The sequence below is a fragment of the Enterococcus sp. DIV1375a genome (genome assembly GCF_051712205.1).
GTDB classification, from domain to species: Bacteria; Bacillota; Bacilli; order Lactobacillales; family Enterococcaceae; genus Enterococcus; species Enterococcus faecalis.
The window spans coordinates 1-57671 of the sequence record NZ_JBIOOM010000003.1 but is presented as its reverse complement, the minus strand read 5'-3'; the positions used below and the strand labels follow the sequence as shown (position 1 = coordinate 57671).

At 33.7% G+C, this 57671-nt stretch carries 68 protein-coding genes and 2 pseudogenes; 8 read left to right on the top strand and 62 right to left on the bottom strand.

Translation table 11 applies throughout. The features are described from left to right. Positions 1-761: 761 nt before the first annotated feature. The 8 genes from IGJ63_RS13925 to IGJ63_RS13890 form a co-directional block, all read right to left on the bottom strand. The gene (locus tag IGJ63_RS13925) at positions 762-1631 is read right to left on the bottom strand and encodes a hypothetical protein (protein WP_263307142.1); all 870 of its coding nucleotides are present in this window, start codon (positions 1629-1631) and stop codon (positions 762-764) included. Positions 1632-1661: 30 nt separating this feature from the next. Continuing rightward, positions 1662-2210 (bottom strand): hypothetical protein, encoded by a 549-nt coding sequence (locus tag IGJ63_RS13920; RefSeq protein ID WP_438746757.1) that lies wholly within the window; start codon positions 2208-2210, stop codon positions 1662-1664. A gap of 65 nt (positions 2211-2275) precedes the next feature. After that, the gene (locus tag IGJ63_RS13915) at positions 2276-3754 is read right to left on the bottom strand and encodes a glucosaminidase domain-containing protein (RefSeq protein WP_438746754.1); all 1479 of its coding nucleotides are present in this window, start codon (positions 3752-3754) and stop codon (positions 2276-2278) included. Between the two features lie 93 nt (positions 3755-3847). Beyond that, complete coding sequence (locus tag IGJ63_RS13910; RefSeq protein WP_016633158.1) at positions 3848-4174, bottom strand: hypothetical protein; 327 nt, start codon at positions 4172-4174, stop codon at positions 3848-3850. A gap of 153 nt (positions 4175-4327) precedes the next feature. Further along, entirely contained in the window at positions 4328-4825 is a 498-nt protein-coding gene (locus tag IGJ63_RS13905) for a hypothetical protein (protein WP_263307208.1), read from the bottom strand. Positions 4826-4904: 79 nt separating this feature from the next. Beyond that, a complete protein-coding gene (locus tag IGJ63_RS13900; protein WP_263307209.1) occupies positions 4905-5213 on the bottom strand; it encodes a hypothetical protein in 309 nt (102 codons plus the stop codon). Between the two features lie 159 nt (positions 5214-5372). After that, entirely contained in the window at positions 5373-9452 is a 4080-nt protein-coding gene (locus IGJ63_RS13895) for a SpaA isopeptide-forming pilin-related protein (protein ID WP_263307210.1), read from the bottom strand. Positions 9453-9569: 117 nt separating this feature from the next. Then, positions 9570-10391, bottom strand: a complete 822-nt coding sequence (locus IGJ63_RS13890; protein WP_263307211.1) for a LysM peptidoglycan-binding domain-containing protein — start codon at positions 10389-10391, stop codon at positions 9570-9572. A 394-nt stretch (positions 10392-10785) separates the two neighbouring features. On the opposite strand from IGJ63_RS13890, the gene IGJ63_RS13885 reads away from it, so the two are divergent. The 3 genes from IGJ63_RS13885 (at position 10786) to IGJ63_RS13875 (ending at position 13030) form a co-directional block, all read left to right on the top strand. After that, entirely contained in the window at positions 10786-12036 is a 1251-nt protein-coding gene (locus tag IGJ63_RS13885) for an IS110 family transposase (RefSeq protein ID WP_226062448.1), read from the top strand. A gap of 273 nt (positions 12037-12309) precedes the next feature. Continuing rightward, complete coding sequence (locus IGJ63_RS13880) at positions 12310-12549, top strand: hypothetical protein (protein ID WP_016633163.1); 240 nt, start codon at positions 12310-12312, stop codon at positions 12547-12549. Between the two features lie 61 nt (positions 12550-12610). Continuing rightward, a complete protein-coding gene (locus IGJ63_RS13875; RefSeq protein WP_263307212.1) occupies positions 12611-13030 on the top strand; it encodes a hypothetical protein in 420 nt (139 codons plus the stop codon). 151 nt (positions 13031-13181) lie between these two features. Here the strand turns inward: IGJ63_RS13875 and IGJ63_RS13870 are convergent, their stop codons facing one another. Next, a complete protein-coding gene (locus IGJ63_RS13870; protein WP_137274112.1) occupies positions 13182-13529 on the bottom strand; it encodes a lipocalin family protein in 348 nt (115 codons plus the stop codon). Beyond that, positions 13516-13830, bottom strand: a complete 315-nt coding sequence (locus tag IGJ63_RS13865) for a hypothetical protein (protein ID WP_263307213.1) — start codon at positions 13828-13830, stop codon at positions 13516-13518. The genes IGJ63_RS13870 and IGJ63_RS13865 overlap by 14 nt, the downstream gene beginning before the upstream one ends. Positions 13831-13913: 83 nt before the next feature. On the opposite strand from IGJ63_RS13865, the pseudogene IGJ63_RS13860 reads away from it, so the two are divergent. Next, positions 13914-15060: pseudogene (locus IGJ63_RS13860) on the top strand (IS3 family transposase). A gap of 143 nt (positions 15061-15203) precedes the next feature. Here IGJ63_RS13860 and IGJ63_RS13855 read toward each other — a convergent pair. The 14 genes and pseudogenes from IGJ63_RS13855 to IGJ63_RS13790 all read right to left on the bottom strand — a co-directional run bounded on the left by IGJ63_RS13855 (position 15204) and on the right by IGJ63_RS13790 (position 26023). Further along, positions 15204-15479 carry a hypothetical protein gene (locus tag IGJ63_RS13855; RefSeq protein WP_263307206.1) on the bottom strand — a complete coding sequence of 92 codons (276 nt, stop codon included), beginning with the start codon at positions 15477-15479 and terminating at the stop codon, positions 15204-15206. Positions 15480-15539: 60 nt separating this feature from the next. Next, on the bottom strand, positions 15540-15821 hold the full coding sequence (locus IGJ63_RS13850) for a hypothetical protein (RefSeq protein WP_438746751.1): 282 nt from the start codon (positions 15819-15821) through the stop codon (positions 15540-15542). A gap of 18 nt (positions 15822-15839) precedes the next feature. Continuing rightward, positions 15840-16226 carry a hypothetical protein gene (locus IGJ63_RS13845; protein WP_438746749.1) on the bottom strand — a complete coding sequence of 129 codons (387 nt, stop codon included), beginning with the start codon at positions 16224-16226 and terminating at the stop codon, positions 15840-15842. A 19-nt stretch (positions 16227-16245) separates the two neighbouring features. Then, a pseudogene (locus IGJ63_RS13840) lies at positions 16246-16590 on the bottom strand (DUF1642 domain-containing protein); the annotation flags it as partial. Beyond that, a complete protein-coding gene (locus tag IGJ63_RS13835; RefSeq protein WP_226062433.1) occupies positions 16590-17063 on the bottom strand; it encodes a hypothetical protein in 474 nt (157 codons plus the stop codon). The gene IGJ63_RS13835 and the pseudogene IGJ63_RS13840, both read right to left, overlap by 1 nt. 12 nt (positions 17064-17075) lie before the next feature. Next, the gene (locus IGJ63_RS13830) at positions 17076-17534 is read right to left on the bottom strand and encodes a hypothetical protein (RefSeq protein ID WP_226062432.1); all 459 of its coding nucleotides are present in this window, start codon (positions 17532-17534) and stop codon (positions 17076-17078) included. After that, a complete protein-coding gene (locus tag IGJ63_RS13825; protein WP_016633167.1) occupies positions 17531-17872 on the bottom strand; it encodes a DUF5406 family protein in 342 nt (113 codons plus the stop codon). Before IGJ63_RS13825 ends, IGJ63_RS13830 begins: the two co-directional genes overlap by 4 nt. Beyond that, complete coding sequence (locus IGJ63_RS13820) at positions 17859-18533, bottom strand: hypothetical protein (protein WP_226062431.1); 675 nt, start codon at positions 18531-18533, stop codon at positions 17859-17861. Before IGJ63_RS13820 ends, IGJ63_RS13825 begins: the two co-directional genes overlap by 14 nt. 397 nt (positions 18534-18930) lie before the next feature. Continuing rightward, positions 18931-19125: a hypothetical protein gene (locus IGJ63_RS13815; RefSeq protein ID WP_438746746.1), complete on the bottom strand. Its 195-nt coding sequence runs from the start codon at positions 19123-19125 to the stop codon at positions 18931-18933. Next, positions 19109-19576 carry a Lar family restriction alleviation protein gene (locus IGJ63_RS13810; protein ID WP_438746744.1) on the bottom strand — a complete coding sequence of 156 codons (468 nt, stop codon included), beginning with the start codon at positions 19574-19576 and terminating at the stop codon, positions 19109-19111. The genes IGJ63_RS13815 and IGJ63_RS13810 overlap by 17 nt, the downstream gene beginning before the upstream one ends. A gap of 1177 nt (positions 19577-20753) precedes the next feature. Next, positions 20754-21098: a type IV conjugative transfer system protein TraE gene (traE, locus tag IGJ63_RS13805; RefSeq protein WP_438746742.1), complete on the bottom strand. Its 345-nt coding sequence runs from the start codon at positions 21096-21098 to the stop codon at positions 20754-20756. A gap of 732 nt (positions 21099-21830) precedes the next feature. Further along, positions 21831-22763, bottom strand: a complete 933-nt coding sequence (locus IGJ63_RS13800) for a helix-turn-helix domain-containing protein (RefSeq protein WP_263307221.1) — start codon at positions 22761-22763, stop codon at positions 21831-21833. Further along, positions 22756-24396 (bottom strand): peptide ABC transporter substrate-binding protein, encoded by a 1641-nt coding sequence (locus IGJ63_RS13795; RefSeq protein WP_263307220.1) that lies wholly within the window; start codon positions 24394-24396, stop codon positions 22756-22758. Before IGJ63_RS13795 ends, IGJ63_RS13800 begins: the two co-directional genes overlap by 8 nt. A 121-nt stretch (positions 24397-24517) precedes the next feature. Further along, positions 24518-26023: a primase C-terminal domain-containing protein gene (locus IGJ63_RS13790; protein WP_016633177.1), complete on the bottom strand. Its 1506-nt coding sequence runs from the start codon at positions 26021-26023 to the stop codon at positions 24518-24520. 666 nt (positions 26024-26689) lie between these two features. On the opposite strand from IGJ63_RS13790, the gene IGJ63_RS13785 reads away from it, so the two are divergent. The 3 genes from IGJ63_RS13785 (at position 26690) to IGJ63_RS13775 (ending at position 28694) form a co-directional block, all read left to right on the top strand. Next, entirely contained in the window at positions 26690-27403 is a 714-nt protein-coding gene (locus IGJ63_RS13785; RefSeq protein WP_257877995.1) for a replication initiation protein, read from the top strand. A 152-nt stretch (positions 27404-27555) separates the two neighbouring features. Beyond that, entirely contained in the window at positions 27556-28386 is an 831-nt protein-coding gene (locus IGJ63_RS13780) for a ParA family protein (RefSeq protein WP_101731856.1), read from the top strand. A 17-nt stretch (positions 28387-28403) separates the two neighbouring features. Continuing rightward, entirely contained in the window at positions 28404-28694 is a 291-nt protein-coding gene (locus IGJ63_RS13775; protein ID WP_101731857.1) for a hypothetical protein, read from the top strand. Positions 28695-29024: 330 nt separating this feature from the next. Here the strand turns inward: IGJ63_RS13775 and IGJ63_RS13770 are convergent, their stop codons facing one another. From IGJ63_RS13770 to ssb, 22 genes are all read right to left on the bottom strand, one after another. Further along, complete coding sequence (locus tag IGJ63_RS13770; protein WP_142665832.1) at positions 29025-29120, bottom strand: type I toxin-antitoxin system Fst family toxin; 96 nt, start codon at positions 29118-29120, stop codon at positions 29025-29027. 169 nt (positions 29121-29289) lie between these two features. Next, a complete protein-coding gene (locus tag IGJ63_RS13765; RefSeq protein WP_263307219.1) occupies positions 29290-30606 on the bottom strand; it encodes a Y-family DNA polymerase in 1317 nt (438 codons plus the stop codon). 217 nt (positions 30607-30823) lie between these two features. Further along, entirely contained in the window at positions 30824-31075 is a 252-nt protein-coding gene (locus IGJ63_RS13760) for a bacteriocin immunity protein (protein ID WP_263307218.1), read from the bottom strand. Positions 31076-31087: 12 nt separating this feature from the next. Beyond that, the gene (locus IGJ63_RS13755; protein WP_263307217.1) at positions 31088-31267 is read right to left on the bottom strand and encodes a class II bacteriocin; all 180 of its coding nucleotides are present in this window, start codon (positions 31265-31267) and stop codon (positions 31088-31090) included. Positions 31268-31402: 135 nt separating this feature from the next. Continuing rightward, positions 31403-31714, bottom strand: coding sequence for a hypothetical protein (locus IGJ63_RS13750; protein WP_130760241.1), 312 nt, complete (start codon positions 31712-31714; stop codon positions 31403-31405). Next, complete coding sequence (locus IGJ63_RS13745) at positions 31704-31934, bottom strand: leucocin A/sakacin P family class II bacteriocin (RefSeq protein ID WP_010818068.1); 231 nt, start codon at positions 31932-31934, stop codon at positions 31704-31706. Before IGJ63_RS13745 ends, IGJ63_RS13750 begins: the two co-directional genes overlap by 11 nt. Positions 31935-32103: 169 nt before the next feature. Next, positions 32104-32295: a hypothetical protein gene (locus IGJ63_RS13740; RefSeq protein WP_192190576.1), complete on the bottom strand. Its 192-nt coding sequence runs from the start codon at positions 32293-32295 to the stop codon at positions 32104-32106. 11 nt (positions 32296-32306) lie between these two features. Further along, a complete protein-coding gene (locus tag IGJ63_RS13735) occupies positions 32307-32501 on the bottom strand; it encodes a hypothetical protein (RefSeq protein WP_002367787.1) in 195 nt (64 codons plus the stop codon). 114 nt (positions 32502-32615) lie between these two features. Then, the gene (locus tag IGJ63_RS13730) at positions 32616-32822 is read right to left on the bottom strand and encodes a hypothetical protein (protein ID WP_263307216.1); all 207 of its coding nucleotides are present in this window, start codon (positions 32820-32822) and stop codon (positions 32616-32618) included. Position 32823: 1 nt separating this feature from the next. Then, the gene (locus IGJ63_RS13725) at positions 32824-33108 is read right to left on the bottom strand and encodes a hypothetical protein (protein ID WP_075575629.1); all 285 of its coding nucleotides are present in this window, start codon (positions 33106-33108) and stop codon (positions 32824-32826) included. Between the two features lie 13 nt (positions 33109-33121). Beyond that, positions 33122-33721, bottom strand: coding sequence for a recombinase family protein (locus IGJ63_RS13720; protein ID WP_438746764.1), 600 nt, complete (start codon positions 33719-33721; stop codon positions 33122-33124). 115 nt (positions 33722-33836) lie between these two features. Then, a complete protein-coding gene (locus IGJ63_RS13715) occupies positions 33837-34106 on the bottom strand; it encodes a type II toxin-antitoxin system RelE family toxin (protein ID WP_002367773.1) in 270 nt (89 codons plus the stop codon). Next, positions 34096-34329: a type II toxin-antitoxin system RelB family antitoxin gene (gene relB / locus IGJ63_RS13710; protein ID WP_002334254.1), complete on the bottom strand. Its 234-nt coding sequence runs from the start codon at positions 34327-34329 to the stop codon at positions 34096-34098. Before relB ends, IGJ63_RS13715 begins: the two co-directional genes overlap by 11 nt. A 137-nt stretch (positions 34330-34466) precedes the next feature. After that, positions 34467-35219, bottom strand: a complete 753-nt coding sequence (locus IGJ63_RS13705; protein WP_263307190.1) for a DNA-methyltransferase — start codon at positions 35217-35219, stop codon at positions 34467-34469. Between the two features lie 124 nt (positions 35220-35343). Then, complete coding sequence (locus IGJ63_RS13700) at positions 35344-36615, bottom strand: DNA cytosine methyltransferase (protein ID WP_438746734.1); 1272 nt, start codon at positions 36613-36615, stop codon at positions 35344-35346. A 110-nt stretch (positions 36616-36725) separates the two neighbouring features. Next, positions 36726-37187 (bottom strand): transcriptional regulator, ArpU family protein, encoded by a 462-nt coding sequence (locus tag IGJ63_RS13695; protein WP_438746732.1) that lies wholly within the window; start codon positions 37185-37187, stop codon positions 36726-36728. Positions 37188-37298: 111 nt separating this feature from the next. Next, the gene (locus IGJ63_RS13690; RefSeq protein WP_014862514.1) at positions 37299-37553 is read right to left on the bottom strand and encodes a hypothetical protein; all 255 of its coding nucleotides are present in this window, start codon (positions 37551-37553) and stop codon (positions 37299-37301) included. Between the two features lie 109 nt (positions 37554-37662). Next, a complete protein-coding gene (locus IGJ63_RS13685) occupies positions 37663-37902 on the bottom strand; it encodes a hypothetical protein (RefSeq protein ID WP_016618875.1) in 240 nt (79 codons plus the stop codon). Beyond that, positions 37889-38065 carry a hypothetical protein gene (locus tag IGJ63_RS13680; RefSeq protein ID WP_016632483.1) on the bottom strand — a complete coding sequence of 59 codons (177 nt, stop codon included), beginning with the start codon at positions 38063-38065 and terminating at the stop codon, positions 37889-37891. The genes IGJ63_RS13685 and IGJ63_RS13680 overlap by 14 nt, the downstream gene beginning before the upstream one ends. 96 nt (positions 38066-38161) lie before the next feature. Next, entirely contained in the window at positions 38162-38347 is a 186-nt protein-coding gene (locus tag IGJ63_RS13675; RefSeq protein WP_070363823.1) for a hypothetical protein, read from the bottom strand. A gap of 5 nt (positions 38348-38352) precedes the next feature. Then, positions 38353-38922 carry a thermonuclease family protein gene (locus IGJ63_RS13670; RefSeq protein WP_289867711.1) on the bottom strand — a complete coding sequence of 190 codons (570 nt, stop codon included), beginning with the start codon at positions 38920-38922 and terminating at the stop codon, positions 38353-38355. Between the two features lie 93 nt (positions 38923-39015). Continuing rightward, entirely contained in the window at positions 39016-39465 is a 450-nt protein-coding gene (ssb, locus tag IGJ63_RS13665; protein WP_174126714.1) for a single-stranded DNA-binding protein, read from the bottom strand. 124 nt (positions 39466-39589) lie between these two features. Here ssb and IGJ63_RS13660 point away from each other — a divergent pair, with 124 nt between their 5' ends. Further along, positions 39590-39787, top strand: a complete 198-nt coding sequence (locus tag IGJ63_RS13660; protein WP_014862324.1) for a hypothetical protein — start codon at positions 39590-39592, stop codon at positions 39785-39787. Positions 39788-39860: 73 nt separating this feature from the next. On the opposite strand, the gene IGJ63_RS13655 is transcribed toward IGJ63_RS13660, so the two are convergent. The 16 genes from IGJ63_RS13655 to IGJ63_RS13580 form a co-directional block, all read right to left on the bottom strand. Then, positions 39861-40916, bottom strand: a complete 1056-nt coding sequence (locus IGJ63_RS13655; protein WP_174126715.1) for a hypothetical protein — start codon at positions 40914-40916, stop codon at positions 39861-39863. 77 nt (positions 40917-40993) lie between these two features. Next, positions 40994-43171: a MobP2 family relaxase gene (mobP2, locus tag IGJ63_RS13650; RefSeq protein ID WP_263307130.1), complete on the bottom strand. Its 2178-nt coding sequence runs from the start codon at positions 43169-43171 to the stop codon at positions 40994-40996. Then, positions 43164-43568, bottom strand: a complete 405-nt coding sequence (locus tag IGJ63_RS13645; protein WP_174126717.1) for a hypothetical protein — start codon at positions 43566-43568, stop codon at positions 43164-43166. The genes mobP2 and IGJ63_RS13645 overlap by 8 nt, the downstream gene beginning before the upstream one ends. Continuing rightward, positions 43561-43851 carry a hypothetical protein gene (locus IGJ63_RS13640; RefSeq protein WP_242384649.1) on the bottom strand — a complete coding sequence of 97 codons (291 nt, stop codon included), beginning with the start codon at positions 43849-43851 and terminating at the stop codon, positions 43561-43563. The genes IGJ63_RS13645 and IGJ63_RS13640 overlap by 8 nt, the downstream gene beginning before the upstream one ends. Before the next feature lie 363 nt (positions 43852-44214). Further along, the gene (locus IGJ63_RS13635; protein WP_263307131.1) at positions 44215-45156 is read right to left on the bottom strand and encodes a hypothetical protein; all 942 of its coding nucleotides are present in this window, start codon (positions 45154-45156) and stop codon (positions 44215-44217) included. Between the two features lie 5 nt (positions 45157-45161). Next, positions 45162-45800: a hypothetical protein gene (locus tag IGJ63_RS13630; protein WP_263307132.1), complete on the bottom strand. Its 639-nt coding sequence runs from the start codon at positions 45798-45800 to the stop codon at positions 45162-45164. A 97-nt stretch (positions 45801-45897) separates the two neighbouring features. After that, a complete protein-coding gene (locus tag IGJ63_RS13625) occupies positions 45898-46224 on the bottom strand; it encodes a type II toxin-antitoxin system PemK/MazF family toxin (RefSeq protein ID WP_174126720.1) in 327 nt (108 codons plus the stop codon). Beyond that, positions 46224-46457 (bottom strand): AbrB/MazE/SpoVT family DNA-binding domain-containing protein, encoded by a 234-nt coding sequence (locus IGJ63_RS13620; protein WP_014862336.1) that lies wholly within the window; start codon positions 46455-46457, stop codon positions 46224-46226. Before IGJ63_RS13620 ends, IGJ63_RS13625 begins: the two co-directional genes overlap by 1 nt. 102 nt (positions 46458-46559) lie before the next feature. Beyond that, positions 46560-47645, bottom strand: a complete 1086-nt coding sequence (locus IGJ63_RS13615) for a lysozyme family protein (RefSeq protein ID WP_263307133.1) — start codon at positions 47643-47645, stop codon at positions 46560-46562. Next, positions 47642-48796 carry a DUF3991 domain-containing protein gene (locus IGJ63_RS13610; protein WP_263307134.1) on the bottom strand — a complete coding sequence of 385 codons (1155 nt, stop codon included), beginning with the start codon at positions 48794-48796 and terminating at the stop codon, positions 47642-47644. Before IGJ63_RS13610 ends, IGJ63_RS13615 begins: the two co-directional genes overlap by 4 nt. Before the next feature lie 19 nt (positions 48797-48815). Beyond that, on the bottom strand, positions 48816-48992 hold the full coding sequence (locus tag IGJ63_RS13605; RefSeq protein ID WP_165442590.1) for a hypothetical protein: 177 nt from the start codon (positions 48990-48992) through the stop codon (positions 48816-48818). A gap of 1 nt (position 48993) precedes the next feature. Beyond that, entirely contained in the window at positions 48994-51543 is a 2550-nt protein-coding gene (locus IGJ63_RS13600) for a trse protein (protein WP_438746761.1), read from the bottom strand. A gap of 79 nt (positions 51544-51622) precedes the next feature. Next, positions 51623-52003, bottom strand: a complete 381-nt coding sequence (locus tag IGJ63_RS13595) for a DUF5592 family protein (protein WP_016622180.1) — start codon at positions 52001-52003, stop codon at positions 51623-51625. 14 nt (positions 52004-52017) lie between these two features. Then, entirely contained in the window at positions 52018-53979 is a 1962-nt protein-coding gene (locus IGJ63_RS13590; RefSeq protein WP_263307135.1) for a pLS20_p028 family conjugation system transmembrane protein, read from the bottom strand. Further along, the gene (locus IGJ63_RS13585) at positions 53969-56515 is read right to left on the bottom strand and encodes a type IV secretory system conjugative DNA transfer family protein (RefSeq protein WP_263307136.1); all 2547 of its coding nucleotides are present in this window, start codon (positions 56513-56515) and stop codon (positions 53969-53971) included. Before IGJ63_RS13585 ends, IGJ63_RS13590 begins: the two co-directional genes overlap by 11 nt. Before the next feature lie 102 nt (positions 56516-56617). Further along, positions 56618-57517 (bottom strand): hypothetical protein, encoded by a 900-nt coding sequence (locus IGJ63_RS13580; RefSeq protein WP_263307137.1) that lies wholly within the window; start codon positions 57515-57517, stop codon positions 56618-56620. Between the last annotated feature and the right edge of the window lie 154 nt (positions 57518-57671).

Here is a 57671-nt window from a genome sequence, read left to right as displayed (position 1 = left end):
TCAAAGCAACAAAAAAGCAAGTAAAAACTACTTGCTTCAAAAATTGCTTTATGTTATATAATAAATAGAAGGACAATACTCCTTTAATAATCCCTGTGACTAAGTCACAAAACAAAAAATACTCCTTTGGTGTCCAGTAGTTGCGGTACTGGACATTCTTTTTTTCTTGAAAAAAAAAGACAGCATTTGTGGTATAAAAAAACAAAAAACAGTGTTATTTTCTGTTCTTTGTCACACTCAAGCGTCCGTTAGCGGATACTAACGGGCGTTTCTTTCTGGATCAATAGTCTACCAATAACATTGTCCAAAAACAGTCAATCAGTGGTCGATTGACTGTTTTTATCATAAAATTGACATCCTTTTCATTTGTTTTATAATGAAAGGTGTATTAAACACTCCATCACAATCTATCTTGAAAGGCTTCGCATATTTTATCGAGCCTTTTTATTTTTTATTGAAAAAGTTCTTTGGCTGTGATATAAAATAAAGAAGCGAGTAACTCAAACATAGTGCAAATCCTGAGTAAATTCGACGCATTGAATTTACGACTGCCAGTCTAAAAGACTGGTATTTTTTTATTGAATTTTTTTGAAGAATATGCTATATAAATAACATATACCTCAAAAAAATTAGATAATGTTTTCTAAACCGCTGTTGAAGCAATCAGTCATGATTGCTTCTCTTTTTTTTATTTCCTTTACTCAGAAGCTTCTTGTTCTAGAAACTATTAGCTTTCCACTTTTTAACTGTCTCTTTACTTTTCATCCTCGTTCACCAGATTCTTCTAAAGTGACTGATGAATCAGTCTCAAGCACACATTCTTGCACAGATAAACTTTTCGGTTCGATAATTGACCACTTCAATTTCACAATAACAAATGTTTCTTTTAGATATTTTCCTATATGAATATGAGAAGATTGTCCTTCTATATAGGCAGGCTGGGTTTCAAGCTCATGTTCAACTTTTTTTAAACCAACTGGAACAAAAAGCTGCTTAGCATAATCCGATAAAATAACTTGATCTTGAATACGTTTAGGAATAGAACTAGCCTCTCTTTTTTCTCTATAATCTGTAATAACAGCTAAATGGTTCCTTGCTCTTTTCCAAAAAAGATAAATTGCAAGGCTACTTAAAAGAAACGTTACTAAATTGGAAAGGAAGGTAACATCAAATTCCCTTGGAATATCATCCAACGTTTGGATATTTGAAATTTGTCCTTGCCAAGCGGAATAAACTCTCAATACACAACTATAGACAATGAAGTATTTTACGAAACGACATAGTGGTTCCCTTCTATATCTATATCTTGATTTAGACATTATATCCATTCCCCATGCTACAAATTGAACAAGAATCAACAAAAGTAAAACTTTACTTAGCGTTTCTGCTACGCTTGTAAACAGCTGTTGTTTAGATAATCCAAGACTTTTGTCTAATTCAAAAAAAAGTAGACTAAAATTCAAAGCATACAATAGATAAACTATCATCGCACGATATCTAATAAAATAAATAAGATTCATCAATTGCACGCGATAAAACGCAGAACTTGTTAGGGTTGCTTTACATTTATTTTTTGTTTCTTTCATTTCCCTTTTTAACTCGTTGAACATTTTTTTAACATCATTTTTCATTTGTTAGCCTTCTTCCTTTATACTTTCTACCTACGTTAATTCTACACACTTAATAAGCTCTAACATATCCTTCGGTGCATAAATCACATAAATTGTTCTTGATATACCAAACTTTTTACGTTTTTCTTCTAATACCTTATCTTTAAATTTCGCTTCCTTCACTTCAATAAATGGCTGCTTTTCTTCCGTTGCTTTATAAAAAACATTGTTTTTCTTTTTATCAACCTTTATCGTATCTGACAAATGATGTTTTACTAATCCAAAATCAGATTTCGTAAAATAATATAAATCACTACTTGTTTGAGTTTCTCCATTTTTTGTTACTCCTGAACTAAATATGAAAAAATTTCCTAATAATAAAGGAGAATTCCCTTTCGACCCAAAGATATTTAGTTCTTTATCAACTGATGACAATTCCTCAAATTCTTCTTTTTTCACAAGTTCATAGTTCACTGCTGTATCAGCATAAATCTTTTCCTCCAACTTATTTGATTCTATCTTTATGTAACCAAACACTACATATAAAAAAATAACTGAAGTTAGAATAACAAATAAAACTACGGCTTTTGTATTCACCATTTTTCAAAATCCTTTCTCGTATAAACAAAAGAAAAGCAGACACATTGTCTGCTTTTCTTGTTTTTTTATTTGGGCATGATATAACTCAACATACTTGTTTGAGTTGCTGCAATTGTACGAGTAGATACGACGTTTAAGCCTTGTACATTCATTTCTGAAATGTAAATTGAACCGTCTTGATTCACTTTTTCGACGAATGCCACATGCCCATACACTGGATCTGCACCTAACACGCCCGCAGGGAAGGAAACGGCTGTTCCTGCTTGTGGTGTGCGGCTTACTTCATATCCTCGGGCTTGTCCTGTCACGCCCCAGTCTTTTCCATTTCCCATAGTTAAATCAATGTGTTTGCCTAATTGCGTGATTCGATTATAGACATATTGCGTACAATTTCCCCACGCATAGCTGTTTGCCGTATCATAGTTTTCCCCGTTATACGCTGGAAAATCAGATTCTGTCATTTCTACTGTCGCTTTCGGATGATCATACATGGTTAAGTCGTAGGTTTCAATTAAGCCGTTTAATTTCTGATTGTATTGACTATCTGTCGCATAACGTCCTGTCAAATACCGAGTGGCTTCTTGATAGGTTTTCGCTTTACTTTTCCAGACGCCTTCATAAAAAGAAGCATTCCCTGCCAACCCTTCTTTTAAGAGTTTCGCATAGTCTTTCAGGCTCTCTTCATAGCTCTGATATTGTCTAAAGGTTGCTTGGGTAGTATAAAGTGTTCCATTGCCTAAATCCTCTTGTGTCGCAAAAGAGACCCCTTTTCCGTTATGTGTGCCTTTAATGCCAAACAAATTATAATTTGGTGCTTTTGATAGTAAACTTTGACCACTAGCAGATTCTAAAATCGCTTGGGCAATCATAACAGATGCATACAAATCATTTTCTTGCCCCACTTTTCTAGCTGCTTCTCCAATTTTTTGAATAAATTGTTCCACACTTTCATTTCGTTCAAAATGAACCATCCCATCAGAAGAAACCGTACTTTCTGGCACTAACTCTTGAATCGGTGCTGACGGTGCTTGATGATAATCTTTGACTTCGTCTACAACAGGTGCTGCTATTCCTTGATTTGTTGTGCTTGTTTCTGTATTAGTAGAAACACCAGATTGAGTGGACACATTTGGCTGATTCGTCGGCGTTTCTGTCGGCTTTTGTGGTGTTTGTGTCGTTGTAGAATCCGTTGGCTTAGACTCTTCCACAGGCTGATTTTCTTCTGGTTTTTGTTCGGGTTCTACGGGTGTGGTTTCTGGTTTGCTTGAATCTGGCACCGTAGGTGTTTCTGGTTCCACTGGTTGCTCAGGTGTAGTTGGTTGTTCTTCCGTGGAAGAATCTGTTGGTGGTGCTTCTGGCGTTGTTTCTGGTGTAGAATCAACGGTTTCTTCTGTTTGTCCTCCATTACTTCCTTCTTGAACCGTCGCAGATTCTGAAGAAAGTGTCGGCGACGTAGGTTCTTCATTTGCAAAAACTGCTGGTGTATAGCCAAATACTTGACTAACAACTAATAATGCAGACAATAGTTTACTTGTTTTCTTCATGCTTTTTCCTCCATTTATTTCAATTTTTTCTTACCAAATAGAAGTATATACAACTGTTTGTGAAAGCTTTTTTAATGCATTGTAAAAAATTTTTTAATTTTTTGCTTTTAGGTGCCACTTGTTTAGTTTTCGTTTCTTTATTTTAGAAGATTTTGGCACGTCAAATCCAAACAAATCTTTCCAAACACCATGACTTCCTTGTACAATCGGTATCGGCAAACACTTGCCTGAATGTATCAAAAGTATCTGGGTGTATGCCCTTAACTGATCTGGCTTCAACAAGCCGTTCTTCTGAAATTCCAACACTTTATTCGGTAAAAGTGAAATCCGAATAAGATAATTATTTTCATCATAATAAAGTTTTACATCTGTTTCTCTCACTGCTAAAGCTTTTCCTTCAGCTTTAAAAATACTTCCCATAAAAGTCCTCCTAAAATTTTCTCAATTATTATAAGTAAAAACAGTGAACTTCACTGTCAAAAAAACTATGTTATTCAACGTGTAAAGCTAGATAACTTAAGCATACGCCTAAGAAAAGACCAACAAGTAAGCCACAAGCAAAAAGAATGCTACTCATTGTAAAAGTTTCTCCTTTACATTTTTGTTATTAACGATTTGAATATTTGTTACTTTATTTCCTCGAATCTCTCCTGTTAAATAAAATTTGGGAAATATTGCCCTTTTCGTCCTGTTTTCTATATTAAAAGTAACAGTAAAAGAAGGTCCTTCTTTTTTTAGCCTATCTTGAATCTTTATAATTGGTTCAAACTTTCCATTTACCTTTTCTGGTAACAAATAATGGTTTTCTTCTAAACTCTGGTGGATGGTATCTTTCCACTCGTTCTCTTTCTCAATATAAAAATAACTTGTTGTACATGTAGTAATAAGAAAAAGGCCTAATATTATTAGAAAATTTCTTTTTTTCATTTGTAAATACCAGACAAAAAAAACATAGCCTAAACCATATAAAACCAATAGTAGTAACAGCCAAAAACTCAAATGACTTACTATCTTTAACAAAGCATCCATTATCAATAACATGCTTTCTTTAATAGCTAGAAGAATTAACATTCAGATCCCTCCTACTTTGACTTCAAATATCATAACAAAACTAGAAATAGTCTCTTTTGACTATCTCTAGTTTTATTAGTTAAGAGAACCAATTGATTATAAAAGGACACACTTTATAAAACAATTTGTCTGATAAAAACCTATATTCAGGTTTTACTATTTGTTTGAACTCTTCATGAAGTGCTAAAATATCTCTTTCAATTGAAAAATTGAATTTCATTAATACATCTTCAGTTAAAAAAGGATTAATTATAATCCCTCTGTACGTATATAATTCAGAATCTTTTTTTTCTTTTATATATTCTTCCATCAATTTTTTATCATAAAAAATGATACTATCTTCAACATAAATAGCTCCCTTATATTTTTGAACAATATATAACAACATTTTCTTATTTGCTTACCTCCTACATACTTTAACTAACAAAAAAAGCAAAGAGCTTTTAATCTTCACTTTTCCTGTTAATTTTTATTGTCTACAATTCCACTCTTTACAAAATCGAATAAGCGGTTAGAAGAAATCTAATCGCTTATTCGTCATGCTCAATTATTCTTTGACTTTACGACGAACCAAAACAACACTTGCGCATACAAAAAGAAACAGCCCTAATGCCACATATGCAACATTTGCTGTTTCTCCTGTTTTTGGTAATGCTTTTGGTGTTTTGAAGGTAACTGTTTGGTCTTTATTGGCCAAGTTATCTTCTTTACCAACAAGTTTTGTTTTTTCTTTGTCGTAATAGATATAGTGAGTAGCTACCCCTTTTTGACCGTCTTTCATTGTATTTTTCGCAATTGGAATATCTACATGGATCGTTTCATTTTCGGCTTTTGCTGTATACGTTGATTCAACAGTCGTAATGACTTTTTTCGTTTCTGGGTCTACATATGGAGTAACGATAGTGTACGTATGTCCTGCCTCAGAGCCTTTGATTCTCACTTCATCACGTAACGTATTGTCAACCGTTGGATCAGCAGTTTTCTTACCGTCTACGGTTGCTAAAAGTGTAGTAATTTCCATTGGTTTACGTTTATTGACTGCTTTAAGTGAAATGAATTGGCCATTTATTTCTGGCGTTACTTCAAAGCTCAAATCGTCGGTATTTGGATAGTACCAGCTCAATGGTTTTGTTTCTTTGAATTTGTAGTTCCCTGTTGGTAATTTCTTCACAGTGATTTTTCCGTCTTTATCTGTTTTGTACGTATTTACCACAGTTTCTTTTTTACCGTCTACACGGATCAATTGGAACTCAACCCCTTCAAGTGGTTTGTTTCCTAAGTTGTCCGTTTTGATTAGCTCTACGTCTGTATACGCCAATTTGTTTTCAATTTCTTTTCGAGCCATTTTCGTCAAGATTTCTTTGTTTTCAGCGTATCCGTCCGCAAAGACATGAATCGTATGCTCTTTTTCATTCGTAGAAGGTACATACTTAAATTCATATTTGGTTTCGTCTAGCACATGATCATTGCCTGCATCAATTTCTTTTAGGTAGAAGTTACTTTCTACGTTTGGTAATGTTAAGCCTTCAAAAGCTAATTTACCGTCTTTTACTTTCGCAAAAGCTAATGCTGTGTCGTGAGGTAAAATATCAAAACCAATTTGAATACCACCTTCACCAACAAACAAGCCAAAGACTTGGCCATTCTTCGCATTTTCTAGCTCAATTACTGGTTTACCGTCTTCCCAACCAGTTACAACTTCTTGTTTCTTGTAGCCGTATACGTTGATTTCTTGCAATTGATTTTCCACTTTAACGGTTGTAGAAGCCAATTCAACCAGTTGACCTTCGTATTTGATTTCAAAAGGAATTGGGTCTTTTAACATCACAAAACCATTTGGTGCTTCGATTTCCACTGCTTCGTATTTACCTAGATACAAGTTTGGCTCAGATTCAGTCATTCCTAAATCATTTGTTACTAACTCAAAATCTTTGCCGTCTTTTTGAACATATTCACCTTTGGCCAAACGAACTGTTCCGTCTGGTGTTGTAATATCTTCTCTTGCACGGATTTTGAATTTCACACCTGCTAAATCCACTTGGTCATATTGAATTTCCGCATATTTTCCGTACTCACATTCTTTTTCGACAGTAGAAATGCCTTTTTCACCTGTTTTATGGATTTTTACTTGGCCTTTTTGTGGCATATTCTCGAATTTAATCGTAATTACACCACCTGCATCGGCTTCAGTAACAGAGAAAACAACTGGTTCAGTCGCAAGCAAGTAGCCTTCTGGCGCACGTAACTCACGAATTTCATAACGATTTTTTCCGTAAGGTAAGCTATCGCTTGTCACCAATTCCCCTTTTTCATTGGTTTTGAATTCGTCACTAATTTCTAATGAGTTTGGTACACGCATAGAAACATAGTCGCCTTTACCGTCATTTGCCCAGCGGTCCCAAATTTTGAACGTTGTATCGCGTAGCGGAATATTTTTTCCTGTTTCTGCGTCAACTTTCACTAAATGTAGACGAGCTTCAATGATTTTATCTTCCAATACCCAGAAGAATTTTTGGTCTTCTTCTGAAATGGTAAATTCGATTGGCTCAATTGGCAAGTAACCTTCTGGCGTTTTAGTTTCTGTCATTACATAAGAATCGTAAGGCAATGTTTTACCTGTACTTGCTTTACCATTTTTATCCGTTGTCATCACTTTTACAACTTTTCCAGTTGTTTTTGACGTGATAGTGAATTCTGCCCCTTCTAATTGAGGCTTGATATTGTCTGCTTTCCCTGTGATTGTATCAAGGACTTTTTTGACAAGTGGTTTGTCACCAATTTTAACAATTTCCACGCCACCTTTGATGACTTGGTCTTTTAGCGTCATTGTTTTTACTGCGACAGTTTTATCTTGGCCTGCATATGCAATGTTTACTGGATATTTTGTTTTATCTAACGTATATCCTTCTGGTGCTTTGATTTCTTGAACATAATAGTCATGCATAATTTGAATGTTTTCAAAAGAACCTGTGACTTTGTCTCCAGATTTTTTCAACGTCACTTCTTTTACTTTTTGACCGTTTGTTTCAAATAAACCATACACAGCACCTTCTAACTTAGCAGAACCTTGCGCTTGATTGCCTGTTTCCTTATCTTCTTTGATAAGATCTAAGCGGCCCACTTGTTTTTTATTTTTGAAAGTAACTGTAATTGTTTTATTGGCTTCAATTGTGACTGTTTGTGGTGTTTTGTTAAGCACATAACCGTTCGCTGCTTGAATTTCTTTAATGGTTACTTTTGTCCCATGAGGAATGTCTTTCAGGTCAGCTTCACCATTAGCGTTAGTTACCACTTCCACATTTCGGCCACCATAAGAGAGTTTGAATTTCGCACCAGAAATAGCTTTTCCTGTGTCAGCGTCCACTTTTTTGATTTTTACATTACCGTTTTTTAGGACTTTGATTGGAATACTGAAACTAGCCATATCAGGATCATGCATAACAGCAACTGTTTGACTACCAGGTTTAATATAAGCAATATTCAACGGTTCCAAATTATATCTTTGGAATGAAATTTTACCTGTTTCATTACTTGCAGCTGTTGCAGTTAAGATTAATTTATTTCCATTATGCTCAACTTTTACACCTGCTGTATTTATGGTCATTTTTTGATAATCTTTAAATACACCATTTGTATCTGTTAATGTTACAGATTGACCTACTTTTAATGTTACTTCTTTATTTTGGAAAGACGGACGTTTTGCTAGATTCGCAATACCAGTATGAATTTCATTAATAATCCCTTGGTTACGCCCGCTGTTTTGAATCCATTGAACGCCTAATTCGTCCCACAAAAATGTCTGAGTATTCCAGTAATGTGGAATATCTTTAGTTTTAGTATATCCAATTGTCGCTCCTTGTTTCATTCTTGTAGTAATTTGACTAGGCATTACGGTTTGTGTATATCCGCCAAAACCATTAACCAAGAGCCCTGGTTCAATACAAAAAAGCGGTTTTCCATCTGGAGTAGCCATTTCATCATAAACTGATCCCCATGTTTCTAATCCGCTGTTAGGCATGCGAATATGCCAATTAACCGCAAATTGACGAACAACTTGAATCGTAATTCCTGCTCGTTCTTCAACCGCTCTACGTAATCTAGCTGCTGATTCAACTGGAGTGAATTCATACAACTTACCATTTGAAGCAGTAAATCCTACGTGTGCTTCATAAGAAGCACCTTTGATTGCTTGAATTTCTTGTGTATGTGCGTCCATAAAAGCAAGTAATTCTGCTTTTACAAGCTCTGTTTCATTGCCTTCTAAATAAGTATAGGCAGATTTATCAGAAGAATACAGTTGTTCTTCGCCTTTTGCCACTTCTGGACTTGAATTATCAGCGTTAACTGTTGATTCACTTATTTCCGTATCTGTAGACGGCTGAGTTTGTGTATTTGTTTCATTCTCTTTTGTCTCACTTGTCTTCTCTTTTTCAGAAGAACTTGTTTGAGTTTTTTCTGTTGTTTCTTCTTTTGAAGTTTCCGTCGTACTGGACGTACTTTCAGAAGCAGTTGTTTCTGTAGATACTATAGACGGAAGTTCTTCAGCTACTACTTGTGTTATAGGAGTTAAAGAATTCATTCCTAACACTGCTAGAGTAAAAAGTGTACATAATTTTTTTAATCGCATTTATTTTCCTCCTTAAATAAAAATTTTATCTATATAAACACCTGAAATTGGTGAAATTTTTGTACAAAAAAAAGACATTCAACTTTTTGTCGAATGTCTTTTTTCTTTTTTTGAATTCTATCCTAAAACTACACAAGAACGTATAGTTCCATCAGAAAATGATGTTCCTTCTACACGAGCTCTATTGTATTCTTCTTCAGTTAAATTTTTTTCTGCCCATGCGTAAGCTTCCTCTGCTGTCATAAACCAAGGGCTTACTCGTCCAGGAATATCATAATCTGGAGTTGGTTCTTGTGGCGTTTCTGGTTTTTCAGGAGTAGTTGTTCCTCCATTTGAACCACCTTGATTGCCTCCACCTGGTTGGCTTGGTTGTTCTGGCGTTGTCGTTCCTCCGTTTTCAGGAGTTGACGGTTGATTATTTTCTGGTGTAGAAGGCGTTGTTTGTTCGCCTTGGTTGCCATTATCTGGTTGAACTGGCGTTTGTTCTGGCGTACTTGGTGCTGCTTCAACATTTCCAGTTTGTGTGTTATCTGTTACTGCATTATTATTCGTTGTTGCCTCTTGTGCAGGTTGGCCAACAGGTTGACTTGGATTTACTTTGTCTTTATCTTGAATCACTGTTTGAGCCACAGTTTCACCTGCGCTGTTTTGCACACTTGCTACATTGCCATCAAAGCTCAGTTTGTTTCCTGCATAAATTAAATCTACATTTGCAATTTTGTTCATATCTGCTAATTTTTGCACTGTAATATTTGTTGCTTGGCTAATAGCACTTAGTGTATCTCCCCAAACAATAGTATATTCATTCCCTTTAATTTCAGCTTTGATTTGTTCTGCTGTACGTGGTGTCCATTCTGCTGCTTCAGCTTTTTCACTATTCATTGCTAATGCAATTCCACCTACTGTTACTCCGATAGCTAATACCTTCAAAATTTTCATGATTTAATTCCTTCTCGTAATATATATTTTGAAACGACTTCCATCGTTTCAGTCACCCCTTAGGGCTATTCCTTATTAAATAACTTTTAAACCTTGGCTATTGAATTTTGTTCCTGGATAATAGACTTATGGAAACGGTCTATCGGAACACTGCTAATTTCCTTTGTAGCTATGACTACAGCAGAAAGCCTGCATCCCGACTTATTGAATTATCATGCCTCAAACCCATTAGCTGTACCGTTCACTTCTTAAACTATTTCTAGTAGGAAATAGGGTGGCTTTTAAGAGGAAAACAATTGAGTACTATTAAGCGAGACTGCGGTTATTCAATAAGATTCAGGGATAAACTTCAATAGCTAAGTATTCCAAAAAATTTATGAAAGGAGGACCTTCCATGAAATTATTTATTGGTTTAGACGTTAGTTCTCAAAAATTAGATACTTGTTTTTTAACAGACTCCAAAGAAATCTTGTTTGAAGGTTCACTTAGCAACGATTTAATCGGAGCTAGCGAAATCAAACAAAGAATTCTCGACTACCAAGAAACCTTTGGTTTCTGCCAAATTGTCATAGGTATGGAATCAACTTCTGTTTATAGTTTCCACCCAGCAATGTTTTTCTACTTAGATGAAGATTTGAAGCTATTACCTGTCGAAGTCACTGTAGAAAATCCTTATAGAATCAAACAGTATTCAAGAATGTTCGATCAGGATAAAACAGACAAAATTGATGCACAGATCATAGCTGATTATCTGCGAGTAGATCTCCATACATTGTCTCCTATTAAAGAAGAAGTTTATGTTGGTCTTCAACGACTAACAAGATCTCGTTATCAATTAGTGACACAAATGGTAGAAGCAAAACAACATTTTTTAGAAAATTTGACGTATAAATGTAATACTTTATCAAAAGAACTTGCGAATGAAGATAATAAAACTTCCATATTCGGAGCTTCGATTATGAATCTACTTACAGAAGGCATTACCTTAGATGAATTTTCAGAAATGTCTCTGGAAGCGGCCGTTGAATTACTTCAAAAGCTAGGAAAGGGTCGATTCAAAAATCCAGAGCAACTTGTCAAAAGTATTCAAAAAGCTGTACGTAGTTCTTATCGTTTAGGTAAAGTAACCAAGAATTCCATTGACCTTGTATTAGGTATAATCGCCAATGAAATCAAATTTCTAAAAAAACAGATTAAAGAAATTGAAAAAGCCATTACTGCTTTACTTGAAACAATTCCAGAAGCCCAATGCTTATTAAGCGTCCCAGGATTAGGAGCTGTTTATACTGCGGGCTTAATCGCTGAGATTGGTCAAATCGAGCGATTTGATGATCAATCCAAGTTAGCGAAGTATGCCGGTCTAACTTGGACTAAAAATCAGTCGGGAAATTCTCAATCTGAAAACACGCCACTAAATCGTTCTGGAAATCGCTATTTTCGTTACTACTTAATTGAAGCCACCAATCGAGTAAGAAGCACACTTCCAGAATTTAAAGAGTACTACCAAAAAAAGAGAAATGAAGTACCTAAACACAAACATAAACGAGCGCTCGTCTTAACCGGAAGAAAATTTGTACGCTTGATCGATGCGCTACTACGCAACGGTCAATTCTATCAGCCAGCGAAGGTGGTGATAGAAAAATAACGTAAAGTTATTTGCGAAAATCTTCGTGAGCACCCCGAAAAAAATTTGATTTTGGTCGGGTCTAGTTCAGTGCGGTCTAATTTTTCAAAATCTAACTCATATTCTAAAATTTATATCTTGACTTATTACCATTAGGCTTTCTTTATTAAATATTTTCAACTATTACGTTAAGTTTATTATAATAAACTTAACGTAAAAAGTAAACACATTTTTGCTATTTTTTTATTTTTTAGTATAATAAATTTACTATACAACATTGAAAGGAGATTTATGATGGATTTAAAAACAAATCAAGATATTCAAGACTGGTGTTTAACAAATTTATTAACTAGACAAGAAGCTGCCAAAATAACTAAACAAAGTTACAGCAGTTTTTCTCAATCCGTAAATTTAAAATATATCAAACCTTTTTTAGAATACGGTTCAGGCACTGGAAGTGTTCGTCTATATCTGAAAAGCGATGTTGAAAAATATGCCGAACAGCTCGAAGAAAAAAGACAGAAACGGCAATAAGTCGTTTTCTGTCTTGTATTATACTTTAAACAATAATAAACAATTTTACAACGGAGGTTCTATGAATAAGAAATACATTGTTGCTATTGGTGCAATCTTACTGATTGTACTTACTATTATTGCTTTTACTGTATCTAACAAAACAGAAACACAGTCACAAAATACTGTTCAATCAACTACTACAAGCCATTCTAGTGAGCTTGCCATTTATCCTTCATTAAATAGCTTAAGAGAAAAATATGGACAAGATTTAATAGACCTTGGTTCTTCTCAAATCACTACTGTCTTGTTTGAAAAGAAAAACGTAGCTTTTATCACTTCTGAAAAAGAAAATAATATTGAATTTCCACTTACCGTAACAGATAAAGAGAAAAACCTTTTTTCAATTTCTAGTATCAAACATACCCCTAATAAATTAAAAATAGGTGACACTTTTGGTCTTGCAAAAATTCATGAACAATACCTTGCATACTCCCGTTAAGTAACAAGAGAAGCTCTCTTGTTACTTTTATCACATAACCGTTATTATTATACCAACTTTTAAAAATCGCTTCAATATTATATCTTATATATAATTGAAATAGTTATTATTCTTTGAGAATAGTCTTTATTCGGTTCTTTCCTAAGCTAAGTTAACATTCGTGTTTATCTATTGATTCACGAATTGTTGAACAATCAAACGTATTGTGGCCTTTTGAATTACATTCCAATGTTGTATACTGCGGGATAAGTTTATCTTCTTCATTTGCATACACGGAAAAATAATCAATACCTGGTTCCGCTACTGCTCGTTCAAAATAGTATACATATTCAGCTGGGATCTCCCCAATTCTAAAACTATCTGGATCAAATCCTTCTTTTTCCAACATTTTACGCACTTTCAAAAAGTGCTTTTTTTCTGGAACATCTGGAAATGATTGAATGGTATCCAACGTTAACAATTTTCCTTCAAATTCTCTACAAATATTATATTCTGACATACGATTTTCTCCTTTTTAAGAGCAAAGCGAGCGATCTATTCCTAATACTTTTTTTCTGTTTAATGGCATTCATAATACTTCTCATCGCTTCTTCCATTCCAATTGGCTGCATGGTTTCTTCACTAATCGTTTTGGCCATCACTTTAATGGCCTCATTTCTATTTAACGGCATTAACTCGTTAAAAAATTCATTACGATTTTCTACTTCACCTATCCACTCTTCATAAAGTGGCAAACAGTCTTCTTTCTTTTCAACAATAAGCAATGCCCAAAAAGGCGAGTCTACTTGATAAAAAATCATATTGCATGTATCCTAATAAAGTGGACACATTTTTTGATATACTCTTAAATAAATAGACACAAATTTTGAAAGGACTTTTTAATATGGTAAATAACAGAAAATCACCACGTAAATTTGACGAAGAGTTTAAAAAATCCATTGTAAAACTTCACGAAAGTGGAAAAACTCAAAATGCTTTATCTAAGGAGTACGGCATTGCTCTTTCTTCAATTGCTCGTTGGGTCAAACAATATTCCGAAGTAAAAATTGACGATGATACGATCCTTACGGCTCGTCAGATCAAACAGCTACAAAAACGAAATGCGCAACTCGAGGAGGAAAATTTAATCCTAAAAAAAAGCGATTGCCATATTCACGCCTCACTCGACGAACGATTAAAAGCCATACACATTCTTCGATATGAGCACAGTATTGTTACACTCTGTCGCGTACTCAAAGTCAATCGTTCCACCTATTACAAACGTTTTTCTGGAAAAGTAGCCCCAAAATCAATACCTAAGAAAAGTGATTTTAGAAATTTATACTTCTTCTCAAAAACGTCTTGGCGCTGCAAAAATCCGCCGGATCCTTTTGCGTGATTATGGTATTTCGATTAGTATTGGTCGCGTTTATCGTTTAATGAAATCAATGGACCTTCCAAAAATGTCTACAATAAAACCTGTTTTCAAAAAAAGGAAAAACAAGGTTTCTTTGACACGTCCAAATCATCTAAACCAAGCGTTCAATCCACCTGCACCAAATCAAGTTTGGACAAGTGATTTTTCTTATATCCCCATCGGTAAGAAAACATTTGCGTATTTGTGTGTCGTTTTAGATTTGTTTTCTAGAAAAGTAATTGCTTGGACCGTAGGATCAACGATTGATACAAAACTAGCCATTCAAACATTAGAAAAAGCACTTCATTCTCGAAAATTAATGAATCCTGTTCTTTTTCATACAGATCAAGGGTCTCAATATACCTCTTTTGAATTTAGAAAGTTTATAGAGCATCATCCGATTGTCCATTCTCTTTCAAAACCAGGTTATCCGTGGGATAACGCCGTCACCGAAGCTTTTTTTAAATATATGAAAAAAGAAGAATTAAACCGCCGTTCATTTCATTCAATCGAAGAAGTACGGTTGGCTTGCTTCACTTACATTGAAGGATTCTATAACACCAAACGTCCTCATGGAACATTAGATATGCTTACACCAAATGAAAAGGAGGCTCTTTACTTTGAAAGTCTTTAAGTATCTTCTCTTTTTGTGTCTACTTTATTGACATCTATCCATTTGTACTTCTTGATTTAAATCTAAAATTGATCGATTTCCAACAATCCGATACATTTCTTTTCAAATTGACTTTTATCCTTTCTATTTGCTTTTCTACGTAATTACCACTTCTTTATTCCTGGAATTAATCTTAATATATTTTTTATTTCACCGTTTTCACGTACATAACTACGCTCTATATGTGTAAATTGCTTTAACATACTAAGTATTTCTAATGGTGATTTATTTATCTTTTTCGAACATTCAGATAAAAGAAGCTGACAATTCTTTTGTTTTTTTAACAAATTAACCAACTCTTCTTCTACGCTTTCTGCTTTTTTTCGCTTAGTAACATATACAACTTCCATTCCAAATTGTTTTTCGTATTTTACTGACATGATAAATTGCTCCTTTCTATAATATTCCATTCCTTATATCGTTCACATACCAATCAATACTTAATCAGTATCTTTCCATAGACAAGACATACTTTTATTCAATGTAGCTTCAGTTAGGCCTAACTTTTTACTGCATCTGATTAAAGCCATTGCCAAAACAAAGATACTTTCTTTATCAGTCATTCCTGTAACATTTATATCAATTTCATTTTCACCAATATTTGTTAGAATAATTTGTTTTACTACACCGTTTGAACTTATTGAATGTTGCGATTCTTTTAATTGTTTTGCTAATCTAGTGGCTCTTTCATTCTCTTCAATTCTTGGGATTTCATTACTCATCATATCTTTTCCTTTCTCTTATTTAACCTTCTTCAATTCTTTTCCTCTAACACTTATTTTATCCCCATCCTGAAAATTTGGTTTTTTTTCTAAATTATAACTAGCTGAAACTAAAATAGGTTTACCATCAATTTTTGATTCAACAACTATTTCCCAATAGGTACCAAAATGTGAGCATTGTGGAACTAACACACCATTGCCACTGTGCATCCTTCTTTTAGTTGATATTTCTGGATGAAATTCGATTTTTTTTACAATTACATTATCTTGTTTCTCTAAAAATTTTTGATTTTTACTATTGATAAACGTGCTAAAAATAGTAAAAAACATAGTAATGATAGTAATGATTAGAAAAACAACTAAGATTCGTATTTGATATTTTAGAAAAACATTACCAAAGAACAATCTATCACTCCTATCAGATTTCTTTCTCGACTTCGTAGCCGTGCATCCAAGCATATTCAAAAATGGTTTCATTTTTATTAACCCAATTTGCTAGTTCTAACTCTTTTCCCTCAAGATAGACAGTTCTGTTATTTAACCAATTAACGTCACTAGCATAAAGTTCTCTTAACGTTAGATATTTATCTGCTAACTTTTCTAACTCATCAGCAACAAATTTCGGCAATACAGCTTTTTTCGATTCTTTTAGTTGTTTTGCTAAGCTAATTGCTCTTTCATTCGCATAGTCAGCACCTTTCAAATAATCAAGGCTACACGTAGAAACTTCTAAGCATTCTAACTCTTCAATCAATTCTTGTTTGTCCATTAGAGTCCACCTTCCAAAACTTTAAATGTACTTTTACGCTCATCGAATAACACTTTATTTATTTCCTGTTCAGACCATGGAACAATCATTTGTGCTGTGTATTCAACAACCAGATCAACAAACTCATAGTTAATACTATTAATTGAAATCACTTCATACGCCATTTTTTTATCACTAGAAAATATGATATTTCCTATTTTAGCTAATTTTGCTAATCTTAGCGTGTCATCTTCTTTACTTTGATTGTAACGTTCAGTGAATGTAAAATTCATTTTATATTTATGATAATCTGTTATTTCGCCTACTTTTTGGACCAATATTTTTACTTCTAATCTTACAGAGTTACTAAAATACAATTTTTTCAATTCAAGTATGCGGATAACAATATATTTATCACCCGTATGTTCAAGCGACTCACCAATTTTTATGCTCTCGTTAAATCCTTCTTTATAAACTCTTAGAATAGATAGCAACGATTACTCCTCCTAAAGCAAACCGCTATCGATTAACAATACTTCGCCGTTCGATTCAATATTTTCTAACTGATTGAAAGCTTCTTCTGCGCCCAACTCTCCACCATCTTCAATATGACTTTTAGCAAGCATTTTGAAGGCTTCGTATTTATCAATTGTTTTCATATCATCAAAAAATTCTTTTTCGTCTTCTACTTCGCAGCCAATTCCTCTATAACGTTCTAAACACTGCTTTTGATTTTCAGCAGCAATTAGTGCAAAGTAAGGGAATTTAATTTTATAAAACTTTATTTGTTTTTCTTCTTCATTTTTTACTCTAAATAAACGACCTTCACCGGAAAACTCCTGCAAATTTCCAAAATCATCAAGAATAACAAACCTATTCTCAAGATAATCAATTGAATCTATTTCGAACCATTGCGCATAACCGACAGAATTATCGTGCATATATACTTCTATTTTGGGAATCATTCTTCTTCCTCCTCCACAAAATCAACAATTTCCACGCCTACAATATAATCTTTCAAACATTCCCACTCATCATTAACTAACAATTTGTCGCCTTTATCATTTTTCAAAGTCATTGTAAACCAGTCTTCGCCATCATCATCTGTATCAACCCATTCAAAATTGACTGGGTTTTCTTTAAATTTCATGTCATATAAATCGTCTTCGTCTATTCTTAATACGACTAAGCCTTTACAATTTCCACTTTTTACAAAGGTTAAATATCCTTTATAGTCCCACTGTTGGAAACTTACCTTGATAGTATGCTGGCCCCATCGGATATTTGGATCATAATTTTTCATTGCTTTTAGCCTCTTCAATGACTTTTTCAATATCGTAAGCTTCAAATGAACACGTTAGTGCTCTTTTTACTTCTCCCATAGATTCTGCATTAAAACAAATAACATATCCTTCGCTATTGATATCAATAATTGTTGCAACTTTTCCTGTTAATTCCGGAAAGTCAGGGCCAATATATCTTACTTTGTCCCCCTTTTTACTTTCTGCATTAAAAGACATACGATATATTTGTCTACTACAAACAATAACTTGTTCTTCACCTATTTCTTGATAATAAAACACAATACCACCTGCTAAACCATGAATATAAGCTAACAAGCTATTTTTTTTATCAAAAGAAAGACTTGTATTTTGTTCCTCACCCAGTTTCATACGCTCGTTACAAACTTCTTTTAGCACAAACATTTGTTGTTCTTCTGTTAAGTTATCTAACTTTGCTGCTAAAAATGAATTTTGTTCTCTTAGCAAACTTATTGATGAAAGTAAAGGACATTCTCTATATTGCGGCTCAGTTAATTTTTGAATTAACAACGTTTGATCGTATTCAGTTGGCGTTACTTCAGATAACTCATAGATCTTATGCGCAAGAACTATTCGTTTTTCTTTCTCCGTTTCATGTCTCAATTCAAACGCTAAATCATTAATTTTACTTAACCTACTCATTTTTTTCATCCTTTCAATTTCAATATTTTTTATTGGCGTGGTAGGAGTCGAACCTACATTAAAATTTGTCATTCACTAAATATATATATATCTAGTACAGGAATTCAGTCTTTTAAATGCATTAATATTTATCTATGTTTTTGAAAGAAAAGGAAAATTTTTTTGCATCCCCGATGCGTCACGCCAACCAAAAGGAGCAACCTTTTAGTATTTTTTTGAGATTGAACGGTATTGTCAACCTCGATATCGCTGGAGTGGGATTGCACCACTCATGTACTCACCCTAGTTTTGTACAAGGTGCAATAGTGCGACTTACGCTTTCTATCTTCACCTTCGCGTCTCTCTACTTCCGCCACAGCGATCATTTCTTTTACCTGCTCAAGCAATTTTCGTGTATTCATTGCTGCTCTTCCAATTCAGTTAAGCTAAAATAAAAAGCTTCTGCTTCAGCTTTGTTATTGAAATTTCGATACAGCTGAGTACAATAATTTTTTAGATTATCGATATAAATACTTACAGAATAGCCACCTTTACTGTATACCATGCTAATTTCAGTATCTTGTCCTATAAACTGTTTATGAATTACTTTCATTTGCTTCCTTCCGTTCGTTGCACCATTCACCAAACACTTGTAATACTTGAGCTTGTTGCTTTGGATTCAAACGACAATAAGATATATCTACGCTCCTAAGCTCTTTTGAACCTATCCGTGTCTGCCATTCTCCAAGAAGAAATACAGCGCACATTGAACTTACGTTATCTTGTTCAACATTTGTTTTCAGCCAATCAAGGACAGTTTGTTGATCAGGATTGAGTTCTGATTGAGTCCTTTTAGAAGCTCTTTTATTCCAAAGAACTGATAATTTTTCCAAACAAACTTCATCGTGCTCTTTTTCATCCATGCCGTCCCATGGAATAGATATTTCAATGCTTGCATTGCACTGTTCACACAATACATATGCATCTGATGAAATACTAAACGCATTAAAACTAATGTTTTCTGAACCGCAAAACGGGCATGGTTTTATATGAATTTTACTCATTCTTAGATTTCTCTCCTTCTTCAAAACACGCCACAAGTAACTCTCTAATGATTTCTTCTGACAGGCAAATATTTTCAGCATTATAATAATCGCTAAACTTGAAACCCATTTTTTACCTCCCTGTCATCATCAATAACAAACGCATTACCTACACTATTCTCTAACAGTCTTCTCATCTGTTCAGCTTCTTCACTAGTAAATGCTTTTGCATCCTCTTTAGGTCCAAAACTGCAATAATTGTCTATAATTTTTTTACATAGATTTTATCTTCTTCTTTTTCAGATAAAACATAGATTAATTTCATAATTAGCCTCCAAAGATTTCTTTTACTGTAAACGCCTTAAATCCTAAATCTTTCATGTTTTTTCTAAACAATTTTTTTGAAAAAATCATATTTTCTTACTAAAATAGCTTTAGAAACTAAATCGAAAGGACGAACGACCATGCAACTAACTGTTTTTATTTTATTTCTTGCTTTTTTAGTATTCGCTGTTGTCTTTTTATTACATAAAATCAGTTTAGGCGTTTTCTTGTTCTTCTTCCCTGTTGCGCTGCTTCTATGGTTTAGCCTTCCTGCCATAAAGAAACGTAAAACAGACAATAACACGCACTAATTTTTACACTTTGTCTTCTTGGACCCACTTAAAAATTAATTTCGACTAGTTTATGGCGTCCGAAACTAGAAACCCTAATAGACAACGGTAAATGTAATGTCCTGTTTTTCATTACAAGTGCCTATATGTAGTGCAGCACACAACCTACCTTTTCCAGATAGGCGCTTCCCCATTACGAGAAGCCTTTTCTTTTTTATCAAAAGAAGTGTCAAAGCCTAGATCCCTTAGTAGCTGCTCTGATAAATCTAGGCGCTATAGGTTACTTTCCTTTTGGCATCCTTTCTACGTGCTCCAATTGTTTACCAAGAATCGTCATCATTCTTGTTCATTTACAAAAGTTATTCGCAAGCGTGTACTTCTATGCACCAATTCGTTGTTGTACATAGACTAAGAACGACCTTCGTTCATTCTAAAAAGGACTGGCAATCGTTTGCCCTAACTTTAACCGCTGACCGCTCACGCCACCTTCTTGTGTCCAACATTTCTCTTTTTCACATCACAGAAATCAACCAAAAGTTCCATAACATTTTCAAGCACGTCCAAGAAGACAAATCGTTTTTTATTTAGTTTTCATAACGTAAAAATTTGCTCATTCCTTTTCCCGTAGGTTTTAAGGGAGCGCCACGTTGAATTCTACGGCCAATCAAAATATCGTTGTGATCATAGACATGTTTAATTTCAGGATAGACATCTTTTAACAAAATTCTCGCCCTTTCTCTTACTTTTTTCTTGGTTCCTTCGAAATAATGTTCTACTTCAATCGCTTCTAACCCATCAATCCGATAGTTTTTACTGCTTTTATGCGTTTCAGAACGTGTATTTCTTAACTGGCGTTTTTCTCTTGAGGAAAATGTCGTTACTCTTGCGCCATAATACCCAATATCCTCTTTACGTAAGACTTTAATCACTGAAATTCCTCCTTAGCATCATCATGAAAAATTAGCACGCAACAAAAAAAGGGGAGATTGCGCCAAATTGCACAATCTCCCCTTTGAAACATCCTACATACAGCAAAAACAGATTATACCAAAATAAGCGTCCCAAAATTCAGTTTCTCAAATGAGAAGAGAAAAAGAGTTTAAGGAAAATCAAGAAAAAATGTTTTTCTTTTTGCGCATAAATTGATATAATACAGTTTGTTGTAACGCAGGTTGCAACAAAAAGGACCGAGGGCAATTCAGCTCGCCAAAGCTGTATGAATTGTCTTAATCTCCAGGTTACCAGCCAGGAGACGGTTCTTTTTTTGTTGCCTGCTAGCTTCTCATGCTTACTTTTAAGCCGGAAACTCAACAAACATCGCATTTATTTAAAAGTGTATTCTCTAATTCTAATAATTTCAAAAAAAGAATAGCATACCCTTAAAAATAATGCAAATTATTTTTTAATAATTTAGTGATTATTCTAGTTAAACTAAGCTCAATACAAGTATACATACTGCTAATGAACTTAACGCTTTGGCTACATTTTTCACTCTATGCACCTCGCTTTCCTGTTTTGTTAAGATTATTTTATCTAACTTTATTTTACTTTTAAACAACTTTTTTCTAAACTTATTAGTTTTTACCAGTTTTTCGGCAACTTTTTTTCATTTTTTTTGATTTTTATAAAAATCGCCATTTTTTATATTAGTTTTCAGAATTTTAGATTTTGTTAATCAACGCATAATTACAAGAAAGCTTACTTCTCCCTTTCTTTTCCAAAATCTCTTTCATTTCCTCACGCATAGCATCTGAAGTTTCTTTATCACCTACAATTTCCAAAGTTCTTAATATATCATTGATTTTTTCTAATTCATACACGTTATTGGTTTGTAAAAAATTATAAAAACATTCTAAATAGCTAAGATTTATTCTGTAAAAATAGCTATCTTGATAAAGAAATTTATGTTCTTTGACAATTGAAAATACTTTTTCAACCATATCATGATCATAAGCTTTTAGCATAGGAGTTAAACAATTCAAAAAAAGATTACTCAAATACTTTTTACTTAATTCAGATATATTTTTTTGTTCTAAAGGAAACAAGGAATCTAAAACTAGTTCCATATCCTCTTTATCCATATCTAAAATGGTTTGACTAATTAAGCGATAATCTTCATCAAAAAATTGTTTCCCCTTTTTTTTCTTAACTAAACTAACTACTTCTTGCAACTCTTTTTTTGTTATGGGATTTATTTTTTTTGGAAATTTCTGATGAAAAATTTGTTTTATATCAAAATAAACACTTTTCTCACATGACTGTAATTCTGAACAAGTTTGTTCTAATTGCTCATAAATTGCGATTAATTGTTCTTGAGCCTCTACAGAATCAATCTCATAATATAACATACGAACTTTTTCTCTCAATCCATGTGTTAATATAGGCTCTCCGTAAATCGAAACAAACTCTGACAACGAAATATTCAAATTCTCTAAGATACCAATTAACTCATTCCAAGATATTTCTTTTTTACCATTTTCGATTCTTGAATAAGCATCTGCACTCATCACATTTCGTCTCGCATCTTTTTGTTTAATACCACTTTCGATCCTAATTTTTTTAACAATCTCATTAATCAACTTCTTATTAGACATTTTCAGCTTTCACCACCTTCACGTCTTTATAATCAAATTCTGCACCTAATGTATGTTCCTGAACACCTTTTATATCCTTATTTCTCAAATAAGTTTTTCTTTGTTGTAACAATGGAATAACTGGCAAGTCTTCCATCACAAGATTATTTACATCAATCAACGTATCCCAACGTGCTTCTATATCCGTACCTAATTCTTCATGAACTTTTTTCATCAATTGATCCACTTGTTGGTTAGAATATCCGCTATAATTTTGTGCATTATTCGTTACCAAGCTATTTAACAAACTAGTTGGATCTGGATATTCTGGTTTTGAACCTGTTAATACTAATTCATAGTTTCTTTTCTGCATCCGTTCCAAAACAGCAGAAAACGGTAATGGTGTGACATTCACCGTTAATCCTGGTAAATGCGTTTCCCATTGATCTTTCAAATATTCGCCGATTTGTTTAGAATTACCTGTATCTGAAACCAAAAGTTCTACAGTTTTTCCCTGTTTTTCTAATGCACTTTCTTGCCACTTAGCCAAAGCTTGCTCTTTATCATATTTTGCTTTCACACTACATTCGTCCACAAAATCTTTTGCATTTTTTGGAGAAAAAGCCATCCCTTTCGGGCTCAAATTACCACTTGGTATAGAACCGTTATTCAAAACTTTATCCGTAAGTTCTTCACGATTTGTTGCATAGGATAACGCTTCACGCACCAATTTATTTGCAACAATTGATTCTTTATTCCCAACATTTGCTTGAATATAAAACGAATTACTTTGCTGAATTTCTCTTAGTTCAGGATTCTTTTTATTTTGTAAGTAAAATTCACCTGTCACATACGTCTCATCTACTTTTCCATCTTGATACAAATTATAAGCTGTTCCTTGATCTTTCGCGACCTGAGTTTTAACTTCACTCAACTTCACATGTTTTTTATCCCAATACTGCTCATTCTTCTTCAACACCCAAGAAGTAGAAACTCCTGGGCCTTTAAAATCTTCTAAACAAAATGGCCCATTGTACACTGTTTTTTCACTTGTCATTGCATACTCTTTTCCATATTTTTCAACAATATCTTCTCTCTGAGGGAAAAAAGTAGGATAAGCTAACAAACTCAAAAAATAAGGCGTCGGACTCTCTAAACTCACCACCAACTCATAATCATTGACAGCTTTTACACCTAATTTTTCTTGACTAAGCTTCCCTTCAACAATTTTAGTTGCATTTTTTACAGGGGAAAATAACATAGCAATTTCTGATCCAGTATCTGGAGACACTGTTCGACGCCAAGAATACACATAATCCTTTGCAGTAACAGGCTTTCCATCAGACCATCGAGCTTGCTTATTTAACTGAAATGTATACGTTAGGCCATCTTCAGAAATAGCCACACTTTTAGCACCAGCATCTTCTAACTTCTCGTCTTTTCCTGCACGATACAGCCCTTCATTGACATTAGACAACACCGTTTGACTATATCCGTCTGTAGCTAAAGAAACATCAATACTTGCTAACTCAACAGGTTCAACTCTTGAAAATACTTGCTTAGCAGGCTCAGTATTTTTCTCCGTACTTACACTACAACCACTAATAAAAAACACACAAATCAGAAGCAAAAACACTATAGTTGGATTTTTCAAAAAACCTCAAATCCTTTCAAAAAATATGTCTAATACTCTAATACCAAGAACAACATATCTTAAAAGACAGTAGGCGAAAGTATTCAAGAAATAATGTATTGGCAGTTGGCATGTTTTATTTTCAACCAGTATCCCACAATGCTAATTGCCTTTCTGGACTGGTAATAGTTGGTACATAAAACGGCTGTAAGACTTTTGCTTGCAGCATAGCTGCTTCTTCCACAAACGCTTTTAGCCAATCTCTATAGGCTGTTTTTGTTTGTTGATTAACCATAATGATTGTTCGAATAAGCGCTTTACGCGTAGCTACAACCAGTCCACCTCCACGACCAAACTTTGTTTTCAAATAAATCTTGCCTTCTGCTTGTAATTCTTTTAACGCACGATCTAACGATCTTTTTGGAATTTCTTTTCCTTGATACACAATATTTGTTTGTAATTCTGCTTTTGTTACTTGTAATTCCGGTTGTTTTTCATGGCACTGTGTTTCAAGATACGCCAAAAGGTCTGCTTTCCACTCAGAAAGGTGGGATTGCTTTCTTTCATGTCGTTCTTTTTTGAATTTATACCAGGTAGTTCTTTGTTGCGTAAACAATCCTGCTTCCGAACAACTTTCTAATCCCCACTCAGTAACTAAAGCACGAACATATTCTTTGTTTGCTCCTCGATATTTCCCTGAGTACGCACTTTTCACTATTCTTACTCGTTCACTGTCTTTTAAAGGTGTAGCTAGCGCACTATTAAACAAATCCATTTCGTTTAAGCAATCTTCTAGCTCAACTCCTGAAGCATAATTTGCCAAAGACAACGTAAAAATCACGTTATTTCGTCCCAATTTCCCTTTAGTCCCAACGATTTTAGGATTACTAATCAACAATTGATACCATTTTTCTTTTACTTGCTTATATTCTGGTTGCACCAGTGATAAATTCGGTTTTTTCACTGTTTTCGCTGGTTCATATTTCATAGACCATTGAATCAACTGTTGCATGTCATGTTTTAATGCAGGATAGTAATAGACTACATTGTCTTTACGTGGAATACGAGCAATCCCAAAATGGTTACAGCCTAAATCAACAGAAGAAAGTTCTTCTGCAAAAGCTTTGCGTAAATTTTCTGACACTCGTTTAGCTACTTCAATAGACTGATAATTATTTTTTGACGAAATGTACCAGGCATTTTCTAGAATAAAATATGCTTGAAACCCACCTGGTGTTTCTAAGATTAACGTAGGCATCAATTCAAGATCAATCGCCACATCAAGAATTCGTTGTGCATCCAACGTTTCTCCAGGTACTTTATCAAAATCAATCACAAACGTGTTAATTTGTTGCAAGTTCTGTTCATTGTGCCCTTTCACCACTGTTCTTGCTTCATCTGCATATGCACCATAACTATAAACGTTGGGGGTCCAATGTGTGAACTTGTTTTCATTTTCATTCAATGCTTCTAAAGAAGTAAGAACTACCCCTCGTGCTTGCATCATTTGTTTTTTTGAACGAAAAGCAAACATGGCACCTTTTTTTCCATGCGCTTGATAATGGATTGGTTTAATTTTGCTATTTAAAAATTTATACTCTCGAATACTGTCTTTTAAAATGTCTTTAACTATAGCTGCTACATTCATTTTATTGCCACCTTACTTTCAAACAAAAAAAGAGAACTGCCGGGCACACCATCCAGTTCTCAAAACATTGTTTTAAAAGCAAAATCCGTTGATTTTTTCAGTTAAAAACATTGATATATTCGTCGTCCCATGGTATAATTTTAGAGAAATAGAGAGTTGCTTCTCTCTAATTGATCTAAATATTGGATAAAGCTAGGTTCAAGTAGTTTTATCTCTCGGGGACGAAGAAGAATCTGAAATGGGTGGTTCATTTGGGATTCTGTAACAAGTCAGACTGGCTGGTCTACTTGTTACCGTCTCTTTTTTTTACATTTCGTTTTGTTATTTGAAGAATAAACCATCTTTTCATTTTTGTAAATAAAAATTTGTATGGAAAAAAGTGTGCCATATCATAAAACCTTAATTTACTAGTGTTTTCAGCTTATTTAATATGGCATACTTTTTTCCATATTGATTAATTCTATGGAAAAAAATATCCATATAGCACATTTTTTTCCATCAACTTAGTTTTATATGTTATTTAACACGCACAATTATGCGTATATTTATGCTTATATTTGTGCGCGTAAATATAAAAATGCGTATGCTCATGCTTTTTTTGTAGCATACAAAATCCTAATTTTTTAAAAAAAGTATGCTATAATATAGTTGAATGGAGTTGCTTATATGAATCAATTAGAATTATTCCCTGAAAAGGACATCGATCCTTACATTGTTAGAAAATCTACAGGCTTAATCAGAGAGGCTAAACATTCTTTATCAGCAAAAGAGTTGACTTTAATAGATTATCTCATTTCTCAAGTAAAGCAACATGATAGTGAACTGTATGAAATTGAGGTGTCTATTAAGGAACTAAATGAAATATGTAAATTTGGAGCTGGTGGTGCTGCATACTCTTCTACAATGGAAGCCCTTTTAACTTTAGCAAACAAAGGATTTTGGTTTGAAATGCCAAACGGAACCAAAACTATCGGTCGCTGGCTTGATAAAGCCTATGTAAAAAATGGTCTTGCTAGACTTCAATTAGATAAAGATTTATCTCCTCATTTACTAGGATTAGTACGCTCTGGAAATTACACACAGTTTTATTTTGCTGACGTAGTTAACCTTAAAAGCTTATTTGCCAAAAGATTATATGAAGAACTACGCTCTTACAATGATGATAAAGTCATTGAACTTTCAGTTGAAAGAATCAAAGAATTGTTTAATAAAGAAAATTTAGAATGGTCCAGAGTTCAAGCGTATTTAAGAAAAGCTAAAAAGAATATAAACGAAAATACTTTTATGACTATTGATTATGAAACAGTGAGAAAAGGGCGAAAAACTGTATCTGTTAGATTTTATGTCAATAAAAAACAAGGAGATTTACTTGAAGGATAACCAAAAAGCTGTAATAACAGCTTTTTTTATTGCGCATAAACATCAATACATTCATACGTATATTTATGCGCATATTCATGTTGACATTTATGCGCATACGTGGTAAATTAAAATTATTAAGAAACATATCTTTTAGAAATGGGGGAGACACAATGAGCAATAAAGAATTAGCAGTCGGTTCAATTAATATACAAAAAGGTGGAACCGGTAAATCTTCAACTATCTTCAATTTAGGAGAAAAAATATCTGAGGAAAAAAGTGTGCTACTTATTGATTTAGACGAATCGGGTAATTTATCTTCTAGATATTTAATGAATGAAAAATATGACTTAGGATTAATTAAACCTGAAAATAAAATTGGGAATCTATTTACACATGGAAATGTTGAACCAATTAATATTCATACAAATTTAGACTTAATTGTTAGTAGTAATAACCTTCCAGAAATAGAAAAAAAAATACAAACAAAACCAAATAATAGACTAATTATTGTAGCTTGGATTGCTGATAATTATGAAAAACTAGCAGAAAAATACGACTACATCTTAATTGATACACATAATGATACTAGTATTATTACACAAAACGCATGGGTTGCTTCAGACGTTGTATTTGCAGTTTCTGATCCCTCTATGGATGCATTTATAGCTGTTCAAAAATTAGAACACGATATTGAAGTTTTAAGAGAAGAATTAGTTGAATTTAGGACGAAAGAATCGTACTTACAAGCAGAATTTAAATTTGTCGGAAATAAAATTGAACACAACACAAATTCTTCAAAAGAATTCTTAGAATTAGCCAATCAGCATGATAAATTTATTGGATATTTTCAAAAAAAAGAACTTATAAATACAGCCAATATTGAAATGACCCCAATTAATGAATTTGCTAAAGACAAAAATACTTATGCTAAACATAAGACTTTCTTTGATCGTACATTTGAATTGTACGAAAAAATGCGTATGATTATGGATAATCACTAAAAAGGAGAGTATTAACAATGACAAACACAAATCGTTTTAAAAAATTTCAAGGTTTAGATTTTGACAAAGATAATACAAATTCAAAAAATATTGAATCTGTTAACAACGAGGCAGAATCAAATACCAACAAAGTTTCTACCTTCAATATAGTCTCTGGTAGTGTTGGAATGAATAAAAAACCTAAAAATTTAACATTGTATCCTTCACAAATAGAACGTTTAGAGGAACTTTCAGCAATGTTTAATCGTTCCCAATCAGATCTTGTTGGAGATTTCATTGATCAAGTATATACCGCATATAAAGATTAACATACACATAAATATAAACATGCGTATGCGCGTGCGTGTGTTTGTGTTCATGCTTATATTGGGCATGCACATATTCATGCGCGCAAGCATGCACATAAATATGTTTTGAATCTTTTATGTCTAACTTTTTCTAATAAAAAATATTATGAATATTGATAGTCTTCAAAGTACAAATTTGTTGACCTACTTTAATAATATGTTATACTGAAAGTGCGAAATGATAAAAACTCGTGCGAACAGCACAAAAGCCAATCCCTACCTGCGACGAAAGGGATTGGCTTTTTTTTTCGTTCGTTGCGACTCCGAACGTGTGGGTTAGAGACAACTTGCTTAGTTATCGTCTTTCTCTTCTAACCAGTGAGAAACTAGTTCTAAAACTAGGCCAACAAAAAGAGGTGCGATAACCAATGATAAAAACTCATACACGAACAACACCACCTTTAGTGGCAAGTTGCCGTACTAATTATAACATAATCTTAAAATCTATATAAAAACAAAAAATTTTAGTTTTGTAGGCCTTAACAAAGAAAATGAAACAACTGATAAGTATTTTATGTAAAGAGAAAAGGAGAAATTCCTCCTTTTCTCTTTTAGTTTATCTTTCCAAGCCAATGTTTCCTCCGGAATGCCCACCAACCAATCCTGCACGATTCACAGCTGTTGCTCCATCTAAAAGAGAAGAAGCATGTATCAATGCTTTAAAGCCAAATTTTTGACGTATTTTATCAATCAAATAATCCAACTGAATATCTACAATTTGTTCTTCAGGAACAGAAAAGAGATCTAACTGAAGAGTAGTATCCCAAACCAACTTTCCAAATGAAACGCCTAAATTACGAATGTCTATTCCAGGAACATAGTTTTCTCGAAAAAGCTTTAAAACATGCTCGGTTAACACTTTTGTGTTGTTGCTACGAGCGATTTTAAGCTGTTTTCGCCAACCAGACCTGCTCAGTGCATCAACTTGTCCTTTAGAATAACCAACAAAAATTGAAACACACTCAGTTTGACAGTTTGCATTCCTCAATCTAGTTGCTACCTGGTCAGCAAGTTCCTTCAGTACTAATTCAACTTGATCCCTTCGTGCATAGTCTTTAGGCAATACTTGACTATTCCCAAATGATTTTTCTTTGGGAGTTTGTTTCTTTTCCCCTAAAAAACTTCGATCAATCCCCAAAGAATGAGCGTACAGCTGTAATCCCATGACACCAAAACGTTGCTTTAAAATGTAAGGATCTGCATGAGCTAAATCGTAAATCGATTGAATTCCAGACATCTTTAATCGAGCAGCCATGCGTTTACCAATCCCACAAAATTCCGTAATAGGTGAGATAGACCAAACTTTTTCTTGAACATCTTCATATCTCCACTCCGCTACAAAACCAGGTGTATTTTTTGCTTCATTGTCTAATGCTAATTTAGCTAGCAAAGGATTATCACCAATTCCAATAGTTACGTACAATCCCATGTGATTATAAATCACACGCTGTATAATTTTGGCCAACTTAAATGCTGAATCACAATTAAAGTAGGAGAGAGAAGCAGTAATATCTAAAAAACTTTCATCTACACTAAAGACAGAATGATCTTCGTCGGCAACGAATCTTTTATATAAATTATTGATTTCTTGATTCTTTTTCATATACACATTCATTCTTGGTGGTACAACTAATAAATCAGGGTGATCAGGGACTTCGTCTTTACGAGTCACATTAGAAATTCCTAGAACTTTTTTTGCCATTGGAGAAGCAGCAAGTACTAATCCACCTGCATTATCAGCCCCACTCATTACTATAAGCATTGTTTTGAGGGGATCTAAGCCGCGTTCTACACATTCTACGCTCGCATAAAATGATTTTACATCAATACACAGAATGTCGCGTCTAGGTTCTTTGGAATAATCAAATTTCATACAAAAAAACCACCTTTCCGCTCAACATTATACGAACTAAAGTTCGTATAATCAAGCGAACAATGTTCATTTTTAATAGTAATATTTTTTATTATATTTCTCAAAGTAGCATAAAAAAGAACCCCACTGACTTGGTCGACAGTGGGGTGGGGACTTAAATATAAAAAATAACATATTAATATGTTCTAATATCCATATCGAATATTGGATAAACTTGTTATTTTTTTATTATATCTTTTTGTTTAAGTGATAATTCAGATGAATCATGCTGAATAGCTTTTGCCATTTCTATATTCAGTTGACTTAATAGAAATGGAACAGAAGCTTGTTGCTTATTTAATTTATCTTTATAGTCAATCAAAATATGTTTTAACTGAATATTTCGAGAATCATTTAACTCGTTGAGTAGTTCATTGATTAAGACAGAAACTTGCTTTCCTCTATCCTGACCTCCAGCAAACCATTTCATTTTGCTACCTCCTTAATAATTCCAACCAGCATGTCCACGGGTAACCCAATTTGCAACTGCATTATTTCCAATAATAGTAATTGCTTTGCTCCAGTCTACCCAACATTTTTGCTTATTACAATAGACACCATTTCCGTAATACGTGGCAGCTTCTGCATTTGTTCCTAATGCTGTAAAACCAATTCCAATCATGCCACAAATAACTACGCCTTTAACTAATTTTTTTAATGAATGTTCACCTCGAAAATAAGAATTTATAACGGTTATTTGTCTAAATTTTGTATACACTAAAATAAATTATTTACATAAGATTTTGCAACCATTCAATTAAAAAATATACGGTATTGCTTCAAAGCCATATCCAATATCATTATCTCTCAGTTCTTTTCTACTTAAATTTTGATAATCCTTTTTTATAAAATCCATTAGCTCACGAATTTCAGGTATCTCTATTCTTTGCTCTGCTTTTAACTTAGCAAGGTTTTTGTAAATGATAATAATAGATTTAGTATAGTCTTCTTGTTGCAATACTTTTGCTGCTTCTAAAAGCCCATCTTTTACTTCCTTATTATCAAGTGTGTACGTATTATATACCCTTGATAACAGTGTAAATAGCTTTTGATTTTTATTATCTTCCACCTATACCACCTAACACTTTCGTAAATCCATTGACGTATGCTTTTACACCTCTGTCTATAATTTCGGAACGCGCTCTACTCCAATCTACCCAACATTTTTGTTTATTACAATAGACACCATTTCCGTAATACGTAGCAGCTTCTACATTTGTTCCTAATGCTGTAAAACCAATCCCGATCATGCCACAAATAACTAAACCTTTAACTAATTTCTTTTTCATTAATGTTCACCTCGAAAAATAAAAATTAGAAAACGTCTTCTATACAGAAATTATAGAACTATTGGTATAGTTTTGTAAACACTATAATAAAGGTTTTTTCCTAACATTTTTGTAAGAAGGTATATATAATTAAAAAGAATCTACCTACTTATTTTTTTTGCATCTTCAACTAAAAATGCTTGTAAAAACCGTATGTCCAAATAACAACATTCAAGCCTACTAAAAACCAAAAAATTTTAATCATAAATGCAACAGTATGTTCTTCTTTTCTTTGTAAATACTCTTCTCTCCATTTAGGATCATGTTTTCTTTTTTTCAAAAATTCATATGTATGATAAGTAGTACTTTCTTTCTCTTTCACTAGCTGTCACCTCAATTTTTTACTTCTATATATTGTCCACCAAATGCAAGTTTATACTGTTTACCACAACTTTTACATTTGTATTCTGTTCGTTTCCAACGAATACGTTCCGCTAACATGCCACAATCACAAGAAATATACTCAACCAAAACACCTTCAGCTCTGTTAGCTACTTCTATTTTTTGATAATCATACTCTTTTCTCATAACTAGTCACCTTTAAAAATTAAGGGATTACTTTATGCACTTTAATTGACACTATTATATTTAATGAGGAATTAGTTGTTGCCTATTACTATTTTATCAAGATTTCCCCTTTTTTCAAATTTTTTCTGGGCTTATTTCTATGAAAATACCCTTACTTAATTTGTATTCTTTTTTACAATTACTACACTTAAAATGATTATATTTTCCCAACTCTCTTCTAGCCAATTGGCCACAATCACAATCAACATAAGCAACTACATTTGTCTTATTCCACGTAGTAATTTCTATTCCCCAGTGATCATATTTTTTTCGAACAACCATCTTAAATCTCTCCGTTTCTAAAACTATATCTTGCAACCATTTCTCTATATTCTTGTTTTGTTTTAGGCTGAACTCGCAATACTTCTTCGGCCAACTCTAATAATAGTTTTTCCACTTTTACTGACATTGTATCAAAAATAACCATTGGCTTTTTTTCTTTTTCTACACGCTTTTTATATCTTTGAAAATTTGCTGAATAGAGTCGACCATTTGACATTTTTTCTATTCCATACCCTGAAACCAAAGGATTTTCCAACAACTGAATAATCTTCTCTCTATTTTCCATAATAACTCCTTATCTATTTTTCACTAAGTAATTGTTCTTCTTTAGCTTGTTTTTTAATTCGTTTAAGAGTAGACAAAGAAATGCCTGTTTTCTTTTCTACTGCTCTCATGCTATTTGTTTCCATTAACTCTAATGCATGTTTATATTTATCATTCAGAACTCTTTTCGGACGTCCTTCTCGGTAGTTTTTATTATTTGCTCTGTGCCACTGTTTTCCCTCTTGGGTTCTCGTTACGATTAAGTCTCGTTCAAATTGTGCAAAACTACCTAACATGTTCATCATTAACGTTTGCATAGAATCACTTTTATTTGGCTCAAAGTTTAGGGCATTATCTAAGAAGGTGATAGTCACTCCTGAATTGTTTAAAGAAGAGATAATCGAATTTAAATCAACGATACTTCTAGCTAGCCGATCAATTTTCGTCACTAATACTTTATCGCCAGGTTTTACAATAAATAGTAGTTCTTCTAATTCTTTCCTTCCTTCTTTTTTTGTTCCCGTATATTTTTCACTGAATATTTTTTCTGCTCCAGCTTGTTCTAGTTTTTGAATCTGGGTTTTGTAATCTTGATTACTAGTACTCACTCTTGAATAACCATAAATAGACAAAATTTATTCACCTTTTCTGAACATAAGTTTTTGATACCTGACAATTCTAAGTATAGCACGAAGAACCAAAGAGGTCAAAAACTTAAAAGTTTTTGACCTATTTGGTTCTTACTATAAATTATTTTTTGTAGATAGTACTCCTATGTCCTATTGAAAATATTTGTATTATAATTTCTGAATCACAAATATTAGCCAATATTCGATAATTTCCGATTCTGTAACGCCATTCACCACTTCTATTTCCAGTCAAGCCTTTTCCATGTTGACGAGGATCAGTAGTTCCTTCTAAGTTTTTTCTAATCCATGCTACTATTATTCTTGCCTGGTTTCTATCCATTTTTTTTAATTGTTTCTGAGCTTGTGGCATATATACAACTTTATATTTCATTTAATAGATTCTCCATCTCCTCTTGAGAAATACCAATCTCTTTTTTCTCTTTGGAAATTTCCATTGCGTTCCGTAAGGTTTTTAAATCAATTTCATCTTCAATTTTATCTAATACAGTTTTTCGATAAAGTTCAGTTAATGAAGAATTATGAGCTTTTGCATATTCTAACACAAGTTCTTTTTCATCCTCAGGAATTCTAAATGTAATTGTTGATTGAGACATCTTATTACCTCCATTCGCACCTTGTAATAACATTGTATTAAAAATAAGCAAATTTGTCAATACATTGTAATTACAAATATAATAGTTAATCTAATATATAGAATAAAATATGAACGATAATTATATAGTACGTATTATCAAAACAATTCTACTTGTGTCACATTGGTTTTTATCCGTTCCAAAGACTGTTTATAATATTTTTCATTCGTTTCAAAACCAATAAACTGTCGGTCTGTATTCAAACAAGCAATCGCTGTTGTCCCACTTCCCATACAATTATCCAAAACAATTTCTCCTGGTTTCGTATAAGTTTTTACCAAATATTCCAGTAAAGCGACAGGTTTTTGCGTGGGGTGAAACGTATGCTTTGTTTCTTTTGGAAACTTCAATACATGATTTGGATAACCTGTTATTGTTTGTGTATATTCTTTGCCTGATAAGCCACCATTATGTGCATAGATATTTTCTTTGCTCTCCTTTCGAATCGCTGTCTTTGGTTGCTTCAATGCGATTAGTCCTTGCGGATAATAGTTCGGCGTTCCCTTTGAAAACACTGAGATTGTTTCAACGCAACGCATTGGTTGTGTTTTCGCAAATGTAAAACCAGTCACATTATTTTTCAACCAATACCAGTCATATTTATAGAGCTTGAAATTGCTCATACGTAATGCAGTAGAAAAAGGTTCTGCCCCGAATAAAACAATAGGGATATCTTTTTTAGCTATTCGCAAATAGGATTCCCACAACTTATCCCAGGGCAATACCTCATCCCAGGAACAAGCTGTAGTACCATAAGGCAAATCACAAATAATCGCATCGATTGATTCATCCGGTATTTTTTTCATTCCTTCTAAACAATCTTCAAAGTAAATCGTATTGTATTCCATCATAAGTTACTCCTTATGATTTAGGCCTAAATCGTTTATTATTCAAGTCTTGATACCTTTACTTTACTGATTATTTGTTTGAAAGGTTTCCTAACAAATCTTGAAAAATGTTGCTAAAAAGTCCTTTTTAGAACCTTTTAGCAATATCATATATCACTGCCACTGTAACTGAATTCCCCGCTTGTTTATACAAACTACTATCAGACATTTTTTGCTCATACTCACAATGATAATGATCTAACTTATTCTCAATAATAATTTTTGCTATCTCCCTACTTCCAAATTTTGCTGCTAAAAATGCTTCATCTGGAAAAGCTTGTAGTCGCCAACATTCCATTGGAGTAAGTCTTCTTATCTGGAAATCTTCAGTAACTACTGCTTGCTGATCACCCGTTAACAACGTATGTGCATATTTTTTACCTACGCGGCCTCTTCTTTTCTTTGAATTTGGAAAAGCAAAATTAATGCTATCACCTGGTCCAGCTTCACTATAACCTTCTTTTGTTGCTTCTCGAACCAAAATTTTAGGTTCTTGGCCACCGCCACCCATCGTTGTAAGAGTAGGAGAAAGCCCGTTAACTGAAACAACCGCTGAGGAAGAGCGAAACTTATTGTCTAACAATCCTTCAACAATAATTCTTTTTTCCACATGCGTTGTTTTTGATTGAGCAGGAACCATTATTTTACTTCCTTCGCCATTATTGCAAGTAATTGTCGGACTTATAGCATCCGAGGAAAATACATTCCCGTTCATTCCTCTAGCACTTGGATTCACATTACCAACAACTTGTTGTTTTCTTCCCTTTGAATTTATTTTTGCTGATTTAAAATTAATTTGGCTTTCTTCTCCTGTGATAGGAAATATTTGGTTGGTACTTGCTCCTCTAAGACGTCCGATAATAAAGACACGTTCTCTATTTTGTGGGACATAATTCTTGCTGTTAAGCACTTGCCATTCCACGATATACCCCAATTCATCCAAAGTTCGTAAGATTGTCTCAAACGTAGCGCCTGAATCATGGTTGAGGAGTCCTTTAACATTTTCAAGGAATAGATACTTGGGCTGCAAAATATGTGCGAACCGTGCAATTTCAAAAAAGAGAGTTCCTCGAGTATCTCTGAAACCTTTTCTTTTTCCTGCAACACTGAAAGCTTGGCATGGAAATCCTCCTGCGATAATGTCCACACGTCCGATTCCTCGAACAAATTCATCTGATATTGTTGTAATGTCATGCATTTCTACCTCATTTTCTGTATTATGAATTGCTTTGTAACTTTCTCTTGCTTTGGCATCAATTTCACAAAAACCTATACACCGATGTCCTGCTTTTTCTAACCCTAATCGAAAACCTCCAACTCCTGAAAATAAATCTAAAAAAGTTAATTGTTGCTTTGTCATGAGAAAAACTCTTTCTCACAGCGCTGTGGTCGTTATTCAAGCTTGTACCAGAAGTATAACGATTATTAGGTTTACAGAGAGTCGCTTCTTTGTTGCCAAAAAGTTGTTATTTAGCGATAAAACAACAAATCTAAAGCCAAAGCAAACTGAAGCATTGCCATTTTGGAATCATCAATAATAATATTTTTTTGATAGTTAATCCGTTCACTCACAGCAACTACAGATAGGCCATAAAAATAACGATAAAAAAATACACGCCGTCGTCGTTCCGTTATTTCTGGACGATACGGGTGCATAATCGCGGTAAATGCATGAGTAAAACATGCTTCTGTTTTTAAGTATTCTTTTTCATGTTCAGATAAGGGAAGTCCTTGTTGCTCTTTTTCCCTGACTGGGTCGTTTTTTACAACTAAAAAACACTCACTCGTTAACTGAGGATAGACAGTAAGTCCCATTCGTTCTCGATTGATTTTCATTGTCTGTATAAAAATCCCTACAGCCTTTTTTGTTTTCGGCCAATCAATAAATTCAAACGGTGGCAATGTGTAGTCTTTAATATCAAAAAGACTCAAAATTTCACCTCTTTTATGCTATAATCAGTACGTTACTGAAGAAGGCTTCTTTCAGTGACAATTGTGGAATGGCCAGAGCGATTGCTCTGGCTTTTTCTATTTTTCCCAAATTCAATCTCTCATAATTACTTTTTCTTTGTAGGAAAGAAAAAATAATTGATTTGTTTTTTCAATATATTGATAAATTGCTACCTTCAATGTGTCTGTTAGCCCTGGTATCTGATTAATTATTTCTTTCACTTCTGTTTCATTGTATTCAAAAAAATCCCCCTTCCATATCAACGTTACTGTTAATTCTACGTTCCGAATTTGCAAAAAATACGTACAACCAAACGTGTTGCCACACTCACGGCCGTAAATAAACATGTTGCTTTCACTCTTTCCTTATACTAATCTTTCTCTTCTCTAATGCCTTACTGAAATGCTACTAGCACTAAAGCAAAAAGCTTTTGAATTTTCATAAATCGTTTATCACTTACTTTTTCTTCTTTCTTCCTTGAACACCAAATGTTTTCATTATTTGATAATCCGCTCGAATCATTCGTTCTAATGTATGGGCAGGATAATAGCGTTGTTTGCTTATCTCTCGATCTTTTGCCACAATTTCTTCCCACATCTCTTTTACTTCTCGAGAAACTAAACAATCAATTCGCGCTTTTTCCTCCACATGTGGAGCTGTTAGGTTCACATGTGGACCTGAATTATTTTTGGACATTTTGTACCCTTCTTTCTCTCACTGAACATTGATATTTATACTCATCCCAAGTAGTAAACAAATAGATAAATAACAAAAAGAAAATAACTAATTTAATTAACAACGGTAAAAATTGCATTAACATACCACATAAAATCATTGCGACCACCAATCGTTTATTCATCTTGTATTCACGTCCTTTTTTCAGTAAAATATTGTTAGCTTTTTTATTTTGATCCCTTTGTTTTCGGTACTTGTTGCGAACAAGTACCTTTTTTTCTTATTCATTACTTTTATCCCCTCCAGATATAGTTTCTACAAACTTCAGCCAACTTTGTAGCTCTCCTTCAGAAATCAGCTTATCAGCCTCAAAAGAAGTATCCCAACGTACAAATATCTGATGCGCATTCAACCATTCAGCCAATTCGCCATACGTTTTTACTTCAGATAAAGGGATATCTGACATTTATATCATTCCTTCCTATTACTCCATATACCTAAATGTTGTTGCTGCGCTAATGCTTGTTTTTCTTCTAACTGTTCTAAGTATTTTGCTTCTTTATTTTTTACGTAAGCAACTTTTGCTAAACCTTCACTTACTAAGGTTTCCTGCAACAATTGACCATCCACAAACACATACGCCAATAATCGACCATAGCGATCTGTTTTATTTGCTTCATCAAATTCTAGTTGGATTTCTTTCGCATTACTCAACAATGTTTTTGTTCTGTTACTCGCCTCTTTACCAAATGGTTGAACAGGAGTATTCGGTTTGACCGTTTCGGGTGTATCTATCAATAAATACCTCACTTTTTGTTCCTTGCCATTTACAAGAAACACACTTGTATCACCGTCTACATGTCTAACAAAATCTACAGCTACTCTTTCTGAAGAAGTTTGTTTTTGCTCAATTTGTTGTATTGATTGGTGTAGTTCTTGCGTTAATCCACCAATTATTTCTTGTGTGCTACAGCTCGTCAATAAAAGAAAGCTAAGAAAAGAAACAAAAAAGAAGCCTATTTTATTTAGTCGTTTCCTCATTTTTTTATCCTTTCTATAAATTCTTGCTCCATGCCTGCGTAGCATAGAGCAAGACTTATTTATATTTTCATAAAACATTACTTAACAAAGCTCTCAGAACGGTAAGTCATCATCTGAAATATTTATTGGGTTTCCAACAAATGGATCATCATTATTTCCCATAGTATTATCCATAGGTGGAGTCTGACTCGTTGTCGTTTTTTGTTCTCTCGATTCTGCTTGCGAACGTGATTCCAACAAATAAAAACTTTCTACAATAACTTCTGTCACATAAACTCGTTGTCCTTGCTGATTTTCATAGTTTCGAGTTTGAAGTCTTCCTGAAATTCCAAACAATGTTCCCTTTTTTACATAATTAGCTAACGTTTCTGCTGGCTTACGCCAAATCACACACTGAATGTAATCTGCTTCACGATCACCATTCTGGTTTTTATAATTACGATTTACGGCAAGAGTAAATGTTGCTACAGCTGTTCCACTAACTGTATAGCGCAAATCTGGGTCTTTCGTCGCTCTTCCAATTAATGTCACATTATTCATCATTTGTCGTTCCTTCTTTCTTATCTTTTATAAATATATTTTATATGGATATCCATATAATGTCAATAGTTATCTATGGATATTCTTATTTTTTTATGCTATATTAAAAATGAAATGAGGTGTTTTTTTGGATAATTCTTACAAAACTTCGGAAGCACAAAGAAAAGCTATAAAAAAATACGAGCAGAAAAATGCCGCAGCCAAACAGTATCGTAATAAAAAATATGCGACAAAAAGCTTTATTCTAAATTTAGCAACTGAAGAAGATTTACAACTTGTCCGTAGCTGGTTAAAAGAAAGAGAAGAGACTTCGCCAAACAATTGATTCTGTTAGCGAAGTCTCTTCCATCTGATTAGTCAAGCAGGGAAATTTCATTTTATGCTGCAAAAAATACTCTTTAAAAAGATAAACCATGCTCGATTTCTTTTTGTTCAGTTTTTTGGTCAGCTTTTTCTTCGGCTTTTTCTTTCTCTTGTTGTTCATACATATCCCGCATCATATTTTCTATCTCAGAGAATTCATTCACTTCTTTTTCTTCTTCCATCAGTCGCTTCTCTGTTTCTTCTTGAGCTTTTTCTATATCTTCAAGTTTTGTTAAATCGTATTTTAACTGCAGCTCTCCCCAAAATTTTTCATCGTCTAATTCCATAATATTTTCTTCTAATTCGATAGAGGCCTGTTTTACTTTTTCTTCTAATATTTTCTGAGAATTCGTTTCTTCTATACTTTTTTTCCAAAATTCTTTTGCTTCAGGAGATAGTTTCGCCATATATTTTTCTGTGTAAGCATCAGCAAGACGAATACTTCCATCCATTAAGCTTTCAATCAATTCTTCATCTAATGCCCATTTTGACACCTCATACTCTGCTTGTTGCACATAAAAACTATGTCCATTAATATGATATTCTTCATACTCATTTCCCATTTCATCATACGTATAATAACTTTCATGAGAAATAAAGCGAACATATTCTTCAATGTATGGTCTTACTTCTTCTGGAAGAGGTTCTTTTGTTTCTCTTTCAAAAACTTCAGACATTCCTTCTGCTGTTTGAATCGGTACATACTTTTCCTGTTCTTCTGAAATAGAACTTTCTAATTTTTCTATAGAAAATCCTTCTTGTTCAAATTGCTGCAACATTTCTAATTGTTCTTCTGAGTAATTATTGGTTTCTAATGTTAATACCGTTTGCGTTTCTGGTACAACTTGCACTAGTTCGCTCAAAACCATCGAATGATATTCAGGGTGATATCTATCAATTGATGAGTCTTTAAAAAAGGCTTCAATAGACCCATGATCTACATCTCTAATATAACCACCCCCTCCCTCAGAATAACCATTCCACATTGAACCATCTTGAAAAACATAAATCGCTTGACGAATATTGCTTGTTTTTTCAAATCCTTCATCGTAAAAATCTGAAAAATCAAAATTAGATACTTCTTTTTGCATATTGTTTCCTCTTTTCTTTTTGATAAATAAAAAAAGAAGATAGCTTCAGCTATCTTCTAATACACAATGGTTGCTTATTAAAAAATCATTTCTGTACCGATAGAATGTTCTAACTCTCGATACGCCTTTTCATTTAAGTAATTTTGTAAACTATTTTGGCACGCTTTCCGTAAATGATACATCTGTTTTCGAAATTCATAATCACTTTTCTTCCACTGTTTTGCGTTGAATCCTACATTCGTTGAGCGGATTGTTGAAGGTTGCTTTTTGGCCAAAACGCCTTTTTCTATCACTTCATCTTTTTTCCGCTCTTTTTTAGGAATTTCTTCTGTCTGAGAATAATCATAAACTTTCTTTTTTTCAAAACGAAAACTCTCTTCTCCTTCTTTTTTTAGACCAACCAAGAAAATAGGCTTGTCTTTTTCTGACTCTTTTATTCGGCGATTCTTCAGTTTCCAACGCTCTTCCCCCAAAACATACGTGGCTTCTGGTTTTTGTCTCAAAATTGACCGTTGGTTTGTACTCGAATAATTTTCTAAGTTGCTTTTTATCTTCTTAGAAGGCCCTTCATGCATTGACACATATTCCGCACGATTGTTGCTAGGTAAGATAATCTTTTTCTTTAATTTCCCATGTTCAAATATACTCACGGGTTCTGCCAAATCCTCATCATTTACTTTATGGAAATAAACCCCTCGCTTTTCTTTAATAGCGGTTTCTTTTTCTAATTCCATTTGAAGTATAATATTCTGATTTCGCTCTTCTCTTGTAGCTTCACGGTTTTCAAAAAAACGATTCAACGTGCCTAATGCTTGAGTTAATGGTGTTTCTTCTTTTTTGGGCTCTGTTTGTTGATCTGTTATCTGTTCTTCTTCGTTATCCATTGGCTGCTCTGCCTCTAACGATGAAAACATCCGTTGCTCTTCTTCTGTCCACTCCTCTTTATTTGTGGACAGCTCTGAGAGAGGCTTTTCATTTTGTACGTCAATTAAAGATTCTGATTCTTCACTTGGCATAGAAGCCTCTAACGACGCATAGCCTTCAGAAAAGCCCCCCTCCTCTGTTACTATTTGTTGTTCTGTTAAAAATTGTTCGTTTGGACTATCTCTTTCTCTATTTTCTTCTTCAATTAATGCTGACAAAGAAGCAGCTCGTGGTGTTTTTCTGAATAATTCAGGGTGTTTTTTTGCTTCGGATAAAATTAAGTTTCCTATACGAGAATACAAACTATTTTTTCCATAAAGTTGTTGATCATAATACGTAGGTTTATTTCTTGGATTCCCATATACTTCTTCATAATCATCAGAAATTTGTTTTAAACGTGGAAGAATTTTATCCATCAATTCTTTGCCATCAGTTTCTAGAAATAAATCAATTAATCGGTCCAATTCTGGTTTAAAATGGTGGCGCTCCGCAAAACCATATTTCCAAAAATATTGATTGCGAGGAAGTTTTTCCATGAGTTGAACAAAGCGTTGTTCATACTGCCCTTGTGTAAATTGTTCCTGACAAGATTCTGCTAATCTTTTTTGATAATCTAGGTAGGTCTGCAATGACAATAATTGTTCTTTATTTTGCATTAATTCATTCACGAAAGCACGTTTTGTCGCTGTGATATTTTTTTGCGCAAATTTCCCTTTATATTGCCAACCTGATTTATGTGGCTCTGTTGGGTGAATATAATTAATCCATTCTCTTGTCGGTTCTTTTTCAACATAACCTACGTGAACATGAAGGTTATCTGTGTTGTAGTGAATGGCCGCTGTCCATTCACCTTTCAATCCTTCTTTCTTTTCCAATTCAGCTACGGCTTTTCGAGTAGCTTGGTAAATATATTGCGCTTTTAAATGATTGGTTTTCTCATCTAAGTAACCTTTTTCAATTAACCATTCATTGCGAAAACTAAAGACTAATTGCCATAAAGGTGAGCGATTTTCTTGTGCCTCACTAAAGTATTTTTTCATTCGGTGAACTTCATTTTCTGGTGTTTGATCATAATTTTTTGTAAATAGTGCAGAGGTTTTTTCTGGATTCGACATATAATCATTATAGGTCGAAAACATCACTTCTCCTCCGCCATCAATAGCAGAAATACTGTCCATAAAATTTTGTGTAGAAAAAGCATTAAAACGATCGAATTGTTCATTACGAGTGGCTTCATTTCTTTCCATATAATCCAAGTAAGCTTGATACGTATTGGAACCAGGCATAACAAACGCACTCGTCAAGATAATGCCTGCTGTTTTCTTAGTCATTTCTTCCCGTCACTTGAGAATATTTCTTTTTATTAATCGCTTCTGTTTTTCTACTTTCTTGTCGTTTTTTTACTAGCTCTTTCGCTTCAATAAACGCTGCATGTTCTTCCCCTTCTTTGATTTCTAGTTGCATAAAATCTGTCATTGCATTGAATAAAACCATAAATAATTCTGTACGCTCTTCAATCACCGAAACCATTTTTTTCGTTTGATTTTGTGTGGCTAATAATTCATCGGATTGATTCATCGTTGCTCGTTCAGAAATATCCAATAGAAACTCAATCGTGTCTCCTAAACTATAATGTAATTTGTCTGCTAACTGATCCAACCGTTCTTTCGTTTTATCCGTCATATAAATATTTTTTGGTGTCTTCTTTTCATTATTTTTTTCAGTCATTCGTCTTCTCCATTTCTTCGAAATTTTTTCCTGGTTCGAGCATTTTCATTGCTAAAATTTCCATGCCCAGTTGCATCGTTTCAACTACATCTTTTGTAAAAGCTTGATAACGAATTTCTGTCTCTAATTGAAACTCTTCATAGGCAATTTTTTTCAGAATGTCACGCAACATTTCATCTCGTCCACTGTACCCTTTTTCTTTCGCTACTTTTACCAAACGTTTACACGTTTCTTTATCTATATCTCGTATTGTTAACACCGTTTTTTCTGACACTTTTATCACGTTTCCTTCCTTTTTTATTTCCTTTCACTTCTTGTTATTTTGTTGTACCTCCGTTATTTATCTTTCTAGTTCTGAGCAGTTTGCTTAATCGCCACTCTTCTTGTAAGAGCATAAGGGGAAATGGGGGACACACAAGGTGTCCCGCCTTGCAGTGCAAGGCTTTCCGGTGTAGTACATTTTTAACCACTCATAGCACATTCATAGCAGAAACATAGCAGTTTCATAGCAGGTGTTTAGCACATTTATAGCACCTGATTTTAAAGGATTTCTCACATATCCATAGCACGTTTATAGCAGATATTTAGCACATTTATAGCAGGACATAGCACAAACCTAGCACCTAGTTAGCACATTTATAGCACGTTAGTTCGTTGTTATTTTATTTCGCTTTTCAGCTAATTTTTCTGCTTTTTCCTCTAATAATTCTTGTTCCTCAGCTATCTTCTTTTTGGTTTCTAAATAGGTTTCTTTTTCTCTTTCCAACCCTCTAACAATTTCTTCTCCATCTTCTTTTTCCTCCCCAACTTTATAGAACAATTCTTGTTTTTCAGTAGCTATTTTTTCTTCAATTAATTTCATTTCTTCATCAATTTTTTTACTGTTTTCCGCTAATAATTTTTGTTGTTTTCCTACCTCTTTTTCTTCAATTTTAATGACCTCTAATTCATAATTTTCTTTTGGTTTTTCTTTTAAGTCAGGACTGTTTTTACTTTTTCTAACGTCCCAATAAAACGTTGTTTGTTGCGATTGATTCTTTTGTTTTTCTTCTGTTTCCTCTTCAATTTGTTCAATAGAAGTTGGCGCTTTTTTCTCTTCGTTGTACCCAAAATCAATAATAATTTCTTTCCATTCTTTGGGTATGCCATTCAATTTCAGTAAGTAGTAACCTGTTGAAATTTCTTGTAAATCGGTTTTTATTTGTTGCTTACTTTTGCTTTCTCCTGCGAAAGCAACATAATTTTTATGCACCTGGTCGTTCCCATCTTCTATAGAAAAAAGAACTTCTCCATACCCACTATCCTCATTTACTTTTCGTGATAAAATTTCAACTTCACTAGACCCGATTTTTGTTTTACTTGCCACGCCAATTCCTGTATCTAACATAGGGCTATCATCTTTAAAAATACTTCTTGAAAAGCTAAAAAATAGATACCCACAAATAGTAAAAACACACATCAAAATATAAAATTTTGAGGCATGTTTTTGGAATTTGGATTGAATTTTACGAGGCTTTTTTTCCTTCGATTGGACTTGTTCTCGAAATGTTTCAATACGTTCTTGCCATTCATTTATCTTGTCAAACATTCGTTTCACTCCTTATAAAAATAGCTAGTAGGAAAATCTCGTGAAGCAATTTGTTCTTCAAATTTTTTTATTTTCCAATGATTATTTTCGTCTTTTTCTAACGTAAATTGATCGATATATTTCACATCAAATGCTTGCGCACTTCCGTGTTTCGTTGAAACAACCAGACAACCAATCATTCTTGCTTTACCAGTAATGCCATCAAGCTGAACATAATATTGTTCACTTACTGTTTCTTGTTCAATTCGGAAGCTATCTTTATAGTCATCTACCCAAGCAGGACGCAACGTTTTTGCTAATTTTGGTTCACATATCTTCGATAATTTTTTTAATTTTTCTTCTGCCGTATCGGTAGAAATATCATAATAGGCTTTCCTAAATTCTTCTCCAATCGCTTTTAAATTTTTATATTCTCTATGTGAATAAGTATGTTTCGGAATTGGAACTTCTCCTGCTGTTCCGTTAGCTTTTTTCTCCTTTAACGACTGTAACTCTTCTTCTAATTGCTTGTTTTTTTCTTCATAGTTTTGCATAATTTTTGTTTCTTGTAGTGCCAATATTTTCTTTGTATAGAAGAAGGTTCCTCCTATCCCTAATAACAAACCACAACAACCAATCATTAACCATTGAGGCATTGATTTCATTATTTTCCCTCGCATTCTTGTATTTTTTTACAAAAAAAAGCAACCTAAGAATTCTTTCTTAGATTGCTTTTCCCTGCCTATTTTATTAAATCTGTACTCAAATAAACATACCTATGACTTCAACGACATCAATCCATGTTAACACATCACATTGCTCTATTTTTTCTACATTTCTATTCGTATAATCCACCGAACGCAATTGATGTGTAACAACGTCTCCTGCAATTTTTTGTGGGTCTTTTATAGAAATATATGTCCCAAAGCTTCTTTTTGAAGACGTTATGGGACAGACCAAACAAAAACCTGTCCGTTCATTAAATTCATCCTTACTGACAACCAATGCAGGTCTTCGTTTTTTTATCTCTTTACCTTTAGAAGGGTCAAAATCTAACCAAATAATGTCACGCTGTTTTGGTGTATACATTAATATTCTTCCCCTTCAAGCTTCATAGTGTCCCATTCTTTATCTTCTTCTGTTAAAGATTCTCTAAAACCTTCCCACGCTTCTTTCTTTTCAAAAATATCTTCTTTTTTAGGTTTTAGAATATACGTGTCACCTACTTTAAAAATAGTAAAGGCTTCCCCAACTTCTGGAGAGATATCTTTTGGGAAAATTGCTCCTACAGAATTGCCGATTTTTCTTGCGATGGTTTCCATTCTTTTCAGCTCCATTCTTTAATTTAACAAAGTTTAACTCAATTTAATTCAATTGTCAAAAAGAATGAATAGCAATTTCTTATAAAAGAAAAATACAACTTATTATTTGTTTTTTCGCACAATACTACGGATTTTCGTTATCGAATAGGTGCGATTATACTTCGCAACTATTCTTCCTTTTTCGGAATTTTGCTCATAGGTAGTAAACGATTGTCCACCGTCTGAAACACTCGCTATTACGCCTGTATGCCCCCATATTTGAGGAGTTAATATTCCTCCTGCATACCAATTAACAATGTCTCCTGCGCGCAAATCTGACGGCTTAGGATCAATAATTACTGACCACCCATATGCTGGCCAATCGTAATCTTCGCCAATTCTTTCTGCATAGTCAAAGCCACTTCCTCGTAATTGTGGGCCTCCTAATTTTTCAACGTAATAAGCGGTCAACATGTAGCACTCTCCGCCGTAAAGTTCCTGACCTAAAACAGATTCTAAAACCGCTAAAGAAGCCCCATTTCCACCATTCGCAACCCCTTGTTGCATACTATTCACGTACTGATACACTAATTCTGCATAAAACATATTTCCATAAGCATAGCGCCAATTTCCATGAGAATTTGCTATCGGATTCGTATATGGAACCTTCAAGCCATTCGCTTGCTGTCTAGCAAATTCTACGCCTGCATCAAACGTATATGGACGATTATTAGCATGTAACCAACTAAGAAAACCTCCGCCATAGTTATATGCTTGTAAGGCTGCTTTTCTATCTTCTATGCCATATTGTTTTGCTAATTGTAAAACACTTTTGTAATGGATAATTCCTTGCCGAATAGACTGTTCAGGATCAGTTATTGAGTTGGGCGGCAATCCCGCACTTTCACTTGATTGAAACGGATCGCCACCTCTTCCTCCTGATTCCACCATAATAATGGCCAAAAGATAAGGAACTTCTTCTAAAACCCCCATCTCTTTGGCAATTCGCTCAACAATTGGTTTTAACGCTAATACTTCTGCTGAAAGTCCTTGATTTTCTACAGAAGAAAGATTCGTCTTTTCCTCTTCTTCGGCTCCTATAACTATCATTATCATATAATTAATCTCTTGAACAACCGCAACTGTTACCAAAGAAATGCTGCCTAATATAGCAACGATAAGAAAAATTTTAACCTTTAAACCTCTCATACCGACACCTCTTGATACTGTACAGCCTTTTGTTGGTTATATAGTTGTTGCGCTTGCTGTTGTTCTTTTTCTTTCAGTTCACGACTGGTAAGACGCCCTGTTTTTTGCATTTCTAAGACTTCATTGTAGTCTCCTTTTTCTATCGCTGTTGGCAAATATAAGGTTAACTTAGTGTTTTCTTTCATTTCAGCATTTTTACTATAAGTGGCATGCACGTTACTTACTAATTCTTTTCCAGCTTCATCATTATTTACAGCTAACACGATTCTACCAATAGAACAATCCATCGTATTGGATAAATCACGACACGTTCGCCAAAGAGTTTCTTCTTTTAACCCAGATAGCGAAAGGAAAAAGCTATTTTTAGGCAAATACTCTTTATCCAACTCATACAACGATAAGGATTCTATTGGACTTTCTGTCACATAAAGCGTAATAGGTTCTTTAAAATCAACATTTTTAGCAAACAAAAAACCACGTTGTCCGTGGCTATTTAAAGCAATTCCCTTAAAATATTTTCGTTCTAAATTAAGGTCATTCTCTTTCGTTTTTTTTATTCGCTTTGCCAATGGTCGAGCATAGGTTCCTTGCACGTCCGCTCCAACCACTGTTCCCATTTTACCTTTTCCAATATCAGAAAATTTAAAAAGAATGTTGTGGCGATTATCTGAACTAATCATTTGTTTATCTACAAATTCTTGAATGGTTTCATCAGATAAATAGCGACTTCTTAAATAATCCCAGCCTTTTTCATCTAATACACCTGTGTCATAATTTCCTGTGATTGAGAGCTTATCTAAGCGAAATGCTTCTTGTCGTGGTTCTTGTTGTTTATTTGCTGTTTTCGTTGTCGTGTATCGTTTCTGCTGATTAAATTGAAAGTCTAACAATTGACGCACTACTTGCTCGTAAGGCTCTTGATAATAAGTCATAACAAAATCTATCGCATTATCATACGAATTGATTCCTTGAGAATACCAATTTACGACACCTGTTTTGGCATTTGCTCGCATACTATCATGCAGTGTATGTTCTAAAAATTTGGAAGAAACTTTTTCAAAAGTTTCTCCTCGCTCTTGCATATACGCCAACATATTTGCACGTCTTGCAATTGCTAACTGTTTTTGGGAGAAAACAGGAATGGTTGACATGTGTTTCCCTCCTATTCCTTTAAGAAACTAACCATGAACATAAAAGGTAAATAAAAAAGACAACTACTACCAGAAGGTATAGTCGTCTTGTTTCAAAACTTACAATCGTTTGATTCTTTTTTCCAAATACAATGCGCTGAACGCTTTGTTTTATTTTTTTCAGTTTTCTTTGCTTTTCTACTACATTTTTAGCCATGTTACACCCCTCCATCAAAAATTTCTTTTTCCATAGCTGATAGACCATAACGGAATTTGATATTTTTCGCTCCCTTAATATTTAACAAAATATCGCCTTCCTCAAACTGAATAATATCTTTAATATCATAAACACTTAGTTGTTTCCCAAAGACTTTTCTTAATAATTCTTCGGAAGATTCATCTTGTTTAAACAAAAACCGATACGTAGATAATTTAAACAAGTTCACAACAATCTTTGAAATTTCACCCATCTTATTGTCGCTATAGTCAGGAAATGCGTCGGCTATATCATGCAATATATACGTTTGGCCAATCAATAATTTCCTTCCTTCACGATTATAACGGTCCAAAGCTTTTAACAACGTAAGATTTTCTGTGCGAATAGGGTTATGAAACTCATCTGAAGTAATATTTGAATAAATCAGTTCGTCTACCCGTTTTTTCTTACGGTCAAACAAATACTTTTCTCGTTGGCCTACACGAACGGTTTCGCTAAATGCAGCGGTATATAAGTTGTAGTATTGGGCGTTATACGCAAACATATCTGATTTTACGAGATTTTCCATATTAAAGGTCACTAATTTCTTATCGTAAAAATCAAACGTTGATTTTTGATTAAAAATGTCTCCTGAATCCGTAATAAACGATTCTAGTTTTTTTATTAACTCACTCAACGATTGCTTTTCAAACGTTTCAGATCGCCTATTGTATTCTTCTTTTGCATAAGCCAAGATATCAGAATAAATTGGATACTGTTCAGGATCATATTGGGTAATTTTACTTTCTTCTAAATGATGACGCTCCATATATTTCCGATATCCATCATTAAAAATTTGCTTTGCTTCTGTCATAATAGAACTGCCAAAATCAATGTTTTCAGCTAACCCAAAAACTAAACGCATTTTGGTTAAATTTGTTTTTAACGATTGTTTTTCATTGGTCTGTTTTGTTTTTGCATCCACATCAGAGCGATAGATTTGGCAAGGATTTAAACGGACAAGACTTGCATCGTAATAATTGCCCCCTAATTTTTCTGTTAAGCGTTTGGTTTCATCACTTACATAAAAACCATAATGAATATTGTTATATTCCACTGCCTGTTTTAATAGCTTTTTAGCAGCCGTTGTTTTTCCAAACCCTTGACTACCTACAATAAAAATGCTGTAGGATTTTCTCACACTATCCTTATGTGTGGTAGATAACGCAACAACACCTGATCCGTATAACGGATAGCCACTATACGGTGCATCATAGTCAATGTGATTGGCATAATTAAACGCATAACTTCCTGCTAATGCCGTTCCTTTAATTTCTTTTCCTTTCCGTTTAATTAGCTTCATGCCTTCTTTAAAGCTTACAAAAGAAGCTCTAAATTGCCGTTCTGCTTCATCTAAGAAACAAGTTGCTTGAAATTGATTTTTTCGTAGTTTTCGGTGAATTTCTTGTTCTCGTTCATTGAGTTTTTCAATACTTGATTCAGTCAAAATGTATCGTACATGAATTTCTTTTAAAACTTCAACCGATTCCAAAATACTTTCTACGGTACGATCAAGTTGTTCATACTCTTTCCGAGCTTTTTTTCGTGAAATTTTGTCTTTTGACGAATACACGCGATCTTCATATTCTCCTAAACTACGATTTAAATTTTGCTCTACTAGAGGATTATTGATATCAATCGTATGAACATCCAACGTGGTTAAAACGTTTTTCATACAAAAAATTTTTTCACCCCAAAAATTCGGATTATTCTTCGGTCGATAAATAACAAGGTTTAATACCCGTATGTAACCGTCCGCAATTTGTAAATCTTTTGACGAATGCGGTTTAACTCCTCCCATTGGCTGGATAGTTCCAATAAACAATGGATCATATCCTTTTTTATCTACTATTTTTTGTACAGAAGCTTCTCTTCCCGTTTTATCTGTTTTTTGATAAGGAATGCCTACAGGTAAAGGAGAACTTGGATTATATCGTCGAAATAAGAATTTGATTTTTTGTGTTAATGTCATTGGATACAATCGAAATCCTGCACTTTGAGCTACTCGTATCTCGCGACTAACCTCTTTTAATTCTTCTTCGTTATCCGCAAATATTTGAAGATAGACCGTATCAATTAATCGATTGTTGTCTAAATTCTCTAATACTTTAAGCGTATATTTCTGTTCCTGTTTTACTGCTGGACTTAATGCCCCCATCTTAAACCGACGAATGGCATAATCAATATTTTCCGACATATCAATTGGAAAACTGGTAAAAATGAATTTTACATCCTTGTGAATCGCTTTTAAAAAGACCAAAAAATCATTGATGGCTGCTTGTCGTTGTTCTAAACTTCCCTCTCGTGCAGAAGAGTCTTCAATACGATAAAAGTCTGTTACTCCTTTTTCTAAGGCAATACACTCTTCCGAAATAATGCGACGTTCTGCCATAAAACTTAATACGGATTTTTCTACTTTTTTTATCTTCTTTTTTTCTTTTTTCTTTTCCGTTGTATCAATTAACGCTGGTAACGCCTCTTCTGGTTGCAATAATGCATCTGTATCAATCATCAAATCATTTCACTTCCTTGTTCTAAAATACTTACACCATGAAATAAAAAGAAAGCAAAGAATGTCTCTTTGCTTTCTTTTATTCATTATATTCTTTCATCTCTTGTTCAATTTGCGAATCTTCTTCTAAAAGCTCTTCTTCCGTAAACATAGGAAACTCTATTTCTTCTTCCTCTTGGAAAGATTGTTGGGCAATCGCATGATAGGTTTGACGATTTTTTGAAAGAATAAGCCACAATCGCTGATAATTCCTCACTCGTACATTTCCTACCGTTGGCAATAACCAATAGATTCCCATAATCATAACAAAAAGAAACGCAACAGTGCCTAGTGGGTTATAGGTTTTTTCTTGTAACCCTGTGGCTACCTGAAACAGAATAAACACACAAACCGCATCTTTTATTAAGAGTTTCCCAAAAAATTTTGCTTGTGTGAAAATCTCTTCTTGTATTTCATGCATACACTCTTACCTGCCTAGTCATTATTTTTTGAACGTTGCTCATTACGTGCTTGTTCTTTTAATGCTTTTCTTTGACTTAACCACTCATTTACTTCTTGACCAAATTCTTTGTTCCGTTGATAACGATCTACTTGATTCCCAATAGGATTTTTCATATTTTTTTGATACTTATTGGTATGGATCATATCTTTCGCTTTTTTCTTAAACGGATTTTCTACTTTTTCTAAAGAATTAGCTGTGTTTTCTTCTCTTTCTGAATCAGAAGAGCGGTCTGAGTTTCTCCTCTCTTTTTCATCAGGTGCGGTTGATTCACTTGTATCGCCAGAATTTTTACTTGCTGATTCTGTAGATTCATGGTCGGAAGTCGTATTCTTTTCACCAGTCTCTTCTGAAAAATTAGAAGAATCTTGTTCGTTGGCTGTCGTATCTGTTTCACCAGTTTCATCAGAAGAAGTGGAATCGTCATTATGACTTTCTGAATTTTTCTCTTCCATATCCTCTTGATTCCAGTCATCCATATTTTCATGTTCATTTGATGATTTTTCTGTATCTGCAGACTCTTCCATATCAGGTTCTCCTGTTTCAGAATCTGCTCCTTCATTTTCAGAAGCATTTTTTGTTTCTGTATCTTTTGATTCTTTCTCTAAATTAGAATCTTCTGGTTCATCCTCTGGTGGTAAATCATCATTTGTTTCATCTGTATTCTTTTCATTGTCCGTTTTGTTAAGATTTGCGTCCTCATTATTTTTCTTACCTCTCATCAAACCATCAGCAAAACCTGCGGCGCCAACAACTCCTGCAACCGTAGCACCTGCGGCTGTTTTAGCCACATCACCAACTTTATCAGCTGCACTTTTGGCACCCATACCCATAACAAACGAACCTGCAGTAGATAGTCCTGCATCAATACCTAATGTTTTTTGAACAATCGCTGGTCCGTCATACACAAACCAAGCACCACCAGCTACAGCAAACAATTGTGCCAACATAGACACATCTTTTGAAAACACGAAGCTATTGTAGTAGATAAACACGTAATACATCGTAAAAATCGACAGCAACATGACAAACCCACTGATGATTTCCATAAACGCCATTTTTGCACGTTTCATATCACGAAAACTAAAAAAGACAGTTAATTGAGCCCAAATATTGTTATAAGCAAGCTCAATCCCTAACCGTCCTACACGAAGTAGCGAAATAATTAAAGAAAACGCTAGAACACCTAACGTAACAATCATTGGCAACCAATTCGCATGCCAGCGATAATAAGCAGGGGCAAAAAATTTCTTTACTAACCATGCCATAATACCACCGCCACCATCGTCTAGTTCTACAGCTTCTTTTCCTTCTCCATTTTTCTTGTTTTTTAGTTCATAATTAAATACTTCCCCGTTATCCACTTCATCTGGATCAGATATTCGTTCATTAATGTCAAACCAATCTAAATCCGTCAGTCGATTTTTGGGGTCAGGTTCTGTGGTCTGCCACCCTTTTTCTGCCAAAATATACGTGTCTATTAAGTTGTCTTTTACTGTCGCAAAACCAACTTCTCCTTGTGTTGCAGATAAACTTGATTCTGTGGCCGTCACAATTTTTATCCCATCACGCATAATAGAAGGCAACATCAACGACATTAACAACAACATCAAGACATTCATCGGAATATCTCTTGTTTGTTGTGATTTTCCTAAAAGTAGAACTAGCCCAATCATTAAAATAGCAAGAGCTACCCCAAATGATTTAAAACTAATAAGCGTTTGAACTAAGCCACCTTCTCCTTTTAAAGAATCAGCATTGTAAAATCCTAAAAAATTCAACATTTCTTTTAAGACATTCATTAAGTTGTCTACAATCCATAATAGAATTGACACAATAAAATACAAGATGGAACGCCCAATATCTTTTATCATAGACGCAAGCGAAAGATAATCCGAAAACGTATCTAATGCTGTAAAAATTTCTTTAGTACTCATACGTTCCCCTCCATTCTTTCAATTGTTGTACAAAAACATTCACGGCTTTTTCTTCAAAATTAGAGAGTATACAACTAAAGTACGACCGTAAATTTCCTGTATCTGAAATAGTTTTAAGTTCCGCAAACGCTTTGTTGTTCCTTTCACCTGCAATATGAATCAACGAGGTCAAGCGTTTTTGTTGTTCTTCTGAAAAAGTAGTTTTTACTGATTGTTCAAGCTGGTCACCATATAATTTTTCTAGCAACGCAACCTGCGTTTGATATTTGCTTGTTTCAAAGAAATGCTTGTCTTGCACTTCTGGTTCAATCTCTTTCAGTGATAACACTTTATTTTCTTGTTGTTTTCTACGTTTTGGCTTTTGATACTCTGAAAGCAATGGAAGAGAAAGCTGTTCTGGAGCACTTGTCTGTTTTATTTCTTTAGGTTCTAACAACCAATTCAACTCTTCCAGCTCTAGTTCCATAAACTGATTATTTACAGGAATCTCTTCCCATGAAACTTTTTTCATTTTCCGATACTTATAAAAAGGGATTAAGTTGGTGTCATTTTCATACGTATTAAAAATCGGATACTGATAAATAGGGTTTCCTTCTAAATCTCGGTGTTTATTAATACGCAAAATAATCGATTCCCCTTCACGCACACGTTCTAATTCATACGAAGCTAACAAATCAATTTTTTCTGCGCTTTCTGTCTCAGTTGCTTTTATAGACAGCGGATCTTTATGTCGGGTTTTTGAATAATTCGACCGTTCACCTAAACGACCAGAAATATATTTATTCGTTTTATCTGAGGCTGTACGAATATACGCCAAATTTCCTGTATTTCCCAAAATGATATCTTTCGTATCCTCATCATATAAAGAAGCAAGTTGTTGCACATCTTGTAACACTAAGTGAGAAAATAAACGTCTACTTAGTCCAGACGTCCATTTTCTTGCTAGATTTGAGATTGGAACGCCTAAGTTTCCTCCTTCTTCATAAATGAAATGCACATCTCGATAGCAACAGGAATCGTCTTCTAAGTTACATCGATTAATCAATACTTGATAAATCTGATCAATATACATTATTCCCAACGGATTGTTAGACGTATCTGCATCACTTAACATAACAAATACCGCTGTTGGTTGTTCTCTGTCAAAACCAATCAGTTCCATGTCAAATCCATCATCAATTGCTGTCATTTTAGCATTTAAAGACATCAAAAATGGCTGTAAGTCACCATCAAAATGTGTAATAATATTTCCCAACGTTACATGAGCTGGTGCTGAAGCAAAAATCGCGTCATAATGTCGTGTAGCTGGGTGTGTGCGAGGTAATTCACCAAAGAAAACGTCTAATTCACATTTCCCTTCATACTCTGCCAACAAACGTTTTAATTCATTCTCATCGTCTGTATATTTTCGTAAAAAATTATAGGATTTTTCTTTAATTTTGCGTTTTTGCATTTCATTAACAACTGTATAAATAGTGTATGGATTGACTTTACTCTTTTCCTCTTTTTCATATTCCTGGTCTGCTAAAGCTATACCGACACTAATAAATAAATTACGACAAGCCTTGGTCCAGAAACCACCGTCTTTTCCCTCATTCACTTCTTGAAAATAAGAAAATGCTACTTGCGTAATGATTTTTTCTGCATTGGCCAATTGTTTTTCCGCTTGAATATTTAAATTTAACGCTTCGCTTTTATTGCCCGCTTGTTTAAACTGAGCACTTTTTGCTTTTAATCGTTTATAGTGTCGATAATAGTTATTAAACACACCCAAAACAGGTATTGGATCAGAATAATATTGATTCATTGTATTAACCACTCGTATGCGATAGCCGCGTTTTTTTAAGGTTTCATACCATGCCCTTGGCTCGTCTCCTTTAGTAGCTGTCATAACAAAAGAAGCCCGATTGCTAATCAATCGGGCTCGTGTCAATATATCAATAAATGGATCTACAAAATAAATACCTTTCCCTTGACGTGTTCCTGCCAAAGTAATGCTATTCGAATCTGTAGTATCAACATAATAATAAAAAAGCCCTTGGGCTTTTTCACTAGGGGTTTGTGGTTTTCTTCCGACTGGATATCCTGGTTTCCCATCAAAATAATCTTCTTTGTCTGTAAACATATGGACAGGAACAAGCTCATATTGCTTATTCATTCCTTCCACTGTCTCAAAATCCATCGTTCCTTGAACGTGTTCTTCTTCCAATGGTCGAAACGAGCTATACAATCGAAGCGTTGATACAGCTACCCCAACTAAAGAAAAAAGAAACAATAGAAGATACCATTGAGGATATTGTCCTATCGGATAGTAAAAAACTGCTTGTCTTAATGATACCCCTTGAAAATCAAACAGTGATTGTTGGGTAATACTTCCCACCATTTGTATTAACCAATTTCCAAGAATCATTTCCACCATAAAGAAAATAGTCATACTAGGAATTAAAAAGCGACGATCTGCAAGAAATCGTAAATGATTTTGTGTGGCTTTTTCATAATTCCTTTTTTTATATTTTCCTCTTTCTTTTTTTCTCATAGGAACCTCCTATAATAAAATAAAAAAACAAACACCTCTCTATCAGTGTTTGTTTTTATCCATTTTTATCAAATAAGCAAAACTTCTTAAAGGACTTGTTCTTTATTCTTCTAAACTATATAAATCAACTCCTTCTTCACATATAACGACTCCTTTTGATAAAAGTTCATCTTGATTTGAAAAAAGCTTCTTAGCTAATTCTGTCAGTTTTATCTGAACAGTATCATTCAACTTAATATCTCTTATTTTTTCTGTTCCTATTACAGCAAATACATTCATATCAACACATGTTTTTAATAGGTTATCAATCTCTCTCCCTTGTACATATACAGTAGAATTAGTAAGGAGCTTGTCAATTTTTGTCACTATATCTCTATATTTTTCTTTATCTTTAAACAAGAAAATCATAAAACTGATTTGATTTAGCTCTTTTAAAAAAAAGTATTGTGTTACAGTTAATAAAAATTCAACTATTCCACAAACAATCATCAGAGGAATTAGTGTCCGTTTATCCGTACGACCTAAATCAAAAACGTAAGAATAGTAACTAAAATATAAAAGAAGCGTGGTTAATCCAATCCAAAAAAAAGAGTAATTAAACGTTTTTTTGTCAACATAAATCGGTACTTTTTTATCCACCTCAACAAGTTTAATCCGTTTTTTGTCCGTAGTGATTCCTTTGTTTCGTGCAATTATATATAATATGATAAGCATAATACTTGTACCAATCATGTTTAACAACACATTTAGTTTATCTGAATAAACAAGAAAAATTCCTGATCCCTTTAATAAAGTATTAATCATCGAAGGAAAAAATAACCAACCTTGAGCAAAAAAAGAAGAATATACTAAGTCTATTGAAGCAATTCCCAAAATTATAAGAATAATCCCCCCCAACTGCATAAGAAATTGGGAGCCATAGTTATTTTTCAAAATACTTTTAACAATGTCTACACCTACACTTAGCATTAGCAAAACTACTCCTATCTTAACAAATATCATTTTGTTTTCTCCTATTCTATCATAATTTTGCTATCTAAAACGTCATATTTCTTACCAGAAAAAGTCTATTCATAGTAAAAAAAGCAGAGAAAATAAGACTTTCTCTGTTCAAAAAATGAAACAATCTCTTATGCCATAGTAGAATCTGCACTTA

Excerpts from the sequence above, each read along its gene's own strand:
- IGJ63_RS13815 (WP_438746746.1), bottom strand. The coding sequence starts at position 19,125 with ATGAAAGTAATTCATAAACAGTTTATAGGACAAGATACTGAAATTAGC.
- IGJ63_RS13670 (WP_289867711.1), bottom strand. The coding sequence starts at position 38,922 with ATGAGGAAACGACTAAATAAAATAGGCTTCTTTTTTGTTTCTTTTCTT.
- IGJ63_RS13615 (WP_263307133.1), bottom strand. The coding sequence starts at position 47,645 with ATGAGAGGTTTAAAGGTTAAAATTTTTCTTATCGTTGCTATATTAGGC.
- IGJ63_RS13605 (WP_165442590.1), bottom strand. The coding sequence starts at position 48,992 with ATGGCTAAAAATGTAGTAGAAAAGCAAAGAAAACTGAAAAAAATAAAA.
- IGJ63_RS13790 (WP_016633177.1), bottom strand. The coding sequence starts at position 26,023 with ATGAATGTAGCAGCTATAGTTAAAGACATTTTAAAAGACAGTATTCGA.
- IGJ63_RS13920 (WP_438746757.1), bottom strand. The coding sequence starts at position 2,210 with ATGGTGAATACAAAAGCCGTAGTTTTATTTGTTATTCTAACTTCAGTT.
- IGJ63_RS13865 (WP_263307213.1), bottom strand. The coding sequence starts at position 13,830 with ATGATTTTTTATCAAGTAGACTCGCCTTTTTGGGCATTGCTTATTGTT.
- IGJ63_RS13900 (WP_263307209.1), bottom strand. The coding sequence starts at position 5,213 with ATGTTGTTATATATTGTTCAAAAATATAAGGGAGCTATTTATGTTGAA.
- IGJ63_RS13675 (WP_070363823.1), bottom strand. The coding sequence starts at position 38,347 with ATGTCAGATATCCCTTTATCTGAAGTAAAAACGTATGGCGAATTGGCT.
- IGJ63_RS13725 (WP_075575629.1), bottom strand. The coding sequence starts at position 33,108 with ATGGAAAATAGAGAGAAGATTATTCAGTTGTTGGAAAATCCTTTGGTT.
- IGJ63_RS13915 (WP_438746754.1), bottom strand. The coding sequence starts at position 3,754 with ATGAAGAAAACAAGTAAACTATTGTCTGCATTATTAGTTGTTAGTCAA.
- IGJ63_RS13680 (WP_016632483.1), bottom strand. The coding sequence starts at position 38,065 with ATGAATAAACGATTGGTGGTCGCAATGATTTTATGTGGTATGTTAATG.
- IGJ63_RS13730 (WP_263307216.1), bottom strand. The coding sequence starts at position 32,822 with ATGGTTGTTCGAAAAAAATATGATCACTGGGGAATAGAAATTACTACG.
- IGJ63_RS13870 (WP_137274112.1), bottom strand. The coding sequence starts at position 13,529 with ATGTCAGAATATAATATTTGTAGAGAATTTGAAGGAAAATTGTTAACG.
- IGJ63_RS13775 (WP_101731857.1), top strand. The coding sequence starts at position 28,404 with ATGACAAACACAAATCGTTTTAAAAAATTTCAAGGTTTAGATTTTGAC.
- IGJ63_RS13830 (WP_226062432.1), bottom strand. The coding sequence starts at position 17,534 with ATGATTCCCAAAATAGAAGTATATATGCACGATAATTCTGTCGGTTAT.
- IGJ63_RS13905 (WP_263307208.1), bottom strand. The coding sequence starts at position 4,825 with ATGTTAATTCTTCTAGCTATTAAAGAAAGCATGTTATTGATAATGGAT.
- IGJ63_RS13590 (WP_263307135.1), bottom strand. The coding sequence starts at position 53,979 with ATGAGTACTAAAGAAATTTTTACAGCATTAGATACGTTTTCGGATTAT.
- mobP2 (WP_263307130.1), bottom strand. The coding sequence starts at position 43,171 with ATGACTAAGAAAACAGCAGGCATTATCTTGACGAGTGCGTTTGTTATG.
- IGJ63_RS13765 (WP_263307219.1), bottom strand. The coding sequence starts at position 30,606 with ATGAAATTTGATTATTCCAAAGAACCTAGACGCGACATTCTGTGTATT.
- IGJ63_RS13745 (WP_010818068.1), bottom strand. The coding sequence starts at position 31,934 with ATGAAAAAGAAATTAGTTAAAGGTTTAGTTATTTGTGGCATGATCGGG.
- IGJ63_RS13635 (WP_263307131.1), bottom strand. The coding sequence starts at position 45,156 with ATGTTTGACAAGATAAATGAATGGCAAGAACGTATTGAAACATTTCGA.
- IGJ63_RS13800 (WP_263307221.1), bottom strand. The coding sequence starts at position 22,763 with ATGTCTAATAAGAAGTTGATTAATGAGATTGTTAAAAAAATTAGGATC.
- IGJ63_RS13610 (WP_263307134.1), bottom strand. The coding sequence starts at position 48,796 with ATGTCAACCATTCCTGTTTTCTCCCAAAAACAGTTAGCAATTGCAAGA.
- IGJ63_RS13630 (WP_263307132.1), bottom strand. The coding sequence starts at position 45,800 with ATGAAATCAATGCCTCAATGGTTAATGATTGGTTGTTGTGGTTTGTTA.
- IGJ63_RS13600 (WP_438746761.1), bottom strand. The coding sequence starts at position 51,543 with ATGATTGATACAGATGCATTATTGCAACCAGAAGAGGCGTTACCAGCG.
- IGJ63_RS13885 (WP_226062448.1), top strand. The coding sequence starts at position 10,786 with ATGAAATTATTTATTGGTTTAGACGTTAGTTCTCAAAAATTAGATACT.
- IGJ63_RS13810 (WP_438746744.1), bottom strand. The coding sequence starts at position 19,576 with ATGAGTAAAATTCATATAAAACCATGCCCGTTTTGCGGTTCAGAAAAC.
- IGJ63_RS13890 (WP_263307211.1), bottom strand. The coding sequence starts at position 10,391 with ATGAAAATTTTGAAGGTATTAGCTATCGGAGTAACAGTAGGTGGAATT.
- IGJ63_RS13785 (WP_257877995.1), top strand. The coding sequence starts at position 26,690 with ATGAATCAATTAGAATTATTCCCTGAAAAGGACATCGATCCTTACATT.
- IGJ63_RS13875 (WP_263307212.1), top strand. The coding sequence starts at position 12,611 with ATGAATAAGAAATACATTGTTGCTATTGGTGCAATCTTACTGATTGTA.
- IGJ63_RS13700 (WP_438746734.1), bottom strand. The coding sequence starts at position 36,615 with ATGACAAAGCAACAATTAACTTTTTTAGATTTATTTTCAGGAGTTGGA.
- IGJ63_RS13685 (WP_016618875.1), bottom strand. The coding sequence starts at position 37,902 with ATGTCCAAAAATAATTCAGGTCCACATGTGAACCTAACAGCTCCACAT.
- IGJ63_RS13705 (WP_263307190.1), bottom strand. The coding sequence starts at position 35,219 with ATGATGGAATACAATACGATTTACTTTGAAGATTGTTTAGAAGGAATG.
- IGJ63_RS13655 (WP_174126715.1), bottom strand. The coding sequence starts at position 40,916 with ATGCAAAAAGAAGTATCTAATTTTGATTTTTCAGATTTTTACGATGAA.
- IGJ63_RS13620 (WP_014862336.1), bottom strand. The coding sequence starts at position 46,457 with ATGGAAACCATCGCAAGAAAAATCGGCAATTCTGTAGGAGCAATTTTC.
- relB (WP_002334254.1), bottom strand. The coding sequence starts at position 34,329 with ATGTCTCAATCAACAATTACATTTAGAATTCCTGAGGATGAAAAAGAA.
- IGJ63_RS13780 (WP_101731856.1), top strand. The coding sequence starts at position 27,556 with ATGAGCAATAAAGAATTAGCAGTCGGTTCAATTAATATACAAAAAGGT.
- IGJ63_RS13715 (WP_002367773.1), bottom strand. The coding sequence starts at position 34,106 with ATGAAATATAAAGTTGTATATATGCCACAAGCTCAGAAACAATTAAAA.
- IGJ63_RS13645 (WP_174126717.1), bottom strand. The coding sequence starts at position 43,568 with ATGACTGAAAAAAATAATGAAAAGAAGACACCAAAAAATATTTATATG.
- IGJ63_RS13585 (WP_263307136.1), bottom strand. The coding sequence starts at position 56,515 with ATGAGAAAAAAAGAAAGAGGAAAATATAAAAAAAGGAATTATGAAAAA.
- IGJ63_RS13850 (WP_438746751.1), bottom strand. The coding sequence starts at position 15,821 with ATGAGTAATGAAATCCCAAGAATTGAAGAGAATGAAAGAGCCACTAGA.
- IGJ63_RS13925 (WP_263307142.1), bottom strand. The coding sequence starts at position 1,631 with ATGAAAAATGATGTTAAAAAAATGTTCAACGAGTTAAAAAGGGAAATG.
- IGJ63_RS13895 (WP_263307210.1), bottom strand. The coding sequence starts at position 9,452 with ATGCGATTAAAAAAATTATGTACACTTTTTACTCTAGCAGTGTTAGGA.
- ssb (WP_174126714.1), bottom strand. The coding sequence starts at position 39,465 with ATGATGAATAATGTGACATTAATTGGAAGAGCGACGAAAGACCCAGAT.
- IGJ63_RS13855 (WP_263307206.1), bottom strand. The coding sequence starts at position 15,479 with ATGTCAGTAAAATACGAAAAACAATTTGGAATGGAAGTTGTATATGTT.
- IGJ63_RS13580 (WP_263307137.1), bottom strand. The coding sequence starts at position 57,517 with ATGATATTTGTTAAGATAGGAGTAGTTTTGCTAATGCTAAGTGTAGGT.
- IGJ63_RS13910 (WP_016633158.1), bottom strand. The coding sequence starts at position 4,174 with ATGGGAAGTATTTTTAAAGCTGAAGGAAAAGCTTTAGCAGTGAGAGAA.
- IGJ63_RS13880 (WP_016633163.1), top strand. The coding sequence starts at position 12,310 with ATGGATTTAAAAACAAATCAAGATATTCAAGACTGGTGTTTAACAAAT.
- IGJ63_RS13690 (WP_014862514.1), bottom strand. The coding sequence starts at position 37,553 with ATGTTTATTTACGGCCGTGAGTGTGGCAACACGTTTGGTTGTACGTAT.
- IGJ63_RS13735 (WP_002367787.1), bottom strand. The coding sequence starts at position 32,501 with ATGAGAAAAGAGTATGATTATCAAAAAATAGAAGTAGCTAACAGAGCT.
- IGJ63_RS13755 (WP_263307217.1), bottom strand. The coding sequence starts at position 31,267 with ATGATTGGAATTGGTTTTACAGCATTAGGAACAAATGCAGAAGCTGCC.
- IGJ63_RS13760 (WP_263307218.1), bottom strand. The coding sequence starts at position 31,075 with ATGAAATGGTTTGCTGGAGGTCAGGATAGAGGAAAGCAAGTTTCTGTC.
- IGJ63_RS13820 (WP_226062431.1), bottom strand. The coding sequence starts at position 18,533 with ATGAGTAGGTTAAGTAAAATTAATGATTTAGCGTTTGAATTGAGACAT.
- IGJ63_RS13595 (WP_016622180.1), bottom strand. The coding sequence starts at position 52,003 with ATGCATGAAATACAAGAAGAGATTTTCACACAAGCAAAATTTTTTGGG.
- IGJ63_RS13625 (WP_174126720.1), bottom strand. The coding sequence starts at position 46,224 with ATGTATACACCAAAACAGCGTGACATTATTTGGTTAGATTTTGACCCT.
- IGJ63_RS13825 (WP_016633167.1), bottom strand. The coding sequence starts at position 17,872 with ATGAAAAATTATGATCCAAATATCCGATGGGGCCAGCATACTATCAAG.